Genomic DNA, 57472 nt, shown 5'->3' with positions numbered 1-57472 from the left:
AAATGACAGACAAGCGCGGTGAAATCATCGGCTTCGAAGTCGACATCCTCAAGGCCCTGGCCAAGTCCATGGGCGTCAAGCTGGAGCTGGTTTCCACCGGCTACGACGGCATCATCCCGGCCTTCCTGACCGGCAAGTTCGACATGATCGGCAGCGGCATGACCCTGACCCAGGAGCGCAACCTGCGCCTGAACTTCAGCGAACCGTTCATCGTGGTCGGCCAGACCCTGCTGATCCGCAAGGATCTGGAAGGCACCATCAAGTCCTACAAAGACCTGAACGACGAGAAGTACCGCCTGACTTCCAAGCTCGGCACCACCGGCGAGATGGTCGCCAAGAAGCTGATCTCCAAAGCCAAGTACCACGGCTACGACAACGAGCAGGAAGGCGTGCTGGACGTGGTCAACGGCAAGGCCGATGCCTTTGTGTATGACGCGCCGTACAACGTGGTCGCCGAGAAGAAAGTCGGCAACGGCAAGCTGGTGTTCCTCGAAGAACCGTTCACCTTCGAACCCCTGGCGTTTGGCCTGAAAAAAGGCGATTACGACAGCATCAACTTCATCAACAACTTCCTGCACCAGATCCGTAACGACGGCACCTACGATCGCATCCATGACAAGTGGTTCAAGAGCTCCGAGTGGCTCAAGGACATGGAATAAAGGTTTAGACCGAGTCGCGCCCTTCGCGAGCAAGCCCGCTCCCACATTTTGACCGCATTTCATGTTGGAACTCGGTCGAGTGTGGGAGCGGGCTTGCTCGCGAAGACGGCCTGACAAGCAACACAAATCGCGGAATTTGAAATGAAACAGAAAAAAGCCCAATGGCCCTGGCACCTGCTGACCGTGGTCGTGCTGGTCGGTCTGGCTGGTGCCTTGTATTACGCCACTTCGCTGATGTCCTACGAATGGCGCTGGAACCGCGTACCGCAGTACTTCGCCTACCAGGCTGAAACGTCCCAGCGCGCGGCGGATATTTCTACCGTGGTTGAGTTGGTGCGCAAAGGCGATGTCGCCGAAGTGACCCTGCGCAACGACGCGGGTGCCCTGCAGACGCTGACCGTGGCTGATAACAGCCTGCAAGTGGCGCGCGGCGATGACGTGGCCGAGGGCGACGTGATCGGTGTGACCCGGCATTGGGCGTTGGGCCCGTTGATGTGGGGCTTGTGGACCACGCTGTGGCTGTCGGTGGTCTCCGGCATCCTGGGGCTGGCGATCGGGCTGGCGACCGGCCTGTGCCGTCTGTCCAACAACCCGACCCTGCGCGACCTGTCGACCATCTACGTCGAGTTGGTGCGCGGTACGCCGCTGCTGGTGCAGATCTTCATCTTCTATTTCTTTATCGGCACGGTGCTCAACCTGTCCCGGGAATTTGCCGGGATTGCCGCGTTGTCGCTGTTCACGGGCGCCTATGTGGCGGAAATCGTCCGCGCCGGCGTGCAGTCAATCACCCGTGGCCAGAACGAAGCTGCGCGCTCCCTGGGCTTGAGCGCCAGCCAGTCGATGCGTCACGTGGTGTTGCCGCAGGCATTCAAGCGCGTGCTGCCACCGCTGGCCGGGCAATTTATCAGCCTGGTGAAAGACACTTCGCTGGTCTCGGTGATCGCGATTACCGAACTGCTCAAGAGCGGTCGCGAGGTGATCACCACCTCGTTCTCGCCGTTTGAAATCCTGTTCTGCGTTGCAGGCCTGTACCTGCTGATCAACCTGCCGCTGTCGAAAATGGCCAGCCGGCTTGAGCGGAGGCTCGCCCAAAGTGATTGAAGTCCGCGATCTGGTAAAAGTCTTCGATACCCGTGGCCATGTGGTGCGCGCGGTCGACCACGTCACCACCCAGGTGGCCAAGGGCGAAGTGCTGGTGGTGATCGGTCCGTCGGGCTCTGGCAAGTCCACTTTCCTGCGCTGCCTCAATGGCCTGGAAGAGTTCGATTCCGGCTCGGTGAGTATCGACGGCCTGCAACTGGCTGATCCGAAAACCGACGTGAACGCCTACCGTCGCGAAGTCGGCATGGTGTTCCAGCACTTCAATCTGTTCCCCCACATGACCGTGCTGGAAAACCTCTGCCTGGCGCAAAAAGTCGTGCGCAAGCGCGGCAAGAAAGAGCGCGAAGCCAAGGCCCTGGCGCTGCTGGAAAAGGTCGGTATTGCGCAGAAGGCCAACGAGTTTCCGTCGCGCCTCTCCGGCGGCCAGCAGCAACGCGTGGCGATTGCCCGTGCGTTGGCGATGGAGCCCAAGGTCATGCTGTTCGACGAACCCACCTCGGCGCTCGACCCGGAAATGGTCGGCGAAGTGCTGGACGTGATGAAGACCCTGGCCTTGGAAGGCATGACCATGGTCTGCGTCACCCACGAAATGGGCTTTGCCCGCGAAGTGGCGGACCGCGTGCTGTTCTTCGATCATGGCAAATTGCTCGAAGACGCCGCCCCGGCCGAATTCTTCGACGCGCCAAAAGACCCACGCGCCCAGGCCTTCCTGCGCCAGGTCCTGTAACTTGTAGTGAGCGGGCTTGCCCCGCGCCGGGCGGCGCAGCCGCCCCAAATCCAGGCGCCTCGGTCTTCCTGAAACACCGCGGTGGACCGTTTGGGGCGGCTGCGCCACCCAGCGCGGGGCAAGCCCGCTCACTACGGGGTCAGAGCTGGAATTTGCCCACCAGCGCCTGCAGATCCATGCTCAACCGCGTCAACTGAACACTCGCCGCCGCCGTCTCTTCGCTGGCGGCGGCGGTGTGTTCGGACACGTCGCGCACCTGCAACACGCTGCGATTGATCTCTTCGACTACCGCACTTTGTTCTTCGGCGGCCGCGGCAATCTGCGGGTTCATTTCCTGAATGATCGCCACCGTGCGCGCAATCGCGGCCAGTGCCTCGCCGGCGTCGCGGGTCAGGTCGACGCTGTCGTCGGTCAGGTTGCGGCTGCTGTCCAGCGTCTCGGCCACGTGCTGGGTGCCGTTGTGCAGGCTGAGGATCAAACCTTCGATCTCTTCGGCAGACGCCTGGGTGCGTTGCGCCAGGCTGCGCACTTCATCGGCCACCACCGCAAAGCCTTCGCCGGCACTGCCTGCGCGTGCGGCCTCGATGGCTGCATTCAAGGCCAGCAGGTTGGTCTGCTGGGACACGGACTTGATCACGTCGAGCACGCTGGCGATCTTCTGGCTTTCTTGCTGCAACGTCAGCATTGCGCGGCCTGAAAGTGCCATTTCTTCGGCCAGCTGGCCGATCTGCTCAACCGCCTGCGCCACCACCTTGTCGCCGGCACTCGCTTGGCGGTCAGCCTCGTTTGCCGCGATTGACGCTTGCTCGGCATGCCGGGCGACTTCCTGGGCGGTGGCGAGCATTTGGTTCATCGCGGTGGCGACCTGATCGGTTTCATCTTTTTGCTTGTTGACCCCGTTGCGGGTCTGCTCGGTGACGGCTGATAACTCGGTGGCCGCGCTGGCGATCTGCCGGGCGCTGTCGCCGATGCCGCTGATCAGGTGGCGCAGGTTGTGGGTCATGTCCCCGATGGCGTGCTGCAGTTGGCCCAGTTCATCGCGGCGTCCCACCGGCATGTCGTGGCTCAGGTCGCCTTCGGCGATACGGTTGGCGCGGGCCAGCACTTCACGCAGTGGCACCGCAATTTGCCGGGCGATCCACCAGGCGGCCAGGGTGCCGAGCAACAGTGCGACGACGGTCACACTGATCAGCAGCAGACGGGTCTTGCCGGCTTCGTTGTCGCGTTTGAGGGTTTGGCCTTGGCTCATCTGGTCGCTTTGTTCCAGTAACTGATCGAGCTGTTGTTCGAAGCGGTTCTGCACGGTTTCGGCGTTGAGTTGGGCTTGCTTGAGGTTGAGTAGCTGCTCGCGGTAATTGGCGATGTCGCTCTTGAGCAGGGTCGAGTCCACCGGCAGAGCCGTGACAGCGGCCAGTGCGGCCTCCAGCGCCTGCAACGCGTCGCTGACTGCCTGGGCATAGGCCTCCAGCGACGCGGCGGCCCATGCGGGGCGCTGGGCGCCTTCATCGGCACGGACCATGGCCTGGCGCAGGTTTTCGATGGCATCCAGGGCTGTCTGATCTTGCTGGTCGGGCAGCTCACTGGCGAGTTGGGCCAGGGTGTCGCTGGCTTGCTGTGCGGTCTTGTCCAGTGGGCTGCGGGCGTTTTCGCGGTGCTCGATCAGGGGCGCTAGCTCGCTGAGTGCCGCCTTGAAGTCGGTGACCAGGCGGGTGGCCTGTTCTAGGCGCTGGCGGTCGGCGGGGTCTCGCATGCGGCTTGAAAGGGCGGCCAGATGGGTTTCGATGGTCTCGATGTGTGTGGTGAGTTTGCCCCGGCTGTTCGGGTCCGTCAGCGTGCGGTAGACGATGCGATCAGCACGCATGGCTTGGCCAGCAACCGCCAATTGTCCCAGGGTCGTCAGGTTGGTGGAGCGGTAGATCATGGCATTCAAGGCTTGCCAGCCGGTGACGGCGATGGCGAAGCTGAGCATCAGCACTTGCCCGAAACCGATGGCAAGCTTGACGCGGACGCTGGCGTTGACCAGCAAACGGGTCAGCCGGGAAAACATGACGCACCTCCAAATCGAATTAAGCGTTTCGCAGTAAAGGAAACGCTAAATCGATTTGGCTCAGTGCCGGGCTGATAACTGCGTAGGAAATTTCACAAGCTGCTAATTAAATGCGGAAGCGTCCTACCAGGGTTTGTAGGTAAATCCCCAGGCGTGCCAGCTCGGCGCTGGATGCGGCCGTTTCTTCACTGGCTGAAGAGGTTTGTTCGGACACGTCCCGCACGTTCAACACACTGCGGTTAATCTCTTCGGCCACGGCGCTTTGCTGTTCGGCGGCGGTGGCGATCTGCGAGTTCATCGCCTGGATGGTCGACACCGTGCGCGTGATGCTCGCCAGTGCGCTGCCGGCGCGGCGCGTCAGCTCGACACTGCTGTCGGTGAGGTCGCGGCTGTTGTCCATGATGGTCGCGACCTGTTGGGTACCGCTTTGCAGGCCGACGATCAGTTCTTCGATCTCTTCGGTGGACTTCTGGGTGCGCAGGGCCAGGCTGCGCACCTCGTCGGCCACCACGGCGAAGCCACGCCCGGCTTCGCCGGCACGTGCGGCTTCAATCGCGGCGTTGAGCGCCAACAGGTTGGTTTGCTGGGCTACGGACTTGATCACGTCGAGCACACTGCCGATCTTGTCGCTTTCGCGTTTCAGATCGCCCATGGCCACCGTCGAGTTGCCGACTTCGCTGGCCAGGCGTTCGATCTGGGCGATGGCTTCGCCGACCACTTTGTCGCCTTCGCGGGCTTGCTGGTCAGCAGCGACGGCGGCTTCGGAAGCTTCCTCGGCGTTGCGTGCCACTTCTTGCACGGTCGCGGCCATCTCGTTCATCGCGGTAGCGACTTGGTCGGTCTCGACTTTTTGGCTGTTGACCCCGGCGCTGGTCTGTTCGGTCACGGCCGACAGTTGCTCGGCGGCGCTGGCGATCTGGGTGACACCGTCGCTGATGCCGCCGATCAGTTCACGCAGGCCGACGGTCATGCTCTGCATGGCGCGTTGCAACTGACCCAGTTCGTCCTGGCGTGCGGAGTCGAGGTTGTGGCTCAAGTCGCCGGAGGCTACGCGCTCGGCGACCTTGAGGGTCTGGTTCAGCGGAATGATGATCTGGCGAGTGATGGCCCACGCGGCAATCAGGCCGAACGCCAGTGCGAGTACGGTGGCCAGTGCCAGCATTTGCTTGGCTTGGGCGGCATCGTTGTCACGCACCACGGTCTGGGACGCGGTGAGTTTTTTGCTGCGATCGAGCAGGATGTCGCCTTGCTCGGCCATGATTTTCATGGCAGCGACGCTGGCAACCTGGGAGTCACGGTACTGGCTGACGGCGGCGCGGTAGGCTTGCAGCGAGACGCTGGCCTGTTGCAGGTTGGTCGAATATTGATCAGGGACCTGGCCGTTCAGGCTGGCGATTTTCTTCAGGGCGTTATCGATGGCGTCCAGCGCAGGCTGCTCGGCTTCGACCTTGCCGCTGTAGGTGTAGCCGCGCACTTGGAAGCGCGCTTGCTGGATCAACTTACTCAGGTCTACCACGCTGTTGAACTGCGTGACGCTGTCGCCTTGCAGCAGGGCTTTCTCGATTTCGCCGACTTTGAGCACCGCGTTGTCGGCGGTATCGCCCAGCTTGCTGCGCGCATTTTCACGGTTCGCCCCGGCCTGGACCATGGCCTCGAATGCGCGGCGATATTGCTCGACGGCGGCCAATTGATCGTCCACCAGGAGGTTGTCGGCCGGCTGATCGATCATGCCGTCGGCGGTTTTCAGGCCGGCTTCCAGTTGCACCAGCAGCGCGTTGACCGCCGCCGGGCCTTGTTCGCCGCGCCGCATTTCGTAGTCCAGGCGCGCCAGGCGCAGATCCTTGGTCAGTTCATTGACGCTGGAGATGAAACCCAGCTTGTCGCCACGGCTGATCACGCCACTCAGGCCGCTCCAGCCGGTGAAGGTAATCATGAGCGTGAGCAGTAACACCAGGCCAAAACCTACACCCAACTTGGATTTGACGCTGACATTCCCCAGCTTTTCGGCTAACCAACGATACATGCTGCGAACTCCCCTGGAACAAGGCTTGGACTTATTCAGGGTGTATCGGCCTGTGTCGGGGATTCTGTAGCGACGCGATCAGATGTCTGGGGTTGGGTCAGAACAGTCGGGCCAGGAGAGCGGTGACGGCGGTTTCGACGCGCAGGATGCGGGCGCCCAGTTGCACCGGCTGCAAACCCGCCTTGGCCAGCAAGTCGACCTCGTAGGGAATCCAGCCGCCTTCCGGGCCGATTGCCAGGGTCACCGGTTCGTCCAGCCCACGCGGGCAGGCCGGGTAGTCGCCGGGATGGCCAATCAGGCCAAGGGTGCCAGCGGCCATGGCCGGCAGGCGATCCTCGACGAACGGCTTGAAGCGTTTCTCGATGATGATGTCGGGCAGCACCGTGTCCCGCGCCTGTTCCAGGCCGAGGATCAGTTGCTCGCGAATGGCTTGCGGCTCGAGGAATGGCGTCTGCCAGAAACTTTTTTCCACGCGGTAGCTGTTGAGCAGCACCACCTTTGGCACGCCCATGGCCGCCACGGTTTGCAGGACCCGGCGCAGCATTTTCGGACGGGGCAGGGCCAGCAGCAGGGTCAGCGGCAGCTTGGCCGGCGGCGGCTGGTCGAAGCTGACTTGCAGTTCGGCCTCGCTGTTTTCCAGGCGTAGCAGTTGGGCATTGCCCATCAGCCCGCCGATGCGGCCCACGCGCAGGCTGTCGCCGACGGCTGCGCGGTGGACTTCCTGCATGTGCACCAGGCGCCGATCACGCAGTACCACACGGTCGGCCGCGATGAAGTCGGCCTCCTCAAGCAGCAGCAGGTTCACGGCTGGGTTGCTGGCGGTTGGTCGTCGTCGGGCTGGTCATCCGGGTGTTCGCCGCGCTTGCTGATCAAGCCGCTGAACAGGATGCCGATCTCGAACAGCATCCACATCGGCACGGCCAGCAGGGTCTGGGAGAAGATGTCCGGCGGGGTGAGGATCATGCCGACCACAAAGCAGCCGATGATCACATACGGGCGGATCTTCTTCAGGTACGCCACGTTGACCACGCCGATCCACACCAGCAACACCACGGCCACCGGGATTTCGAAGGCCACGCCAAAGGCGAAGAACAGTGTCATCACGAAGTCGAGGTAGCTGGTGATGTCGGTCATCATTTCCACACCGGCCGGCGTGGCGGCGGCGAAGAACTTGAAGATCAGCGGGAACACCAGGAAGTAGGCGAACGCCATGCCGGTGTAGAACAGGCAAATGCTCGATACCAGCAACGGCACCGCGATGCGCTTCTCATGCTTGTACAGGCCCGGTGCGATAAAGCCCCAGATCTGGTGCAGGATCACCGGGATCGCCAGGAACAGCGAGACCATCATCGTCAGCTTCAACGGCGTGAGGAACGGCGACGACACGTCGGTGGCGATCATCGTCGCGCCGGCCGGCAAATACTGGCGCAGGGGCGTCGAGACAAAGGTATAGATCTGCTGGGTGAAGGCGAACAGCCCGGCAAAGATGATGAAGATCGCCGCTACGCAACGCAGCAGGCGGGTACGCAGCTCGGTGAGGTGCGAGACCAGCGGCATGTGCTGGTCGTTTTCCGGTTTATCAGCGCTCATGGGGCTCGCGGCGGCAATGTAGGGTCATGGGGCGCGGGCGACGCAACGGGCGTCGGCGCAGGCTCGGTGGGCGCAACAGGTGGGGTCTGGGTGGTCGGTGCGATGCTCTGCTCGGCCACGGGCTCAACCGGTTTGGCGGGCTCCTGGACCGGCGACAGGATCTTGCGCGCCTCTTGCTCCAACGACAGGATATGTTCGTTGTGCAGTTGCCGACGGATCTCGTCGGCACCGATTTCCCGTTCAACTTCCTGTTTGATCGCATTGAAACTGCGTTTCAGGCGGCCGATCCACAGGCCGGCCGTGCGTGCCGCACCGGGCAGGCGTTCCGGCCCCAGTACCAGCAGGGCCACAAGGCCGACGAGCAGCAGTTCAGAGAAGCTGATACCAAACATTAGTCAGTGCTCACGAGTCTTTGCGGGTCGGCTCTTCGACTTTCTCAGCCTGCACGTCGAAGGTACGACGCTCGGTGATCGGCTGGGCGGCCTGCGGGTGCACAGGCTGCGCCGGTGGCACCGGATTGGCAGCCGGGTCGGCAGGCTTTTCGTCGTCGTTCATGGCTTTGCGAAAGCCCTTGATCGATTCGCCGACGTCAGTGCCCAGGTTCTTGAGTTTCTTGGTGCCGAATACCAGTACCACGACCACCAGAATGACGATCCAGTGTTTCCAGTCAAAAATGCCCATGCTGCAGATCCTCAGTAAAAGTTATTCAGGTGGTCGGGCGCGAAGCCTTTTCGGCATGCCCGGACAAGCCGAAACGACGGTCCAGTTCATCCAGCACGGCCTGTGGGTGCTGCCCCAGTTGGGCGAGCATGACCAGGCTGTGGAACCACAGGTCGGCGGTTTCGTAGATCACATCGCTGCAGTCGCCGCTGATTTGCGCGTCCTTGGCGGCGATGATCGTCTCGACGGATTCTTCGCCGAGTTTTTCCAGGATCTTGTTCAGGCCCTTGTGGTACAGGCTGGCGACGTAGGAACTGTCGGCGTCCGCGCCTTTGCGGTCTTCCAGTACCTGGGCCACACGGTTCAGGGTATCGCTCATGTCTAGTGTCCTGCGGAGTAGATGGCGTGCGGGTCTTTGAGCACGGGTTCGACAACCTTCCACTCGCCGTTTTCGAACACGCGGTAGAAGCAGCTGTGCCGGCCGGTGTGGCAGGCGATGTTGCCGATCTGCTCGACCTTGAGGATCACCACGTCGGCATCGCAGTCGATGCGCATCTCGTGCAGGGTCTGCACGTGCCCGGACTCTTCGCCCTTGCGCCACAGTTTGCCACGCGAACGTGACCAGTAAATGGCGCGCTGCTCAGTGGCGGTGAGGCTCAGGGCCTCGCGGTTCATCCAGGCCATCATCAATACGCGCCCGGTCTTGTAGTCCTGGGCAATGGCCGGCACCAGGCCGTCACTGTCCCATTTGATCTCGTCCAGCCAGTCTTTCATGTTCGGCTCCGGCAATTTGCGACAGTGTATAACCGGATTGGCTATCGGCGCACGATCAGATAAACACCCACGGCGACCATGATACCGGCCGGCCAGTGGCCCAATTGATTCAACGGCCCGCCCAGGGCCAGCACAATGCCGCCGGTCAGGTGCGCGGCGCCGAGCAGGCGCAGGAACCAGTCGTCCTTGCGCTTGTGCCACGGCGGCGCCGGGTCCTTGGCGTGGGGCTGGGACATGCGCTCCAGCAGGTCGCGGGTCATGTTGGCCAAGTGCGGTAGTTGTTCGAACTGGCTGTGCAGATTGCCGATCAGGGTTTTCGGGCTGACCCGCTCGCGCATCCAGCGCTCGAGGAACGGCTGGGCGGTGTTCCACAGGTCGAGGTCCGGGTACAGCTGGCGGCCCAGGCCTTCGATGTTCAGCAGGGTTTTCTGCAACAGGACCAGCTGCGGTTGCACTTCCATATTGAAGCGTCGGGCGGTCTGGAACAGGCGCATCAGTACCTGGCCAAAGGAAATGTCCTTCAGCGGTTTTTCAAAGATCGGCTCGCATACCGTGCGAATGGCAGCTTCGAATTCGTTGAGTTTGGTTTCCGCCGGCACCCAGCCCGAATCGATGTGCAACTGCGCCACGCGGCGGTAGTCGCGTTTGAAGAAGGCGAACAGGTTGCGCGCCAGGTAGTCCTGGTCCTGTGGGGTCAGGCTGCCGACGATGCCGCAGTCGATCGCGATGTACTGCGGGCTCCACGGGTTGACGGTGCTGACGAAGATGTTGCCGGGGTGCATGTCGGCGTGGAAGAAGCTGTCGCGGAACACCTGGGTGAAGAAGATCTCCACGCCACGCTCGGCGAGCATTTTCATGTCGGTGCGCTGGTCGGCCAGGGTCGCGAGGTCAGTGACTTGCACGCCGTAGATGCGCTCCATCACCAGCACTTTGGGGCGGCACCAGTCCCAATACACCTGCGGCACGTACAGCAGCGGCGAGCCTTCGAAGTTGCGCTTGAGCTGGCTGGCGTTGGCGGCTTCGCGCAGCAGGTCGAGTTCGTCGTAGATGGTTTTTTCGTAGTCGGCAACCACGTCCACCGGGTGCAGCAAGCGCGCATCGGCGCTGAAGCGCTCGGCGGCGCGGGCGAGGATGAACAGCCACGCCAGGTCCTGGCCGATGATCGGCTTGAGACCCGGGCGGATCACTTTCACCACCACTTCTTCGCCGCTCTTCAGTTGCGCAGCGTGCACCTGGGCGACCGAGGCGGAGGCCAGCGGTTCGACGTCGAAACGGCTGAATACTTCACTGATCTTCCGGCCCAGCTGTTCTTCGATCAGCTTCATCGACTGTTGCGAGTCGAACGGCGGCACGCGGTCTTGCAACAGCATCAGCTCGTCGGCGATGTCTTCGGGCAGCAGGTCGCGACGGGTCGAGAGGATCTGCCCGAACTTGATGAAGATCGGCCCCAGGTCCTGCAATGCCAGGCGCAGGCGTGCGCCTCTGCTGAGTTCAAGCTTCTTGCGCGGGAACCAGCGCCACGGCAGCACGTAGCGAACCGCCAGCAGGAACCACGGCAGCGGCAGGGCGAACAGCAGGTCATCGAGTTGGTAGCGGATTACGACGCGCTGGATACGGAACAAACGGCGGACGGCGAGCAGCTTCATGCGTTATCGCTTGGATCAAGGGAACGGCTCAGGCGCTCGAAGCGTGCCTCAAGGCGTTCCAGGTCGATTTTGGCCTTGTCGAGTTCACGAAAGCGCGCTTGCGCTTCCCGTTGTCCGACCAGGGTGCGCGATTCTTCGCTCAGGTATTCGGCGAGGTTCTGGTTGAGGCTGGCGAACCCTTGCTGATACCACCGCGAACGGCTGCGCAGGTGCCCGCTGATCAACTGGGTGGCCACCGGGCCGATCCAGCGTGACAGCTCGTATTCCCAATCCAGCTCCAGGTCTTGCAACACGGCGGCCAGGTCCATCAGCACCGAGCTGTCGCCTTCCAGTTCGACTTCGGTGCTGTGCAGGATCGCGGTCTTGTTGCGGCTCAATGCCAGGTGCAGCAGGCTCGACGCCGGTGCGCGCAGGGTGCAGTCGGCATCACAGGCCCAGGTGCTGGCGAGCAGCAGGCCTTCATCGCTGGGCAGGATAAACAGCTGCACGGCGGGGCTGCGGCAATCGACGGCAATCACCTTGCCGGTCAAGTGCGCGAGCCGCGCCAGGGCGGTGCTGTCCAGGCGCAGCACACGGTTGAGGCCGTGCTCAACGCTGGCGAGAAGGCCCTGGAGCAGCATCAGGGCTTGATGCCGCGGTGCAGGGCGACGATGCCGGACGTCATGTTGTGGTAGGTCACGCGGTCGAAACCGGCTTCTACCATCATCGACTTCAGGGTTTCCTGGTCGGGGTGCATGCGGATCGATTCGGCCAGGTAGCGATAGCTTTCGGCGTCATTGGTGATCAGCTTGCCCATCAACGGCATGAAGGCGAAGGAATAGGTGTCGTAGACCTTGGACATCAGTGCGTTGGTCGGTTTGGAGAACTCCAGCACCAACAGGCGGCCGCCCGGCTTGAGTACGCGCAGCATCGAGCGGATCGCGTCTTCTTTATGGGTCACGTTGCGCAGGCCGAAGGCGATGGTCACGCAGTCGAAATGGTTGTCGGGGAACGGCAGCTTTTCAGCGTCGGCCTGGACGAATTCGATATTGCCGGCCACGCCTTTGTCGAGCAGGCGGTCGCGACCGACCTTGAGCATCGAACCGTTGATGTCCGCCAGTACCACCTGGCCGGTGGGGCCGACGAGCTTGGAGAACTTGGCTGCCAGGTCGCCCGTGCCGCCGGCGATGTCCAGCACGCGATTGCCGGCGCGCACGCCGGACAGCTCGATGGTGAAGCGCTTCCACAGGCGGTGCATGCCGCCGGAGAGCACGTCGTTCATCAGGTCGTACTTGGCCGCAACGGAGTGGAACACCTCAGCGACTTTTTCCGCCTTTTGGCTTTCCGGGACGTTCTTGAAGCCGAAGTGAGTGGTGGGTTCGGCATCGCTGCCTTTGCGCTGATCAGTCATATCGCTGTCACCAAAAGAGAATGCGGCACATGATAATCCCCAAGGCCTGCTTTGTCTTGGCAAGGCTCAATCTGTAGTGAGCGGGTTTGCCCCGCACTGGGTGGCGAAGCCGCCCCCCACAAGGACGCCTGGGAGTTTCAGAAAGACCGCGTTGCCTGGGTTTGGGGCGGCTGCGCCACCCAGCGCGGGGCAAGCCCGCTCACTACAGATTGTCGAGTTGCGTATAGGTAAGATGGATGGTCACCGAGACCTTTTGCCGCATCGAAGGTATCCAAACCGCAATAAAGAGGAGTCATTGCAATGGCCCGTATTACCGTTGAGCGTGCACATTCCCTGGGTAAAGAAGGCGCTCGGGCAAAGGCCGAGAAGTTGGCGCATAAACTCAAGGAGCAATATGGCCTGGAGCCATCGTGGTCTGGCGATACCTTGAACCTCAAGCGTTCGGGGGTTAAAGGCACGGTATTGGTTGCAGATGATTCGTTGCGTATTGATGTGGAACTGGGCCTGTTGATGTCGGCCATGAGTGGCACCATCAAGTCCGAAATCGAGAAAGCCCTGGATAAGGCATTGGCGTGATCCGAGTGTTCTAGGGTGCCGATTCTAATTTTTCCTCCTACTTTGTGCCCAAGCCCTCAACTCCTGCGGGCCGTTCCTCCACCCTATTTCGCGTGAGGTGCACCATGGCCAAAGTTATCTTGAAGAAAAAAATCGATGCCCCGACTACTGCCCTGAGCGAGGTTAAAACCTACGCCCGCAAGATCTGGCTGGCGGGCCTTGGTGCGTATGCCAAGGTTGGAAGCGAGGGCAACGAGTACTTCAAGGAACTCGTCAAGGCGGGTCAACATGTTGAAAGTAAAGGTAAAAAAGTTGCAGTTGAACAACTTGACGCTGCCAATAGTCAGATTGACCAAGTAAAGAGTAATGTCTCCTCTGTCAAAGGTCTGGTAGAAGTTCAGCTGGATAAAGTTGAAAAAGCTTTTGATACTCGTGTTGCAAGTGCCTTGAATCGAATCGGCATTGCGTCTAAACATGACGTGGAGACACTCTCTGCTAAGCTCGAAGAGCTGACGGCATTGCTCGAACGTGTCGCGCGTAAACACTAAGGAGACATCGGGATGGCTGTTCAAAAGAAACCTCAGAAAGAAGGCAGCTCGTGGGTCGGGAAAGTTGAAGAATATTCCCGCAAAATCTGGCTGGCTGGTTTAGGCGTTTACTCGAAGATCGACAGTGACGGCAGCAAACTCTTCGAGACTCTGGTTAAAGACGGCGAGAAGGCCGAGAAAGTAGCCAATAGCGCAGTTGGTAAAAAAGTAACTGCCGCCAAGGCAACTGCCGGTTCGCGTATCAGTGATGCGAAGAAACAAGTACTGGGTACTTGGAGCGAACTGGAAGGGGCTCTGGACAAGCGCCTCAACAGTGCCATTTCGCGTCTGGGCGTGCCGAGCAAGACTGAAATCAAGGCACTGCACAGCAAGGTCGATACCCTGACCAAGCAAATCGAAAAACTCACCGGCGCTAAAGTCGCTCCTGTGAAAACGGCTGCTGCAAAACCTGCTGCTAAGCCAGCGGCGAAAACCGCAGCCGCCAAACCCGCTGCAAAAGCTGCGGCCAAGCCTCTGGTCAAAGCGGCCGCCAAGCCGGCTGCGAAAGCTGCAGCCAAGGCGCCCGTCAAAGCGGCTGCCAAACCAGCGGCAAAAACCGTCGCTGCAAAACCTGCCGCCAAGCCGGCCGCCAAGGCAGCGGTTAAACCCGCTGCCAAAGCCGCCGCGAAACCCGCTGCTGCAAAATCAGCTGCCAAGCCGGCCGCCGCGAAACCGGCAGCCAAGTCTGCTGCAGCCAAGCCAGCGGCAAAAACAGCCGCCGCGAAAAAGCCAGCAGTAGCGAAAAAACCGGCAGCACCGAAGCCTGCTGCTGCAGCGAAGCCTGCATCTGCGCCAACTGCTTCCACAGCCAACTCGGTGCTCGCACCGACCCCTGCTGCTGTGACGCCGACGGCGACGCCGTCAACCCCGCCGTCCTCCAGTCAATCCTGATCTTTGCAGGACCCAACAATGCCCGGCCTGTAAGGTCGGGCATTTTTTTGCGTGCTCACTTCATGGGTGCCTATAGATGGCGCATTATTGCGCCCACGGGCAAGCTGTCTGGTACGGAGATGGTGGCTGCAAAGGTGACGCTGTTTCAAGGTTGAAATATCGGTCACACGCTGCTTGAACAACTCCCGGCAGGAATAGCAGTAATGGTGTAGGAATAAGTGTCAGGGGAAACTTCATCCTTTTTCCTTTTTATTCTGTCGCAATGACAATGGAGCGCATTGAAAAGCGCTCCACTGACCGGGCTATGGTGGGGGATGGGACACGCCTTTATTCCGTGGATGCCGGTTCAGCCCGAGATCCGTGCCACTTCGTATAGTGATCAGGATGCGTCGGCGTGCGAGTGACTTTTTCAGTTGTAGGTGATCGACACCGTAACTGCGCTGGCCAGTGTGCCTTGGGTAATCGCTTGACCGGTCTTGTGGTAGGCCGCTTTGAGTGGCAAGACCGCTTTGCTGCTACTCGTCGCTACCGTCCGCGTCCGCTGGGCCGGCGTGCCGTTGGCAGGGATTGTGGCGGCAGAGGGCAACCGGGATGCCAGCCAAAGGGCGGTGCCGCCGGAGCTGCCGGTGTTGGAAAACAGCCCGGCATTGCCAACGGAGGATGTTCCGGTGAACAGGAAGCTCACGTTGCGCACGTCCGATTCGCAGTCGGCGGCAATCTCGAAATCCAGCTCGCCCGTGTAGACCACCGAATCGAAGTCTGAAATCTTGACCTCGGGCAACGTGATCAAACGGTTTTCATCGCCCGCAGCCAGGTTGCAGGTGCCAGCATTGACCTGGCCGGCAAAACGCAGGCTGCCTGTGGTCGCCGCCTGGGCAGCAGTGCCGACGAGGCTTGCGGTGACGACCATCAGCAGAGGTAGGGTTAGACGCTTCATCGAAAGTCCTTCAGGTTTCAGTTGTAGGTGATGTTGACGGTGGCGGTACTGGCAAATGTGCCAGAGCCGACAGTGCCGTTTTTGTGATAGGCCACACCGAGTGGCAGTACAGCGCGGTTGCCGAAAACGGCCACTGTGCGCGTGTCGTTGTTGCTGATGGTTTGGGGCACGCCATTGATGCGCGAGTACATCCACAGCGCTACCCCGCCAGCAGAGCCTGTGTTGGTGAAGAGCAAGTTATTCCCGGGGGCCGGGGTGCCCGTCACTCGAAAGGTGACATCCGAGGCGTTGCTGCAGTTTGCGCTCAACTCGAATTCACGCGTGCCTGCGGTGACGGAGTTGTTGAACGCGTTCACCTGCACGGTTGGCAATGTGATTGTGCGGTTGACGTCTCCGGTCGCCAGGTCGCACGTGGAGGCCGGATTGACGAAGCGTATGGAGGTGTTGAGCACCATTCGATAATGGCCTTTGCCCCCATCCCAATTGTTGTGTTGGATGTCACCGCTGGGCAGCGTGCCGGTGGTGACCGGCCCCAACTTGTAGAACTCCGCTACCAGGCGTGTTGCCCCCCACAGGATTCTCCCCGGTGCCGACACCAGGCTCTCGGTCTTGAGCTTGGCGGAGTACGGCGCGCCGGAGGTCAGCGTCACCATTACGCGCATGCCGACACCGGGCACATTGGTGTGATAAATGAGCCCGCCCGGCGCCGATATGGCTGATGTGAATCGCCCGGTCAGGAAGGTTGGGGTCGCGGTGGGGCAGTTCATATAGAACGTAGGGTAGGGCCCTGGGAATACCTGGCTGGTGATCAATTGGCCAATGCCAAGGCTTTCCGGCACGGTGATGGTGCTGGGAAAGGACACGCTGTGTTGCATGTTGGGGTAGCGGTCGCATGCTGCTTGAGCAGCCATGGGAAGAGCGTAGGCCAAGGGCACCGAAAGGAATCTGAGGCATCGCTTCATTTTCTGCTCCTGCAACAGGGCCGCACCTGGCCGTCATCAGTTGTAAGTGATGGAAATCGTAATGGCGCTGGCCAGACTGCCTTGGGTAATCGCTTCACCCGTTATGTGGTAGGCGCCAATGAGTGGCAGCACTGCCTTGTTGGCGCTGGTCGCAACGGTGCGGGTGCGCTGCGCGGGGGTTCCATTGGCTGGGATGGTTATCCAGCCGGGCGTGCGATGCGCCAGCCAGACCGCTGTCCCTTTTGAAGTACCTGTGTTGGAAAACAGCAGCCCATTGCCTGTGGCAGGTGTGCCGGCGAACAGAAAGTGCACGTTGCGAATATCGGCTTCGCAGTCGGCAGAAATCTCGAAATTGTGCGCGCCCGCATACACGGCCGAGGCCAGGTCGGAAATCTTGATGGTGGGCAACGTGATGGTGCGGTTCACGTCCCCGGCGGTCAGGTTGCATGTCCCTGAGTTGATCTGGCCGACAAAGCGCAACGTGCCTGTTGTCGCGGCCTGGGCGGTGAGATGGCCGAAGAGTGCAGTGATTGCCAGCAGTAGGGGCAGTGTGCGCAGGTTCATTCGAGAGTCCTTGGGTTTTTAGTTGTAGGTGATGTTGACGGTGGCACTGCTGATGAGCGTGCCTGAGCTCACCGTGCCGTTTTTGTGATACGCGACACTGAGCGGCAACACCGCGCGGTTGCTGGAGACAGCCACTGCGCGGGTATCGTTGTTGCTGATGGTCTGGGGCGCACCATTGATCCGTGAATACATCCACAGCGACACGCCGCGGGCGGTGCCGGTATTGGCGAAGAGCAAGGGGTTGCCGACGGCAGGGGTGCCGGTAATACGAAAGGTGACGTTGGCTGCGTTGCTGCAATTGGCTGTCAGGTCAAAATTCTGCACGCCGGCATAGACCACATCCTTCAGGGCGCTGGCTTGTATGGTGGGCAACGTCACGGTGCGGTTGACGTCACCGGCTGCCAGGTCGCAGGTGGCGGCGGGCCTGACAAAACGCACAGGGCTGCCGAGTTGTAGACGGAAACGCTCTGGAGCGATAACCCAGGTTTTTTCCCAGAACATGCCGCTCGGTACTGTCCCGCTGGTCACAGGGCCGATTTTGTAGAAGGTGGCCTCCGCTGAGGTGAAGCTGGGAATTTTCCCGTAAACCTGTTGGTAACCTTGGTTGTACAGTGCGAAGGCGGCGGGGCCGCCGCCGGCCCACGTCATCGTAATGCGCAAGCCGATGCCTGGAACCTCGGTGTGGTAGGCGCCGGTAGCCGGGTCTTGCAGGCGTGAATATCTTCCAAACACTCCGCTGTGGGTGGCAACGGTGCAATTTGCAAAGTAGGCGGGAGCCGTGCCGCTGAAGGCTTGGCGAGTGATGACACTCCCGACGGGAAGGCTGTCCGGGACCGTGATGTTCGCGGGCAGGTTCAGGGTGAACGTGTCATTTTGAAACCTGTCGCACCTCGCTTGGGCGGCGATCGGCATGCCAAGCGCAAGGAGTGTCGAAGCCAGCAGGATGGGGGACTTCATCTTCATGTCCTGTAATCAGAAGAGGTTGTTGGGAACCGCGGGCGCGAGGTGCGCGCCCGCCGGATCAGCCACGTGTGTTGGCAGAGCACGTGCCAGCATCCAGATGGCGTAAACGCGGTGTCGCATCTCCCTCCGGGCCTTTCTGCAGGCCGTATTGCAGTCGGCAAGAGGCGTCGTCATTGCTGCCCCACTTGACGGTCAACAGCCCCTGATCCTTCGCAACGCGCACAAACGCTTTGCCGCCCTGGCCAACAATGCCCACGCTGGCGCCATCCTCATCGAACACATCCGAACCGAACGGCAGCGGGCTGCCATCCTCACGCTGCGCCGTGATCAAGAGCGCCTGGCCGCTGACCGTATCGAACTGCAACTTCACCACCGACCCGGCGCGCGGCGCGATGTTTTGTGCGGCGGTCTTGAGCTCCACATCCACGGACAAGTCCTTGGGGTCCAGTTCCACCACGTTCTGGCGGTACGGCGTGAGGTGGGGCACCACGGCGTAACCGCTCTTGCCGACCTGGGCGCTGTGGTTGCCATTGATCCGCGCGCCCTGTGCACTGGGAGCCTGGACGATGCCGATGGTGTCGCCGAGCTCCGGGGCGAACGTCACGCCTCCCGAGTGAGCGACGATGCCGCCGGTCATGCCGAGGGACGTTGCGCGGTAGCTGTTGCTCTGGCCATACCCTGCGGACAGCACGCCATGGCTCGCCTGATATTTCACGTCGGCGCTCAGGGCGTTGTCACTGCCCTGGGTCCTGCTGCTGCCCACGCCGTAGCTGAACTCGTTGCGCTCACCCAGGGTGCCGCCGAGGTTCACACGTTCGCCGCTGCTTTGATTACCGCGAAAGGCCGTGGTGGTCAGGGTCGGCGAGCGAGCATCCCTGCCCAGTGGCAGGCTCAGGGTCAGATCCACTCGCTTGTCGATCCTGTCGCTCAGCAAGTCCTTGGTGCGCTGGGCGCTGAGGGTGTAGTGCATGCCCCGCCAGCTGCCGGTGTAGCCTGCGGTGAAGGTCAGGTTGCCGCTTGCGCGGTTCCAGTAGTTCTGCGAAGAGCCGGTGAGGTACACCGAGCTGTTGCCCAGGCTCTGGTTGAGGCTGATATCCATTCTGTCGCGCAGGCGTGACAGGTTGTCCAGGCTGCGCCCGTCGATGGCCAGGTCGCGCACCCTCGCGGCGTCGGCGATGCTCAGGAAGCCTTGCGTGGAGTACCGATAGGCACCGAGGGCAAAGTGAGTGCCGGTATCGGTGAAGTTCTTGCTGTAGCGCAACTGCACGCTTTGCCCGTCCCGGGACCCGTGACCGGGCAGGTTTGCGTTCGAATTGGTCAGGTCGAAGGACAGCGCGCCAAACGGGGTATTGAAGGCCGTCCCCAGTAACTGCGAGTGATAGTCCTCACCCACCACCGCCCCTGTGTAGCCGGTCAGCAGATTGTTGAGGCCGTGCTGGTAGGTCGCCTGCATCAGTTTGGGTGGATGGTTCAGGCCGATTTCATCCAGCAGGCCGACGCTCAGTGAATAGCGGCTGTAGCCCGCACGCAGCAGGTTGGCGTTGGCGGCAAACGGCACGATGAATTCGCGCTGGCGGCCATCGGCCTCGGTGACGGTGACAGTCAGGTCACCCCCATAGCCGGTGGGGAACAGGTCGTTGAGCACAAACGGGCCGGGGGCCACGGAGACTTCATCCAGCAACACGCCACGTTGGCGCACGGTCACGCGGGCATTGGTCTCGGCGACACCACGCACCACAGGCGCAAAGCCGGTCATGGAATCCGGCAGCATCCGGTCATCGCTGAACAGGCTGGCACCGCGCAGGCGCACGCTGTCGAACAGCTCGCCCGGGGTGTAGATCTCGCCCACCATCATTTGTGAGCGCAGCGGGCTCAGTTCCCGTTGCACATAGGTGCTGCTGCTTTGATAACCCGAGGCGGCGTCGGTCTGGCTGAAGCTGCCGTTATGACGCAAATGCCAGTCACCCAGATTGAGCCCGGAGTTCAGGCCCAGGTAATGGGAGTTGATCGAGCGGCCGTTCGTGCGTGTATTGAAGGTGTTGATGTTGTAGCGTGCGAAGGCCGCATTGATGCCGCTGTCCCAGTGTTTCGGGTCGACATAGCCGCGTGCCGTACGTGCCATGTAGATCTGTGGAACCTGCAGTGTCAGGCGGTTTTCGCCTGAGTCGAACTGGCTGGTACTGCCTGGCAGGTAGGTTGAAATATCCTCGCAACCGGCAAACTCGGGAATCGGCGCCTGGCCGTCCTCGACGGGTTGTTTTTGCGGTGCGTCCAGGTCGATGCCGAACCTGAGCAGTGCATCACGCTCCAGGCACATCTGCGCCGAGTCCTGGCCCTCGACCGCGACGAAGGACAACGTTTCGCGGCCAATCCACTGACCGTTGAGGTAGACGTCGCTGCGGTAGTTGCCGGGCAGTACGACGTTGCCCTGGCTGAATTTTGAAATATCGAGCTGCTGGCCACCCGCGCCATCCGGAAAGAAGGCCGGGTTGAACTCGACATTCTCCACCGCGTGGGCGGCCATCGAGTGTGCTCCGCCGAGCAGCAACAAGCTCTGCGCCGTAAGCTTCAGACGATGACATGTCGGGGACCAGTGTCTTGCTCTGGCAGGCGTGTTCAAGCTCATGTTTGCCATTTCCAAAAAAAGTGCTGTCCGAATTCGGGCAAGGGGAGGCCCTGCCCAGGAAAAAGGGCATCCAACAGGTGTGTCCGGGGTTGGAGAACTACGGTGTCGGGCTGGCCAGGTCGGTCATTTCGAGACCTTGGCGCTGTGGGAGGTCCTTACGCCAAAGTCGTCAAGCGTCTGGAACTCCACCGTGGTCGCAGCACCCGGCGGTGACTTGAGGCTGGGCAGTTCAAAGCGATTGCGGCCGCCAGGCGCCACCATGTTTTCGGCACCAGAGAGTGCGGCCTTGCGTGTATGGCGCAGCTTTGCCTCCAGCACGTCGATCTGGTCGAAGGTCACGTGGTAAGGCGTGGGGTTATAGACCTCCAGGATTTGGCCGCGCTCGGTCGATTCATGGCGCCATTGCAGTTTTGCCGGCGCGGCGTCGACCCCATAGGGCAGGTTTGGCGGGCGCAGGAACAGCTTGATCCGGGAGCGAAAGGCCAACTGCAGTTGATTGGCTTGCTTGGCGTCCTGGGACTGTGCGGGTACCTCCAGCAGGTTGAACCAGAACAGGCTTTCCTGCTTCGCCGTCAGGTTGTCGCCCGTATACGCCAGGCGCACCACCTGTTGCTTGCCTGGCTCCATGCGAAAAATCGGGGGCGTGGCGATAAAGGGAATTGCGGCCAGATCCGGAGTCGAGTGTTCGTCACCGCTGTCCAGCCAGGCCTGGATCAGTACTGGCGCCTGATTCTTGCTTTCCAGCCTGACGGTGACTTCCTTTTCGTTCTGCGGATAGATGATCCGCGTACTGTTGATCACCACGCTCGCATGCACGGACGTGGCGCCAAACAACGCGAATGCCCATGCCATGAACGGGAATGACAAAGACGAGATAAAGATCGATTTCATGGGCGAGATCATCTGGCGACTGAAGGAGTAAGACTGGCCGAGTGGCGCACCCGGGCGCCGAAGTCGCTCACGGTGGTGAACTCCACTTTCGGTGTGCCGTTGGGGCGATCACGCAGCAGCGGTAGCGCAAACCGTTTCACGTCACCGGCCGGCATCAGCAGACCGTCGTTGGCTTCCTTGTTGGGTGCTTTGCTGAAGCGTCTTCCTTCGCTCAGCAAGTCAACCGAGGTCAGGGAAATATGGTATGGCGTCGGGTTGGTCGCTTGCAGGGCATACCCCTGCTCGTGAGGCACCAGCTGCCATTGCAGTTTCGATGGTGCGCTGGCCACTGGATAGGGCAGTGCCGGCGGGCGCAGGAACACACGCAAACGGGTCCGGAACGCCAGTTCTATCTGGTTGTTTTGCTCGGAATTGGCTGAGCGTGGTGGCACCTCCAGCACATTCAGCCAGTACAGGCTTTCGCGATCGTTGGGCGCTGTTTCACCCAGATAGCGCAGGCGCAGGGCTTGCTGCTGGTTCGGCTCGATACGAAAGATCGGCGGCGAGAGGGTAAAGGGCGTCTGCGCCGTCGCGGGTGTCGAGCGCACATCGCCGGTATCCAGCCAGGTTTGGACCAGTGCCGGACGGTCGCCCTTGTTCTCCAGGCGCACCACGACCTCCTGCTGTTCAGCCGGAAAGATCACACGTGTGCCATAAATAATCACGCCTGCATGGGCGGTTAGCGCTTGTAGCGTTAACCATCCCAAGGCACAGGTGGCAAGCACTCGGCAGGCCATTTTTTTCATAGTCTCGCAACTCTTCGGATCGGGGAGGGACCTGCCCGTTTACGGCAGGTCCGTTATAGACAAGGCATGCTTGTGCGCAGGCCCTGGCCCCTTAGTCGGCGTACACAACCATAAAACCTACGCGCGTCTTGACCGTACCCTCGGTAGCGGGGGCGGTGGCGTACATTTGCGCGGCCAGCGGGATGACAGCCTGGTTGTCGGCGATCACCACACCTTCGGATTTTTCGGTGTAGACGTTGATTGGGGAGCCGTTGCGGTTGGTGACTTCCACCTGTACGTTCTTGGCGTTTTCGGTGTCATCGGGGTTGTCGTAGCCGTCGATGTTCAGTCGGCCGGTTGCTACGTCGATGGCCGGACTGGTGGGGTCGAACGCAACCATTGCGGTGCGGCCGTTGGTGCAGCTGCCTTCACCCGGTGCGCCGATGCGGATGGTGAAGCCAGTCAGGTTGGCACGGTCGCCAGGTTTCGCCAGGCGCGCAGCCGAGACTCCGCCCAGGTTGACGTCCTTGACCACAGCGCCCGTACCGGGTGCCGAACCTTCGATGGTGCAGGTTGTATCGTTGACCAGTCCGCTGAAGTTGATGGTGCCGTCATTGGCGGCATGGGCGGTTTGCGAGATGGCCGCGGCCAGGGCAATAGCAGCAAGTGTAGGCAGAGTATTGAATTTCATAGTATTCCCGATCATGAGTTTTCAGTATGTCCCGTCATTTTGCTAGTTGGCGGGCAGGGCATAATGTGTGCGGGAAAAAGAAAACTGCCTATAGAGAAGTCGCGAGTTTTATCTCGTGATAATTCGAAAAATGCGCTATTCAATCAAAATTGTTGCATTGACTTTGCGGTGTAAGACGCCACTGTAAGGCGCACCTGAAAGAACCGTCCTTATTATTTTCCCGTGTTGATCCGCAGGTGTGGGTGGGATATACCGTGTTCGCTATAACTAGAGAGTTTTTGGTTGTTCTCACTTAACGGGTTTTTTGATGCCTACTTCTTCTTCCAATACGCATACCCTCATGTTGCTTGATGATCATGAGATGGTTCGACAGGGGATCGAACTAGGGCTGGCCAATGAAGGCGACTTCGATGTGATCGGCTCCTTCGGGACGGGGCGGGAGTTGCTGGAGGCACTTGCACGGCGCCCGGCGGACATAGTGATCATGGACTTTATCCTCGGGCCATCGGACATTGATGGCCTGACCCTGATCCGCGCGTTAAGCCGGCGTTTCAAGCAGTGCAAGCCAATTGTGGTGTCGTCGCACTACACCCCCGCAAGCGTTTCGTTGGCCTTGAAAGCTGGAAGTTGGGGGGTGCTGGGCAAGACCCAGAAGATGACTGAATTGATCGCGGCCATCCGGACCGTCGCCCAGGGGCGGATTTACCTGCAGCCTTGTATGTTATCGGCCATTCAAGGTATGCAACCCATTTCTGAAGGGGAGAACATAAAGACCAAACTTGAGTTGTCATCACCGTTTCGCTTGAACGCTTGTCTGACGCCCAAAGAGCAGGAAGTATTGCGTTGCTTTCTCGATGGCATGTCGGTGAATTCAATTGCAGCAAAATTTTCGCGCAGTGCAAGTACCATCAGTACGCAGAAACAGTCGGCCTATCGAAAGCTGGGAATCAAAACCGATAGCGAGCTTTTCAAGTTTACTCGACAGTTTGGTGAGCCCGGTTAATGAGCGGTTTGTAAGAAGCATCTGTAGTTAATGGCATTTAACTAGGGGGCATCTACATACTGTAGTGCCAATCTTTCGGTCGCCTGTCGCGCCGGTGGTAACAGATGCGGTGCGACCAGCATCATGATCTGGTAGACAACCACTTGTACTTCGCCTTCTCGGTCGAGAATCCGTTGGTAATCCAGGGAAAACAACAGGGTCATGGTGATCTGCTCCACCAGTTGGCCCAGTGCCTGGGTGCCACTGACCAACTGCCCGCCGGCTTTCAACCGGGCCAGCAAAGAGGCGAGGGTGCGTTTGAGCGCCGTCAACAGGTTGCGAATGCCCTTGGCCAGCTTTGGCAGGCGCCCGGCCAGGTTTGACAGGTCCTGGAACAGAAACCGGTAATGAGCCATGCGCTCGACGATCAGGTGCAGGAACAGCCAGTAGTCCTGGGGCTCCAGCTGCGCGTCCGCCGGCGGGTCGAGCAACGGCGCCAGCTCATTCTGGAATCGTTCGAACAGCCCGAGCACCAGCGGTTCCTTGCCATGGAAGTGGTAGTAGAGGTTGCCGGGGCTGATCCCCATTTCATTGGCCACCTCCATGGTCGATACGTTCGGTTCGCCCTTCTGGTTGAACAGGTGCAGGGCGCATTCAAGGATACGGTCGCGGGTCTTCATCCAGTCTTCTTAGTCTGATCGTTGGGCTCAGCGCACCCGCACATAAGTGCCAGGTGCCGCCTCCATCGGTGGGTAATTCTGGTTGCCCAGGGCGGTCAGGGTTTCGCGTTGCACGCCGGAGCGCTGTTGGACCCACTCCAGCCATCGCGGCCACCAGCTGCCGTCGACATGGTTGGCGTCGTAGTACCAGGCGCGTGGGTCGCTGCTCAGCTTGGGGTTTTCGACGTAGTTGGCCTTGGGGTTGCCCGGCGGGTTGAGGATGCTCTGGATATGCCCGCTGTTGGACAGCACGAAGCGCCGCTCGCCGCCCAACAGCTGGGTGGAGCGATACACCGCATCCCACGGCGTGATGTGGTCGTTGATCCCGGCCACGCTGAAGCTGTCCACCGTGACCTTCTGCAAATCGATCGGCGTGCCGCACACCTCAAGGCCACCGCAATGGCTCAGCGGGTTGTGCTTGAAAAAGTCCAGCAAGTCGCCATGCAGCGCGGCGGGCAGGCGTGTGTTGTCGTTGTTCCAGTACAGGATGTCGAAGGCCGGCGGTTCCTTGCCCAGCAGGTAGTTGTTGATCCAGTAATTCCAGATCAGGTCGTTGGGACGCATCCAGGCAAACACCTTGGCCATGTCGCGGCCATCCAGCACGCCTTGCTGGTAGGAGCGGCGCTTGGCCGCTTCCAGGGTCTGCTCGTCGACAAACAAGGTCGCGGGGCTGTCGATCTGGCTGTCGAGCAGGCTAACCAGGTAGCTGGCGCTGGAGACGCGCCGCAGCTGGCGCTTGGCTTGCAGGTGGCCTTGCAACGCGGCGATGGTCAGGCCGCCGGCGCAGGCGCCCATCAGGTTGACCTCGCGGGCGCCAGTGATCGCGCGGCATACGTTGAGCGCTTCTTCCAGCGCGGCGACGTAGGTGGACAGGCCCCATTCGCGATGCCGCACATCCGGGTTGCGCCAGCTGACCATAAACGTCTGCAGGCTGTTTTTCAGGGCGTACTGCACAAAGCTGTTGGCCGGGCTCAGGTCGAAGATGTAGTACTTGTTGATTTGCGGCGGCACGATCAGCAGCGGCTTGGCGTACTGCTTTTCGCTCATGGGCTTGTACTGGATCAGCTCCAGCAGCTCGTTGCGAAACACCACCGCGCCGGGGGTGGTGGCCACTGTCTTGCCGACCTCGAACGCTTGCTTGCTGACCTGGCGCGGCAGGCCGTTGTTGTGCAGCAGGTCTTCGAACAGGTTGGTCACGCCGCGCACCACGCTGTTGCCGCCGGAGTTGAGCAGCTCCTTGATGGCCAGCGGGTTGAGCAGGGTGTTGGAGGGGGAGACCGCATCGTTGAGCAGGGAAAAGACGAAGTGCGCGCGGGCGCGGTCATCGGCGCTCAGGGAGAGGTCGTCGATCCAGTGACGGGTCTGTTTCTGCCAGCTCAGGTAGGCCTGCAGGCTGCGGCGGTAGAAGGGGTTGAGTTTCCAGGTGGGATCGCTGAAGCGGCTGTCTTTGGGGTTGGGTTCATGCATGGTTTCGCCCAGCAAAACGCGGCCCAGTTGCCCGCTCAACGCCCAGGCATGCCGGGCGGTGTGCACCGGGTTGCGCAAACCGTGGGCGGCCACGCTGCGCAGGGTCGAGAGCAAGTCCCGCCCCCTGAGGCCGGTGATCGCATTTTGCGCATTGATAAACGCGGCCGGGGTGGGCGCCGGGTCTGTCACGGGTCTTTCTCGCATGAGCCAACACTCCTTCGTCAAGCCATCAAACGGGCACGCCAATTCAGAACCTTAGTCGGTTCCTGGCAAGTTGCGCGGCGGTGTGTCCTTACACCGCCGGGCGTGGATGAATCACCGCACGCATGCGCTCCTCTTCAAGAAACTTCATGATGATCGGCGCCACGGCTTCGGCCCGGGTGATCAGGAACAGGTGGCCGTCATCGATGATGTGCAGCTGTGCGTTGGGAATGCGCCAGGCGAGCATGCGCATGTTGATCAGCGGGATCAGCGGGTCGTCGTCCCCCGCCAACACCAGGGTCGGCTGGCGGATCTTGTGCAGCCAGTGGATGCTGGTCCAGCCCAGCCCGGCGAACAATTGCCAGTAGTAACCGAGCTTGCCGGCCGAGCGCACTTTGCTCGCATGTTCGGCGGCGAGTTTTGAATCGCGGCGGAACGAGCCGCCATAAATCATCGGCGCAATGCGCACCACGTGGGACGGCTGGATATACCGGCGCGGGCTGGCCATCAGCCATAACACCTTCGGTTTGCCCGGCACCATCACCGCGCCTGCCGCCGTGGCCGCCAGGATCAGCTTCTTGCAGCGCTCCGGGTAGTCGTAGGCAAATTGCTGTGCCAGCGCGCCGCCCCAGGACACGCCCACCACGCTGACCTGGCCGTAGTCGAGGTAATCGAGCATGCGCGCGGTGAGCTTGGCCAGGCCGGGAAACCGGTACGGTCGCTTGGGCGTCGACGAACCGCCCACTCCCGGCACATCGAAGGCGATCACTTCGAGGTCTGGGTCCAGGGCCTGGACGAACGGAAACACCAACTCAAGGTTGGCACCGATGCCATTGAAGATCAGCAGCGGCGTCAAGTGAGGCTTGCCCGGGCGCACCGCCGTGCGGATGGTCTGGCCATCCAGGTCGATGGTACGGAAGATGAACGGTTGCGGCATGCTCAAGCCCTGTGAAGTGTTACTGCCGGAATGCAGTCTGAATGTGGGAGCGGGCTTGCTCGCGAAAGCGGTGCATCAGTATCAGATGTGCTGACTGACACACCGCATTCGCGAGCAAGCCCGCTCCCACATTTGGATCTCATTTCAATCTAGCGTTCGTGTACGTAGGTGCCCGGCGCCGCTTCCGCCGCGACGTAGGTTTTATTGCCTAATGTTGTCGGCGCCTTCTTCAGCTTCCCCGCCCGCTCCGCCTGCCACGCCTGCCAATGCAGCCACCAGGAGTCGGTGTGCTTGGTGGCATTTTCCTGCCAGTCCAGCGGCGTTGCCGTCAGGCTGTCGCTGGTCTGGTAGCGCGCCTTGGGGTTGCCCGGCGGGTTGAGGATGCTCTGGATATGCCCGCTGCTGGACAGCACGAACTCGACCTTGCCGCCAAACAGCTGCGCCGACTTGTAGCAGGACTGCCAGGGTGTGATGTGGTCGTTGGTGCCGGCCAGTGAGTAGATGTCTGCGGTGACCTGCTTGAGGTCGATGGGCGTGCCGCACACTTCCAGGGCATTGGCGCGTACCAGTGGGTTGTTTTTGAACAGTTCGATCAGGTCGCCGTGGAACGCGGCCGGCAAGCGCGTGGTGTCGTTGTTCCAGAACAGGATGTCGAACACCGGCGGCTCGTTGCCCAGCAGGTAGTTGTTGACCCAGTAGTTCCAGATCAAGTCGTTGGGGCGCATCCAGGCGAACACCTTGGCCATGTCGCGGCCCTCAAGCACTCCGGATTGGTAGGAGTGGCGCTTGGCCGCTTCCAGGGTTTGCTCGTCGACAAACAGCGCCACCTGGGTGTCCAGGGTGGTGTCGAGCACGCTGACCAGCAGGGTCAGGGCGTTGACCTTCTTTTCGCCCAGCGCGGCGTAGTGGCCGAGCAAGGCGGTGCAGGTAATGCCGCCGGAGCAGGCGCCGAGCATGTTGATGTCTTTGCTGCCGGTGATCGCGGTGACGACGTCCACCGCTTCCTTGAGCGCCTCGATATAGGTCGACAGGCCCCATTCACGCTGGGCCTTGGTCGGGTTGCGCCAGCTGACGATAAAGGTCTGCTGGCCATTGCGCAGGCAGAAGCGCGCCAGGCTCTTATCCGGGCTCAGGTCGAATACGTAGAATTTGTTGATCTGCGGCGGCACCACCAACAGCGGGCGCTCGTGCACCTGTTCGGTGATCGGCTTGTACTGGATCAGCTCCAGCACGTCGTTGCGAAACACCACGGCGCCTTCGCTGGTGCCCAGGGTCTTGCCCACTTCAAAGGCGCCCATGTTGACCTGGCTCGGCATGCCGCCGTTGTGCACCATGTCCTTGGCCAGGTGGGACAAACCGTCGAGCAGGCTCTTGCCGCCGGTTTCAAAGAAACGTTTGACCGCCGCCGGGTTGGCCGCACTGTTGGTGGGGGCCATGGCTTCGGTCATCAGGTTGATCACGAAGTGGCCGCGGCTGATGTCCTGGGGGGACAGGTTGCTGTCGCCGATCCAGTCGTGCAGTTCCTTGCGCCATGCCAGGTAGGTTTGCAGGTAGCGCTTGTAGAGCGGGTTCTGGCTCCAGGCCGGGTCATGGAAGCGACGGTCATCGCTTTCCGGCACCAGTTGGGACTTGCCGAACATCACGTTCTTGAGTTCGACGCCAAAGTGCGCGACATGCTTGACGCTGTGCAACGGTTGCTTGATGGCTTGGGTCAGCACCATCTTCGCCGAGGCGAGTAAGTCCTTTTTCCGTAACGCGATGATCGGGTTCAGCCCCAGGGTGTTTTCCGAGGCCTGGCGTTTCAAGTCATCGTTGTTCTTGTTACTCATCTACGACGCTCCATTGTCCGAAAGACGAGTACCGGCTACCGCTCTGTGCACCAGGTTTCGATACACGACACAAGCCAGGTACTGCGACTCGGGTGACCGTTGATACCGCATCGTCAAATGCAGGGAACTTGCCAGTTCCATTGGTTACCCGAGTTTAATTTTTTTCGCAAGCGGGCCATTCGTTGGCCACGCGACAGGGCATTCAAGCAGATGAAATTAGAAAATGCCCTCTAAAGAGCAAGACGCCTGGACTAGAGCATCAGCCGCACGACCGATTGGCTCGGGTCGCGGGTTTTGCCAGCGGCTTTGAGTTCGGCCAGATAATCGGCCCACAGCGCATCCTGGCGCACGGCCAGCTGGTAGAGATAGTCCCAGGTGAACAGTCCGCTGTCATGGCCGTCGTCGAAGGTCAATTTCAGTGCGTACTGGCCGGCCGGTTCGATCTTGATCAACTTCACGTTGAGCTTGCCGAATTGCAGGATGGGTTTGCCGTGGCCCTGGACCTCGGCCGAAGGCGAGTGGGTGCGCAGCAGCTCGGCGGGGAGTTGGTAGACCTCATCGGGCCCGTAGGTGAGGCCGAGGGTGTTGGAGGTTTTGTGCAGGTTTACGGCAGTAGGAAATTTAGTCATTGGAGATAACCCTGAAGAAACCGGCTCAAAAAAAGTGGGAGCGGGCTTGCTCGCGAATGCGGTGTGTCAGTCACACAAGTATTGACTGATACACCGCATTCGCGAGCAAGCCCGCTCCCACATTAAAGCAAAGCGGCTCTGCGTGCGGCTTACAAAATGTAGCGAGACAGATCCTCGTTCTGCGCCAATTCGCCCAGATGGCTGTTGACGTAATCAGCGTCGATCTTGATCACTTCGCCATTCTGCGCCCCAGCCAGATCGCCGGCACTGAAGGACACTTCCTCCAGCAAACGCTCCAGCAACGTGTGCAGGCGACGGGCACCGATGTTCTCGGTCTTCTCGTTGACCTGCCAGGCAATCTCCGCCAGGCGCTTGATGCCGTCCGGCTGGAACTCGATGCCCAGGCCTTCGGTTTTCAGCAACTCGCGGTACTGCTCGGTCAGCGATGCATGGGGCTCGCTGAGGATGCGCTCGAAGTCGCCCGGGGTCAGCGCCTTGAGCTCCACGCGAATCGGCAGGCGGCCTTGCAGCTCCGGCACCAGGTCGCTTGGCTTGCTCAGGTGGAACGCTCCGGAGGCAATAAACAGGATGTGGTCGGTCTTGACCATGCCCAGCTTGGTGTTCACGGTGCAGCCTTCGATCAGCGGCAGCAGGTCGCGCTGCACGCCTTCACGGGATACATCGACGCCACCGGAGTTGCCGCGCTTGGCCACCTTGTCGATCTCATCGATAAACACGATGCCGTGCTGCTCGACCGCTTCCAGGGCCTTGGCCTTGAGTTCTTCTTCGTTCACCAGGCGCCCGGCTTCTTCGTCGCGCACCAGTTTCAGCGCTTCCTTCACCTTGAGCTTGCGGCTTTTCTTCTTGCCCTTGCCCATGTTGGCGAACAGGTTCTGCAACTGGCTGGTCATTTCTTCCATGCCAGGCGGGGCGGAGATGTCGACGCCGGACACTTCGGCGACTTCGATCTCGATTTCCTTGTCGTCCAACTGGCCTTCACGCAGGCGCTTGCGGAACAGCTGGCGGGTGTTGGAGTCCGAGGCCGGTGCGGCGTCTTCGTTGAACCCCATGCGTGCCGGCGGCAGCAGGGCGTCGAGGATGCGCTCTTCGGCTGCGTCTTCGGCGCGGTGGCTGACCTTGGTCATTTCCTGTTCGCGCAGCAGCTTCAGGGCGGCGTCGGCCAGGTCACGGATGATCGACTCGACATCGCGGCCCACGTAGCCCACTTCGGTGAACTTGGTGGCTTCGACCTTGATGAACGGTGCGTTGGCCAGTTTGGCCAGGCGGCGGGCGATCTCGGTTTTACCGACGCCGGTCGGGCCGATCATCAGGATGTTCTTCGGCGTTACTTCAACGCGCAGTTCTTCGGGCAGTTGCATCCGGCGCCAGCGGTTACGCAGTGCGATGGCAACGGCGCGCTTGGCATCGTCCTGGCCGATGATATGGCGGTTGAGTTCGTGGACGATTTCGCGGGGAGTCATGGACATAATGTTTGGCGGCCTCAAGCCGGAATAAGCCTACGGCTTACTCGGCGAGGTCCTGCTCCTCAATGGTCTGGTTGTGGTTGGTGAATACGCAGATGTCGCCGGCGATGCCCAGGGCGGTCTCGACGATTTCACGGGCCGACAGGTCGGTTTTCTTCAACAGCGCGCTGGCGGCCGCCTGGGCGTAGCCACCGCCGGAACCCATGGCGATCAGGCCATGCTCGGGCTCAACCACATCGCCGTTGCCGGTGATGATCAAGGACGCGTCTTTGTTGGCCACGGCCAGCATGGCTTCAAGGCGGCTGAGGGAACGGTCGGTGCGCCATTCTTTGGCGAGTTCAACTGCGGCGCGCACGAGGTGGCCCTGGTGTTTTTCCAGCTGGCCTTCGAAACGCTCGAACAGGGTGAAGGCGTCGGCGGTAGCGCCGGCAAAGCCCGCGAGAACCTGGCCGTGGTACAGGCGACGCACTTTCTTGGCGTTGCCTTTCATCACGGTGTTGCCAAGGGAAACCTGGCCGTCGCCGCCCATGACGACTTTGCCGTGGCGACGTACTGAAACGATGGTGGTCAAGGGGAGAGTCTCCACACAGCGGGGCGAAAATGCCCTGGTGAAAACTGATATGGGGATGGCGGGGGGGATTTCAACCGTGGGGGCGGTGTGCGGACGAGTGGTGTGTATTGATCTGACACACTCTTGAGAACGCTATAGATCAAATGTGGGAGCGGGCTTGCTCGCGAAAGCGGTGTGTCAGCCGCCGAAAATATTGACTGATCTAGCGCATTCGCGAGCAAGCCCGCTCCCACATGGGGCCTGCTGTGTTCTTGGGTTTAGCGGCTCTGGCGTTGTTGTAACAACAGGTTGCTGAACCCTGCGCCAGCCAGTTGTTTCTGCGCCACGGTCAGCTGTTCACGGTTGCTGAACGGCCCCACCAGCACGCGATACCAGGTCGCATCCTTCACCGTGCCGGATTCCACCGTCACCGCCTGGCCCAGCAAGATAATCTGCGCCCGTACACGGTCCGCGTCCGCCTGCTTGGGGAACGAGCCCGCTTGCAGGAAGAACTTGGTCACCGGCGCCGCTTTGGTCTCGGCAACCGGCGGTGCTGGCGGCGGGGTGATCCCGGCCAGCGCGGCCTGGGCCCGTGCGGTGTCGATCTTTGCCGCTTCCGCAGGCGTGACCGGTGTGGTCGGCACTTGTGGGGTCGGCAGGGTTTTCTCCGGCACGGCGTCAGGTGGCACGATCACTTCGGACTCCGGCAACAGTGTGTAGAAGTCGTACTTCGGCTTCACTGGTGCTGTAGGACTTGGCGCGGTCTTGTTGGCTTCGGCCATTTTCGTGATCTTCTGCTGCTCCTGCTTGACCCGTTTGACGTCATCGCCCTTGCCCGGGTCCAGCTTCATCAGGAACACGATAAACGCGCCGACCGACAGGCCGATGGCCATCCACAGCCAGCCCGGGATCGGCTTTTTCGCCGGGGCCTGGTAGCGGCTGGCGCCGCGCTTGGGTGCAGGTTTTTTCTTGGCAGCCAACTTACATGCGCTCCAGGGTTTCCAGGCCCAACAGTTCCAGGCCTTGCTTGAGGGTACGACCAGCCAGGGCGGCGAGGCGCAGGCGGCTTTGCTTCTGGGCCTCGTCGTCGGCGGTGAGGATCGGGCAGTTCTCGTAGAAGCTGGAGAACAGGCCGGCAACTTCATACAGGTAGCTGCACAGGATGTGCGGCGTGCCTTTCTCGCCGACGCTGTTCAGCACTTCGCCGAACTGCGCCAGCTTGGCCGCCAGTTCCTGTTCGTGCGGGGCATCCAGCACGATATGGCCTTCGACTTCGCTGAAGTCCTTGCCCAACTTGCGGAACACGCCGGCCACGCGGGTGTAGGCGTACAGCAGGTACGGCGCGGTGTTGCCTTCGAAGTTGAGCATCAGTTCGAAGTTGAAGCTGTAGTCACTGGTGCGGTGCTTGGACAGGTCGGCGTATTTCACCGCGCCAATGCCCACCACGCGGGCGATGTTGCGCAGGTCGGCCTCGGCCAGCTCCGGGTTCTTTTCCTTGACCAGGGTGTAGGCGCGTTCCTGGGCTTCGTTGAGCAGGTCGATCAGCTTGACGGTGCCGCCGTCGCGGGTCTTGAACGGACGGCCGTCGGCGCCGTTCATGGTGCCGAAACCCATGTGTTCCATGTGCATCGGGTGGGTCACGAAGCCTGCGCGACGCGCCACTTCGAACACCTGCTGGAAGTGCAGGGCCTGGCGCTGGTCGACGAAGTACAGCGCACGGTCGGCCTTGAGCACGCCGCTGCGGTAGCGCACGGCTGCCAGGTCGGTGGTGGCATACAGGTAGCCGCCGTCAGCCTTGACGATGATCACCGGCAGCGGCTCGCCATCGGCGGTCTTGAATTCTTCGAGGAACACGCACTGCGCGCCGTTGCTCTCGACCAAGAGGCCCTTGGCCTTGAGGTCGTTGACCACGTTGATCAGGTCATCGTTGTAGGCGCTTTCGCCCATTACGTCGGCCATGGTCAATTTGACGTTGAGCAGCTCGTAAATTTCCTGGCAGTGAGACAGGGAAATCTCACGGAAGCGGTTCCACAGCGCCAGGCATTCGGCGTCGCCGGCTTGCAGCTTGACCACCAGGCCACGGGCGCGGTCGGCGAACTCTTCGGATTCGTCGAAGCGCTTCTTCGCGGCGCGGTAGAAGTTTTCCAGGTCCGACAGCTCGTTGCTGGTGATCGGGTTTTCTTGCAGGTAGGCCATCAGCATGCCGAACTGGGTGCCCCAGTCGCCCACGTGGTTCTGACGGATCACCGTGTCGCCGAGGAACTCCAGGACGCGGGCCACGCCGTCGCCAATGATGGTGGAGCGCAGGTGGCCCACGTGCATCTCTTTGGCCAGGTTTGGCGCCGACAGGTCGATGACCACGCGCTGGGCGTCGCCGGCCTTGTGCACGCCGATCTTGGCGTCGGCCAGCGCGGCATCGAGGCGCGAGGCCAGGGCCTGGGCGTTCTGGAAGAAGTTGATAAAGCCAGGGCCGGCGATTTCGGCCTTGGTCACGCTGTCATCGGCGGGCAGCGCGGCGATGATTTTTTCCGCCAGGTCACGTGGCTTCATGCCCGCAGGCTTGGACAGCATCATCGCGATGTTGCTGGCAAAGTCGCCGTGGGTCTTGTCGCGGGTATTTTCCACCTGGATCGCCGGCGTCAGGCCTTCAGGCAACACACCTTCGTTGACGAGTTGGGTGAGGGCTTGTTGGATCAGCTGGCGAATGGTGTCTTTCATGGTGTTCTCTTTGTGCCGCAAGCGGCGGCGCGCGATGCGCAGGTGGAAAAACTGGGCATTATCCGTGGCGAGGGCGGGCTTGCCAACCGTTCAGACGGGTTGGCGGACCTGCGGGCCTCATCGCGGGCAAGCCCGCTCCTACATTTCAGGGCGTTCACAATCCAAACAGTGGGACCAATCGATCAATACAAATCCACGGGGTCGACATCCATCGACCATCGCACTTGCCGGCCGCTGGGCATTTGCTCCAGAGCAAGCAATAGGCTACTTAGCAGCCGATGCAATGGTGCTCGCGACGTCGCCTGCAAGAGTAGCTGGGCACGATAACGCCCGGCGCGGCGCTCCATGGGGGCGGGCACCGGGCCGAGCAACTCGATGCCGGTCAGACCCAGCTCACCGAGCAAACGTTCGGCGGCACTGCATGCCTCGTCGAGAAAACCTTCGGCCTGCCCCGGCTTGTGCGCTTCGGCGCGCAGCAAGGCCAAGTGGGCAAACGGCGGCAGGCCGGCGGAGCGGCGTTCGCTCAAGGCCTGTTCAGCGAAGGCAAAGTAACCTTGCTCTGTCAGCTGAATCAGCAGTGGATGGTCGGCCAGGTGTGTCTGGATAATCACTTTGCCCGGCTCTTCAGCGCGCCCCGCACGGCCGGCAACCTGCACGATCAACTGCGCCATGCGCTCGCTGGCGCGGAAGTCGCCGGAGAACAGACCGCCGTCGGCATCCAGGATCGAAACCAGGGTCACCCGTGGAAAGTGATGCCCTTTGGCCAGCATCTGCGTGCCGATCAGAATGCACGGCTGGCCTTTCTGGATGGTGGCGAACAGCTGGTTCATCGCATCTTTGCGCGAGGTACTGTCGCGGTCGACCCGCAACACCGGGTAGTCCGGGAACAGGATGCCCAGGCGCTCTTCGGCCCGTTCGGTGCCCGCGCCCACCGGCCGCAGGTCGACTTTGCCGCACTGCGGGCAGTGGCGTGGCACCCGTTCCACATGGCCACAGTGATGGCAACGCAGCTCGCCGTGGCGCTGATGCACGGTCATGCGCGCGTCGCAGCGCTCGCACTCGGACATCCAGCCGCAGTCATGGCACAACAGCGTCGGCGCAAAGCCGCGACGGTTGAGGAACACCAGCACTTGCTGGCCGGCGGCGAGGGTCTGGCCGATGGCTTGTTGCATCGGCCCGGAAATACCGCTGTCCAGCGGGCGGCTTTTTACGTCCAGGCGCAGGAAACGTGGCTGCTTGGCGCCGCCTGCACGTTCGTTCAGGCGCAGGAGGCCGTAACGGCCGGTGTAGGCGTTGTGCAGGCTCTCCAGGGACGGCGTGGCCGAACCCAGCACAATCGGGATGTCTTCCTGGCGCGCGCGTACCAGCGCGAGGTCGCGGGCGTGGTAGCGCAGGCCTTCCTGCTGTTTGTAGGAGCCGTCGTGTTCTTCGTCGATGATGATCAGCCCGGGGTTTTTCATCGGGGTGAACAGCGCCGAGCGGGTGCCGATAATAATGTCGGCCTCGCCATCTCGTGCGGCGAGCCAGGACTCCAGGCGTTCGCGGTCGTTGACCGCCGAGTGCACCAGGGCGATGCGCGCGTTGAAGCGTTGCTCGAAACGCGCCAGGGTCTGCGGGCCCAGGTTGATCTCGGGGATCAACACCAGCGCCTGTTTGCCGGCCTGCAGGGTTTCGCGGATCAGTTGCAAATACACTTCGGTCTTGCCGCTGCCAGTGACCCCGGCCAGCAGGAACGCGTGGAAACTGTCGAAGCCTGCACGGATCGCCTCGTAGGCGGCGCGTTGCTCGGGGTTCAGCGGCAGTTCCGGTTGGGCCAGCCAGTGTTCGTGACGTGGGTCGGGGGCGTGCTTGCGGATTTCCACCTGCACCAGGCCTTTGGCCAGCAGCAGGTCGAGACTGTCTTTGCTCAGCATCAGCTTGCTTAACAGCTGATGGGCCACGCCATGGGGATGCTGCGCCAGGGTGGCCAGGGCCTCACGCTGGCGCGGGGCGCGGGCGATGCGCGGGTCATCGAGGCGCGCGCCGGGCACCATCGACCAGAAACGTTCCTGGCGCGCTTCGGCCAGTTCGCCCTGGCGCAGCAGCACCGGCAGCGCCCAGCTCAGGGTGTCGCCGAGGCTGTGCTGGTAATACTGGGCGGTCCACAGGCACAGCTTGAACAGCGCGGGCGGCAGCGGTGGCGTGGCGTCGAGGATTGCCAGTGCAGGCTTGAGCTTCTCTGCCGGCACTTCGCTGTGGTCGGTGACTTCTACCAGGATGCCGATCATTTCCCGGCGCCCGAACGGCACGCGCACGCGCATGCCTGGTTGCAACTGCGTCCGCAGCACGCCGGCCGGGGCCCGGTAGTCGAACAGGCGGCGCAGGGGCGAAGGCAGGGCGAGGCGCAAGATGGCGTCGGGCACGCGGGGGTCTCATCTATAAAGGCAGGCGGTGGCGCAGGGGCGGGAGCCTAGCAGACAGGGGAGGGCTTGGGGTAGCCGATGGTTTTCTGATGAAAGGAAGTTTCACGCCCAAAGCGCCGCTTGCGCGTTTAAAAAGGTCTGGTAGAATCCGCGGCCTAATTACGTGCGGTATTCGACAATAGTGTCGAGTGGCGGCACGCAGCCCGAGGAAGTCACCATGAAAGCCGATATCCATCCAGCGTACGAAACCATCGAAGTAACCTGCAGCTGCGGTAACAAGTTCGAAACTCGTTCGAACCTGTGCAAGCCACTGGGTACTGACGTATGCAACGAGTGCCACCCGTTCTACACCGGTAAGCAGAAAACTCTGGACACCGGCGGCCGTGTACAGCGCTTTGCTGACCGTTTCGGCGCTTTCGGCAAGAAGCCTGCTGCTACTCCAGCAGAGTAAGGCTGAAAAGCCCCCTGGGCTTTTCCTGCTGAAAAAAGAGGCGTCCCTTGTGGACGCCTTTTTTGTGCCTGGAATTTGAGAGAATCGCATTTAATTGCTGCATTGATAAAAAATTGTAGACATTTTTTTAGGCGATTGTGAACAGTTGAGCCCTTGTATCCCGTGGCCTTAGACCAAAGTACGTCGGTTTGGGGCCTTGACACCGGTGACTACCCAGTCTTGTAGGGACTTTACGACACGCGTATCCTCGGCGGTCCGTCGACCAACAGTAAAAGCGGAATGCCGATATGTCTGATTTGAAAACTGCCGCTCTCGAATATCATGCCCATCCTCGTCCAGGAAAGCTGAGTGTAGAGCTCACCAAAGCCACCGCCACCGCCCGCGACCTGTCGCTGGCCTACAGCCCTGGCGTGGCCGAGCCCGTACGTGAAATCGCACGCGACCCTGAGCTGGCGTACAAGTACACCGGCAAAGGCAACCTCGTTGCAGTGATTTCCGATGGCACCGCGATTCTGGGCCTGGGCAACCTTGGCCCATTGGCTTCCAAGCCGGTCATGGAAGGCAAGGGCGTGCTGTTCAAGCGCTTTGCCGGCATTGACGTTTTCGACATCGAAGTCGATTCCGAGAGCCCGCAGGCTTTCATCGACACCGTAAAGCGCATTTCCATCACTTTCGGTGGCATCAACCTGGAAGACATCAAGGCACCTGAGTGCTTCGAGATCGAAAAGGCCCTGATCGAACAGTGCGACATTCCGGTATTCCACGATGACCAGCACGGCACCGCGATCGTTACCGCGGCCGGCATGATCAACGCCCTGGAAATCGCCGGCAAGACCCTGGCTGACGCCAAGATCGTCTGCCTGGGCGCCGGTGCGGCAGCTATCTCGTGCATGAAGCTGATCGTGAGCATGGGCGCCAAGCTGGAAAACATCTACATGGTCGACAGCAAGGGCGTGATCCAGTCCGAGCGCACCGACCTGAACCAGTACAAGGCGATGTTTGCCCACCCGTCCTCCAAGCGCACCCTGGCTGATGCCCTTGACGGTGCAGACGTGTTCGTCGGCCTGTCCGGCCCGAACCTGCTGAGCGCCGAAGGCCTGAAGTCCATGGCGGCCAACCCGATCGTGTTCGCCTGCTCCAACCCGGACCCAGAGATCGCGCCGGAACTGGCTCACGCCACCCGTAACGACGTGATCATGGCTACCGGCCGCTCGGACTACCCGAACCAGGTCAACAACGTACTGGGCTTCCCGTTCATCTTCCGTGGCGCCCTGGACGTTCGCGCCAAGCGCATCAACGAAGAGATGAAAGTGGCTGCCGCCAACGCCCTGCGCGAACTGGCCAAGCTGCCGGTGCCTCAGGACGTATGCGACGCCTACGGCGGCGCCAAGCTGGAATTCGGTCGTGAGTACATCATTCCGAAGCCAATGGACAAGCGCCTGATCACCCTGATCTCCGATGCCGTGGCCAAGGCCGCCATCGAGACCGGTGTGGCCACCCTGCCGTATCCGAAGAACTACCCGCTGCAAAGCGTGGATGATGTGTTCAACGGCTAAGCCGTAGACCCATAAAAAAACCCGGCTCAGAAAGCCGGGTTTTTTTATGGGGGAGTTTTGAGCTGCAAGCTGCAAGCTACAAGTAAGAGCGAGACTGCATCGCTCTTACTTGTCGCTTGCAGCTAACAGCTTGCCGCTCTCTAAAAGAGATCAATCGGCGCCGCCTCGTCTGCCGGCAGCGGGCTGCCTGGCACCACACCATTGCCCAGTTCATTGACCGACGGCGGCGTGTCTTCGCTCTTGAACAGCTCGAAGTACGCATTCGGCGTGCTTGGCGAGGCGGCGCGGCCACTGACCGGATCGATCCGCAGGCTGAGGATGCCTTCCGGCTCAGGCTGGGTATGCAACGGCTTGTCCTTCAAGGCAGCGCCCATGTAGCTCATCCAGATCGGCAGCGCGACGGTGCCGCCGAATTCGCGACGGCCGAGGCTTTCCGGCTGGTCGTAGCCGGTCCACACGGTGGTCACGTAGTCGCCGTTGTAGCCGGAGAACCAGGCGTCCTTGGAGTCGTTGGTGGTGCCGGTCTTGCCCGCGATGTCTGCTCGGCCGAGGGCCAGGGCACGGCGGCCGGTGCCTTTCTTGATCACATCTTCAAGGATGCTGTTGAGGATGTAGGTGGTGCGGCCATCCACAATCCGTTCGGCCACTGCCGGCGCCTGTGGCTCGGCAGGTGCGGCGGCGTTGGCGGCCGGCGTGGCGCCTGGCGTCGGTTCGATCGTGATACCGCCGTTGCTCGGCGCGGCCAGGCCGTCCGTGGCGGCGATGCCGTTGACCACATCACCCGGCACCCGTGGTGGGTTGGCGGTGAACAGGGTGTCGCCATTGCGGCTTTCGATCTTGTCGATCAGGTACGGCGTGATCTTGTAGCCGCCGTTGGCAAAGGTGCTCCAGCCGGTGGCGATTTCCATTGGCGTGAGGGTCGCGGTGCCCAGGGCCAGGGACAGGTTCGGCGGAAGGTCCGACTTGTTGAAGCCAAAGCGCGTCATGTAGTCGATGGTCTTGCCGACGCCCATCGCTTGCAGCAGGCGGATCGATACCAGGTTGCGCGACTTGTACAGCGCCTCGCGGATACGGATCGGGCCTAGGAAGGTGTTGGTGTCGTTCTTCGGACGCCAGACCTTGTCCAGGTACTCGTCGACAAACACGATCGGGGCATCGTTGACCAGGCTGGCGGCTGTGTAGCCGTTATCCAGCGCGGCGCTGTAAATGAACGGCTTGAAGCTCGAGCCGGGCTGGCGCTTGGCCTGGGTGGCGCGGTTGTAGTTGCTCTGCTCGAAGGCAAAGCCGCCGACCAGGGCGCGGATCGCACCGTTCTGCGGGTCCAGGGAGACCAGCGCGCCCTGGGCGACCGGCACCTGGCTGAATTTGAGGCTATCGTCCTTCTGGCGTTGCACGCGGATCAAATCGCCCACCTGCGCCACATCCGACGGCTGCTTGGGCATCGGGCCCATGCTGTTGGTGTTCAGGAACGGGCGGGCCCACTTCATGCTGTCCCACGACACATGGGCTTCGCCGGTGCGGGTCAGCACCTGCACGCCGTCTTTCTTCACCTGGGTCACGATGGCCGGCTCCAGGCCGCTGATCGCGCGCTGCTTGCCCAGTTCGGTGGTCCACGCGCTCAGGGTCTTGCCCGGCAGACGCGATTCGGGGCCGCGGTAGCCGTGGCGCTGGTCGTAGGTGATCAGGCCGGAATGCACGGCGTTGTTGGCGATTTCCTGGGTGTCGCTCGGAACGGTCGTGGTGACGCGGAAACCTTCGGTGTAGGCCTCGCTGCCATACCGGCCGACCATCTCGGCACGGGCCATTTCGGCGATATACGGTGCGTTCACTTCTGGCGTCGGCACGTGGTAACTGGCGTTCAACGGCTCGGCCACGGCGGTTTCGTAGGCGTGCTGGTCGATCTTGCCCAGCTTGTACATGCGCCCCAGGATCCAGTCGCGGCGCTCTTTGCTGCGCGCCGGGTTGGCCAGTGGGTTGAAGCGCGACGGCGCCTTGGGCAGGCCGGCGATCATCGCCATCTGCGCCAGGCTGGCATCACGAATCGACTTGCCGTAGTAGACCTGCGACGCCGCCTCGATGCCGTAGGCGCGGTTGCCCAGGTAGATCTTGTTGACGTACAGCTCAAGGATCTCGTCCTTGGTCAACTGGCGTTCAATCTGCAAGGCCAGCAGGATCTCTGTGGCCTTGCGCGAAAAACTGCGTTCGCTGGTGAGGAAGAAGTTCTTCGCCACCTGCATGGTGATGGTGCTGCCGCCGGATTGAATGTGTCCGCTTTTTACCAATTGCGTGGCTGCACGCACCAGGCTGCTTGGGTCTACGCCGTAGTGGTTGGCGAAATTGTCGTCTTCGGCCGACAGCAAGGCGCTGATGAAATTGGGCGGAATATCGGCAAAACGGATCGGGGTGCGGCGCATTTCACCGAACTCCGCGATCAGCTTTTCATCGCTGCTGTAGACCCGCAAAGGAATCTGCAACTGGATACTTCTGAGTGCCTCTACGGAGGGTAAACCCGGACTAAGGTAGAGGTAGGCCCCGCTGAGTACGAGCAGCAGCCCGCAGACGATCGCGACAATGGAGTACCCGAAAAACTTCAGCAGACGAATCAAGGCTTTTGGATTTCCAGAGAAAAGAATGGGTTAGGCGTCGGGGCATGCATGGCAAACGATGGATCGACCCGGGCTGCAGATAAAAGCGGGGAAAAACGCTGCGCATTAAAGCATTTTTCGGCTTGGGGCGTCATTCGCGCCGCTCAAACAAGCCGACCGAATGCACGGTGCGCGGCAGCAATCAGGCGGTATGACAGGGAAAGTTTTGGGGAGTTTTATGAAAAAGGGATTTTTCAGGCGAAAAGTCGACAGCGTCCTGGGCGTCGATCTTAATGATCAGGAGATCAAGCTGGTCGAACTGGGGCGTTCAAGTCGCGGTTACAGCGTGCAAGGCTATGTCATCCAGGCGTTGCCGGCCCATGTGGTGGTCGATGGCGCCGTGCTCGACCTTGCAGCTGCCGGGCAGGCGTTGCGCCAGGCCTTGTCGCGGCTGCACACATCGACCAGGTACGCGGCCGTTGCCGTGGCGGGGCCTTCGGTCATCACGCAGGTGATCGAAATGGAGGCTGGGCTCAGCGACGACGAGATGGGCTGGAAGATCCAGATGGAGGCGGATCAATACATTCCCTATCCACTGGATGACATGGCGCTCGACTTTTATGTGCAGGGCCCTTGTGCCCATGACCCCATGCGCGTCGAGGTGCTGCTGGCGGCGTGCCTCAGGGAACAGGTCGAGGCGCGCGCGGCGGTCCTGGCCCTGGCTGGGTTGATGCCGAGGGTGGTGGACATAGAACGGTTTGCATTGGCGCGCGCTTGCCTTCAGGATTTCCCCAGCTTCACGCCGAGCCATCAAGTCGATGGCGAACGATGGGCTATGGATGCCCAGGGAATGGGAGTTGCTTGCGGGTTGGCCCTGAGGAGTTTCGCTTGATGACACGAATCAACCTATTGCCCTGGCGCCAGGCACTCGCGCAGCGGCGGCGCAAATTTTTCCTGATGTTGCTGCTGGCATTCGCTGGTGTGGCGCTCGCAGCGGTGTGGCTGGCCAATCAAGTGATCGACCAGGCCATCGACCGCCAGGTCACGCGCAATAGCCGCGTCGATAGCGACATTGCGGTCCTGGATGCGCGCATCAAGACCATCGACGACCTGCACGTGCAAGGCCGGCAATTGGCGCAGCGCATGAAGGTGGTCGAGGACTTGCACGACGCCCGCTCGTCCGGCGCCCAGCTGCTGGACCAGTTGGCGCGCGCGGTGCCTGATGGCGTGCACCTGCATGAGGTGGTGGCCAAGGGCGATGCGGTGAGTGTCCGTGGCAGTGCCGAGTCCAGCCAGGATATTGCCCAATTGATGCGCCGCCTGGAGGCCTCGCAAGGTGCCAGCGCCACCCGCTTGCAACATGTGCGAACGGAAGGCGTGCGTGGCGACAATGAATTCCAGTTGATGGTGCGCAAGGGAGCGCCAGGCGAGGTTCAGCCATGAGCCGGGTCAGGCTCGATGTCGGCTCGCTCTATCACAACGCTGCAACATGGCCTTTGGCTGGCAAGCTCTTGTCAGGCTGTGCGCTGGCAGGGTTGGTGCTGCTGGTGGGCGATAGGCTGTATCTCGACGCGTCACAGGACCGTTTGCGCCAGGCTGAACTGAACGGCGTGGCGCTTGAGCAGCAATTGGCGCAAAAAAGCGTGCTGGCTGCCGGCCTTGAACAGCGTACCCAGCAGTTGCAGGTGCTGCGCGAGCAGGTCGAGGCGCGTTGGCGGCAATTGCCCGGCGAGTCCGCAATGCCCGGTCTGCTTGACGACACGGCACGGTTGGCGCTGGCCAATGGTCTGTTGGTAGAAAGCATCACGCCGTTGGATGAGCAGGCGCGTCCGTTCTATATCGAGCAGCCGGTGCAGATTGGCGTCAGCGGGACCTTTCACGACCTGGCAAGGTTCGTGAATGCCCTGGGCGGCCTGTCGCGGATCACCACGGTGCATGACCTCGCCCTGCGGCCTGACGGCAAACTGTTGCGCCTTGATCTGCTGGCCAGAACTTATTGGCACGCGCAGCAAAGCGGTGGGGCGGGTGAGTACGTGGCGCAGGCCCCGTCCTTTGTCTACGACCCCCAGGGATTGCGCGATCCTTTCCAGCCCCTTGCGGTTCAAGTCACCCGCACCCGTGGTCGGCCGGCCCAGGCGCCGGACCTTGCGCGGCCACGGGGCATCCTCGAAGCGCTGGCAGTCGATCAATTCGAAATGGTCGGCACCCTGTCCCGTGGTATGCAGGCCTTTGTCTTGCTGCGTGCGGCTTCCGAGGTGCATCGGCTGGCGGTCGGCGACTACCTCGGGCCGCATCACGGTCGGATCACCGCCATCTACGCCGGGCATATCGAGCTGGTCGAGTTATTCCCCGATGAACAGGGTGACTGGTTGGAACGCCCGCGAACCCTCGCGTTAAACGTCAACTCATAACGGAATAAAACCAATGAAAAGGACTTTCCTGTCCTTCGGTGTGGCGCTATGGATAGCGTTCACGGCACCGATGGCTGCTGCTGTGCCCAATCGCGTCGACCTGATCCACCTGCCGCCCCCGGTGGCGGGTGCTGGCGACAAGCTCAACCTCAACTTCCAGAATGTCGAGCTGCGCGCCGTGTTGCAGCAAATTGCCGATGTGGCGGGCCTCAACCTGGTGGCCGGCGACGACGTGCAAGGCTCGATTACCCTGCGGCTCAAGGATGTGCCCTGGGACCAGGCGCTGGACTTGGTGTTGCAAGCCAAAGGCCTGGATAAACGGATCAAGGCCGGTGCCTTGCTGGTTGCACCCGCCGAGGAGCTGGCTGCGCGTGAATTGCTGAGTTTGGAATCGCGCCGGCAGATGGCCGAATTGGCGCCGCTGCGCCGGGAGCTGTTGCAGGTCAACTACGCCAAGGCCGCTGATCTGGCCAAACTGTTCCAGTCGATGAGCGGGTTTGAGGGTGTCACCGATGAGCGTGGCTCGGTGGCGGTGGATGAACGCACCAATAACATCATTGCCTACCAGACCGGCGAGCGCCTGGAGGAACTGCGGCGGATTGTGGCGCAACTGGATATTCCGGTGCGCCAGGTGATGATCGAAGCGCGGATTGTCGAGGCCAACGTGGATTACGACAAAAGCCTCGGGGCGCGCTGGGGCGGACGGCTCAATCGTGGAAACTGGGCGGGCGGAGGCATCCGCAAGCCGTTGCCGGAAGGCGCGGAGCTGCCGGAAAGCCCGCCCAGCTCACCGTTTGTCGATTTGGGGGCGATTACCGGCACCTCGGGGCTGGGCGTGGCCTACGTCACCGACAACCTGCTGCTGGACCTGGAACTGACCGCCATGGAGAAAACCGGTAACGGCGAAATCGTCTCACAGCCCAAGGTGGTTACATCCGATAAGGAAACCGCACGCATCCTCAAGGGCACCGAGATTCCGTACCAGGAATCGAGCTCCAGCGGCGCCACATCGGTGTCGTTCAAGGAGGCCTCTCTGTCCCTGGAGGTCACCCCGCAGATCACCCCGGATGACCGCGTGATCATGGAGGTCAAGGTCACCAAGGATGAGCCCGACTACCTGAATAAACTCAACGACGTGCCGCCGATCAAGAAGAACGAGGTCAACGCCAAGGTGCTGGTCCGGGATGGCGAGACCATTGTCATTGGCGGGGTTTTCTCCAATACCCAAAGCAAAGTGGTAGATAAAGTGCCATTTTTGGGCGATGTGCCGTATCTTGGCCGCCTTTTCCGGCGCGATGTGCTGGCGGAGAAAAAATCCGAGCTGCTGGTATTCCTGACTCCGCGTATTATGAATAACCAGGCGATTGCTGTGAGTCGTTGATTCTGTGCGAAATTTGATTCTTGTAGGACCGATGGGCGCTGGAAAAAGCACCATCGGCCGTTTGCTTGCCAAAGAGCTGCGCCTGCCATTCAAAGATTCCGACAAGGAAATTGAAGTGCGCACGGGTGCCAATATCCCATGGATCTTCGATAAGGAAGGCGAACTGGGCTTTCGGGACCGCGAGCAGGCGATGATCGCCGAGCTGTGCGGCCTCGACGGCGTGGTATTGGCCACCGGCGGTGGCGCAGTCATGCGCGAAGAGAACCGTCGGGCACTGCATGCCGGTGGTCGGGTGGTCTACCTGCATGCCTCGGTCGAGCAACAGGTTGGCCGCACCGCCCGCGATCGCAATCGCCCGCTGCTGCGCACGGCCAACCCGGAAAAAACCTTGCGGGACCTGCTGGCGCTGCGCGATCCGCTGTATCGGGAGATCGCCGATCTGGTGGTGGAAACCGATGAGCGGCCACCTCGGATGGTGGTCCTCGATATTCTTGAGCGCCTGCAACGGCTGCCACCCCGTTAAAGCCAGGCCCGAAATGCGCTATTCTCGGCGGCGCGCCATCACCCTCTGGGGTGTGGCGTAGAGCCATCAGGCAACGCCGAGTCTCGACGTTGCCGGTCGTCAATACATCTCTAACGCGGGGACACATGCAGACACTTAAGGTCGATCTAGGCGAGCGCAGCTACCCGATCCATATTGGCGAAGGTCTGCTGGACCAGCCCGAGTTGCTCGCACCGCATATTGCCGGGCGGCAAGTGGCGATCATCTCCAACGAAACGGTCGCGCCGCTGTATCTTGAGCGTCTGAGCCGCAGTCTTGCGGCGTATTCGGTGATCTCGGTGATCCTGCCCGACGGCGAAGCCCACAAGAACTGGGAAACCCTGCAACTGATCTTTGATGGCCTGCTCACCGCGCGCCATGACCGCCGCACCACCGTGATCGCCCTGGGCGGCGGTGTGATCGGCGACATGGCCGGCTTTGCGGCGGCCTGCTACCAGCGTGGCGTGGACTTTATCCAGGTGCCGACCACCTTGCTGTCCCAGGTCGACTCGTCGGTGGGCGGCAAGACCGGTATCAACCATCCGCTGGGCAAGAATATGGTTGGCGCGTTCTACCAGCCTCAGGCTGTGCTGATCGACACCGCCACCCTCAATACCTTGCCGCCGCGCGAGTTGTCGGCGGGCCTGGCGGAAGTCATCAAGTACGGGTTGATCTGCGATGAGCCGTTCCTGGCCTGGCTGGAAGAGCACGTCGACGCCCTGCGCAACCTCGATCAGGTCGCCCTCACCGAAGCGATTTCCCGCTCCTGCGCCGCCAAGGCGCTGGTGGTGAATGCCGATGAACGGGAGTCCGGCGTACGGGCCACCCTGAACCTCGGCCACACCTTCGGCCATGCGATCGAAACGCACATGGGCTATGGTGTGTGGTTGCATGGGGAGGCCGTAGCGGCTGGCACAGTGATGGCATTGGACATGTCGCAGCGCCTGGGCTGGATCAGTGCCCAGGAGCGTGATCGTGGTATCCGCCTGTTCCAGCGCGCCGGTTTGCCGGTCATTCCGCCTGAGGAAATGACCGAGGCGGACTTCCTCGAACATATGGCGATAGACAAGAAAGTGATCGACGGTCGACTACGACTGGTGCTGTTGCGCCGCATGGGCGAAGCGGTGGTGACCGACGATTATCCAAAAGAGATTCTACAGGCCACGCTGGGAGCGGATTACCGCGCCCTGGCTCAGCTGAAAGGTTAACCAGATTCCGATGACTAGTTTGCATGCCGACGAGGCGTTCCTCGGCCATTACCAGTTAAGCCACGACCCTTTTGCTCCACGGGTGCCTGGTTTCAAATTCTTCCCGGCCCAGCGCAAGCCAGTGCTGGGGCAACTGCACCACCTGGCGCGCTACAGCCAGTTGCTGCTGGTGGTCACCGGCCCGTTGGGCAGCGGCAAGACCTTGCTGCGCCAGGCCCTGGTGGCCAGTACCAACAAGCAATCGGTGCAGAGCGTGGTCGTATCCGCTCGCGGGGCCGGTGATGCGGCGGGTGTGCTGCGCCAGGTGGCCCAGGCCCTGGACGTGTCCAGCGCCGAGCCGAATGCGATCCTCAAGCAAGTGGTGCAATTGGGCCTGACCGGCCAGGAAGTCTACTTGCTGGTGGATGACGCCGAGCAGCTTGACGAATCCGCGCTGGAAGCGCTGCTGGCGCTGGCAGCTGGCACGCCGGAAGGCCGTCCCCACGTGTTCCTGTTTGGTGAGTCGTCGTTGATCGCCGATCTGGAGCAGATCAGTGGCGATCAAGAGCTGTTCCACGTGATCGAATTGCAGCCGTACGAAGAAGAGGAAACCCGCGAATACCTGGCTCAACGCCTGGAAGGCGCAGGGGCCGGTATCGAACTTTTCTCCGCCCAGCAGATCTCTGATATTCACGAAAGCTCCGACGGCTGGCCTGGCACCATCAACCAGGTCGCCCGCGATGCGATGATCGAAGCCATGATTGCCAGCCGCTCTGCGGTCAAGCGTCCAAAGATGGGGTTCACTATGCCTAAGAAGCACGTATTGGCGATTTCCGCCGTTGTCGTGGTTGCCGTCGCCGCCGCCTGGTTGATCCCGGGCCGCAACAAGGCCCCGACCACCGCTGGCGCGCCAACCGAACAGGCGCAGTTGCCACTGGGCAAGCCCACGCCAAATGTCGAATTCGCCAACTCCGGCCAGCCAACCAACCTGCCGATGGTCGGCCAGCCGGTGATGCGCGGCCCGCTCGCCGAAGAAGCCGGCGGTATCTCCGAAGGCGACGACGGCGTGCCGGTGGAAGGCTCCAGCGCCACACCGCCAACCGTGACCACCACCGCCCCACCTGCGGGCGTGCCGGCAGGCCAGCCAGCGGCAGTTGCCAAGCCGACGCCGACGCCGGCACCGACCGTCGCCACCGCCAAGCCGACGCCAGTGACCAAGCCGGTTGTCGCGGCGCCAGCGCCAGCCGCCAAGCCAACCCCGGCTCCGGCCGCCAAGCCGGCTGAAAAGCCTGTCACCGTCGCCAAGGCCGGTGCAGCGGGTAGCGGTTGGTACGGCAGCCAGCCTGCGAGCAACTTCGTGGTGCAGATCCTCGGCACCAGCTCCGAAGCCAACGCCCAGGCGTTCGTGAAAGAGCAGGGCGGCGAGTACCGTTATTTCAAGAAAGTGCTCAACGGCAAGCCTCTCTACGTGATCACCTACGGCAACTTCTCCAGCCGTGCAGCCGCTGATTCTGCGATCAAATCCTTGCCAGCGAAGGTTCAGGCTGGTAAACCTTGGCCTCGCACTGTCGCCAGCGTTCAACAAGAACTGGCAGCAACTCGCTGAAGATCCGGCGGCCTTACCCAGGCCGCCCTCCCGGCACCTCAAAAAATATCCGCAAGTGCGTGCTGCCCTCACAGGCCGCGCGCTTTGTGGTGTCTGCGTCACAGTGGCTTTTGAGTCGTAGCGGTCAGAATTAAAAAAGTTTTGACTAGCACAGCATATCGCTTTAAACCTTTCATAAATGCGACATAGATTTGCGACATTTCGTCGCTAAATTTGTGAGCGTCTGTGTCGGTGTGTACAATGACCTCCCTTTTGCCCCCGCTAAGCCGGCGTACGTTCGGCGTGGAAGGTAACCGGTTGAATTGAAAAGAAATTTGCCTCGATATAAGAGGCAGCCTGGTGAGAAAGTGTCTATGAAAGCAGGTCTGTACCAACCCGATGAATTCAAGGATAACTGCGGTTTCGGCCTGATAGCCCATATGCAGGGCGAGCCCAGTCATACCCTTTTGCAAACGGCCATCGAGGCCCTGACCTGCATGACCCACCGCGGTGGGATCAACGCCGACGGCAAGACCGGTGACGGTTGCGGCTTGCTGATCCAAAAGCCCGACCTGTTCCTGCGCGCTGTCGCCAAAGAGCAATTTGCGGTCGACCTGCCCAAGCAGTACGCCGTGGGCATGGTGTTTTTCAACCAGGACCCGGTAAAAGCCGAAGCCGCTCGCGCGAACATGAACCGCGAGATCCTCGCGGCCGGCCTGCAACTGGTCGGCTGGCGCAAAGTGCCGATCGACACCAGCGTACTCGGCCGCCTGGCCAACGAGCGTCTGCCGCAGATCGAACAAGTGTTCATCGCAGGCGACGGCCTCAGCGACCAGGACATGGCGATCAAGCTGTTTACCTCCCGTCGTCGTTCGTCCGTGGCCAACGCCGCCGATGCCGATCACTACATCTGCAGCTTTTCCCACAAGACCATTATCTACAAAGGCCTGATGATGCCGGCGGACCTCACCGCCTTCTATCCAGACCTGAGCGATGAGCGCCTGCAAACCGCGATCTGCGTGTTCCACCAGCGCTTCTCCACCAACACCCTGCCGAAATGGCCGCTGGCCCAGCCATTCCGCTTCCTTGCCCACAACGGCGAGATCAACACCATCACCGGCAACCGCAACTGGGCCGTGGCCCGTCGCACCAAGTTCGCCAACGACCTGATGGACCTCGAAGAGCTCGGCCCGCTGGTCAACCGCGTGGGTTCCGACTCCTCCAGCATGGACAACATGCTCGAACTGATGGTCACCGGCGGCATCGACCTGTTCCGTGGCGTGCGCATGATCATTCCGCCTGCGTGGCAGAACGTCGAGACGATGGACCCGGACCTGCGTGCATTCTACGAGTACAACTCGATGCACATGGAGCCGTGGGACGGCCCGGCCGGCGTGGTCATGACCGACGGTCGCTACGCGGTGTGCCTGCTCGACCGTAACGGTCTGCGCCCGGCGCGTTGGGTCACGACCACCAACGGTTTCATCACCCTCGCGTCGGAAATCGGCGTGTGGAACTACCAGCCCGAAGACGTCATCGCCAAAGGCCGCGTCGGCCCTGGCCAGATCCTGGCCGTGGACACCGAAACCGGGCAGATCCTCGACACCGATGCCATCGACAACCGCTTGAAGTCGCGTCACCCGTACAAGCAATGGCTGCGCAAGAACGCCCTGCGCATCCAGGCGACCATGGAAGACAACGACCACGGTTCGGCGTTCTACGATGTCGATCAGCTCAAGCAATACATGAAGATGTACCAAGTCACGTTCGAAGAGCGCGACCAGGTACTGCGTCCGCTCGGCGAGCAAGGCTACGAGGCCGTCGGCTCCATGGGCGATGACACGCCGATGGCCGTGCTGTCCCAGCGCGTGCGTACGCCGTACGACTACTTCCGCCAGCAGTTCGCCCAGGTGACCAACCCACCGATCGACCCGCTGCGCGAAGCCATCGTGATGTCTTTGGAAGTGTGCCTCGGTGCCGAGCGCAACATCTTCCAGGAGTCGCCTGAGCACGCTTCCCGTGTGATCCTCAGCTCACCCGTGATTTCGCCGGCCAAGTGGCGTTCCCTGATGACCCTGGACCGCCCAGGCTTCGACCGCCAGATCATCGACCTGAACTACGACGAGAGCCTCGGCCTTGAAGCCGCGGTGCGCAACGTCGCCGACCAGGCCGAAGAAGCCGTGCGCGCCGGTCGTACCCAGATCGTGCTGACCGACCGCCACATCGCTCCGGGCAAGCTGCCGATCCACGCCTCGCTGGCCACCGGCGCGGTGCACCACCGCCTGACCGAAAAAGGCCTGCGCTGCGACTCCAACATCCTTGTCGAAACCGCCACTGCCCGCGACCCGCATCACTTTGCGGTATTGATCGGCTTCGGCGCCTCGGCGGTGTACCCGTTCCTCGCGTACGAAGTGCTGGGCGACCTGATCCGTACTGGTGAAGTGCTGGGCGACCTCTATGAGGTGTTCAAGAACTACCGTAAGGGCATCACCAAGGGCCTGTTGAAGATCCTGTCGAAGATGGGCATCTCCACCGTCACGTCCTATCGCGGTGCGCAACTATTCGAAGCCATCGGCCTGTCCGAAGAAGTCTGCGAGTTGAGCTTCCGTGGCGTGCCAAGCCGTATCAAGGGTGCGCGCTTCGTCGACATCGAAGCCGAGCAGAAAGCCCTGGCGGCCGAAGCCTGGAGCGCGCGCAAGCCGATCCAGCAAGGCGGCCTGCTCAAGTTCGTGCACGGTGGCGAGTACCACGCGTACAACCCGGACGTGGTCAACACCCTGCAAGCCGCCGTGCAGCAGGGCGACTACGCCAAGTTCAAGGAATACACGAGCCTGGTGGACAACCGCCCGGTGTCGATGATCCGCGACCTGTTCAAGGTGAAGACCCTGGACACGCCGATGGACATCAACGAAGTCGAGCCGCTGGAATCGATCCTCAAGCGCTTTGACTCTGCCGGTATCTCCCTGGGCGCGTTGTCGCCCGAGGCCCACGAAGCCCTGGCCGAAGCCATGAACCGCCTGGGTGCGCGTTCCAACTCCGGTGAAGGCGGCGAAGACCCGGCGCGCTACGGCACCATCAAGAGCTCGAAGATCAAGCAAGTGGCGACTGGCCGTTTCGGCGTGACCCCGGAATACCTGGTCAACGCCGAAGTGCTGCAGATCAAGGTCGCCCAGGGCGCCAAGCCCGGCGAAGGCGGCCAGCTGCCAGGCGGCAAGGTCAACGGTCTGATCGCCAAGCTGCGTTACGCAGTGCCGGGCGTCACCCTGATCTCGCCACCGCCGCACCACGACATCTACTCGATCGAAGACTTGTCGCAGCTGATTTTCGACCTCAAGCAAGTCAACCCGCAGGCCCTGGTCTCGGTGAAACTGGTAGCAGAAGCCGGCGTGGGCACCATCGCCGCCGGTGTGGCCAAGGCCTATGCCGACCTGATCACCATCTCCGGCTACGACGGCGGCACCGGCGCATCGCCGCTGACCTCGATCAAGTACGCCGGTGCACCGTGGGAACTCGGCCTGGCCGAAACCCACCAGACCCTGCGCGGCAACGACCTGCGTGGCAAGGTCCGGGTGCAGACCGATGGTGGCCTGAAAACCGGCCTCGACGTCATCAAGGCCGCAATCCTCGGCGCCGAAAGCTTCGGCTTCGGGACTGCGCCGATGATCGCCCTGGGCTGCAAATACCTGCGCATCTGCCACCTGAACAACTGCGCCACCGGCGTCGCCACTCAGAACGAGAAGCTGCGCAAGGATCACTACATCGGCACCGTCGACATGGTGGTGAACTTCTTCACCTACGTCGCCGAAGAGACCCGTGAGTGGCTGGCCAAGCTGGGCGTGCGCTCCCTCGAAGAGCTGATCGGTCGTACCGATCTGTTGGAAATCCTTCAGGGCCAGACCGCCAAGCAACATCACCTGGACCTGACGCCGCTGCTCGGCAGCGATCACATCCCGGCCGACAAGCCACAGTTCTGCGGCGTCGAGCGCAACCCGCCATTCGACAAAGGCCTGCTGGCCGAGAAGATGGTGGAGATCGCCGGCTCGTCGATCCTGGAGGCCAGCGGTGGCGAATTCGCCCTGGACATCTGCAACTGCGACCGTTCCATCGGCGCGCGCATCTCCGGCGAAATCGCGCGCAAGCACGGCAACCAAGGCATGGCGAAGGCGCCGATCACTTTCCGCTTCAAGGGCACTGCGGGCCAGAGCTTTGGCGTGTGGAACGCCGGTGGCCTGCACATGTACCTCGAAGGCGACGCCAACGATTACGTGGGCAAAGGCATGACCGGCGGCAAGCTGGTGATCGTTCCGCCTAAAGGCAGCGTCTACAAGACTCAGGACAGTGCCATCATCGGCAACACCTGCTTGTACGGCGCCACCGGCGGCAAGCTGTTCGCCGCCGGCACCGCCGGTGAGCGTTTTGCCGTACGTAACTCCGGTGCCCACACCGTGGTGGAAGGCACCGGCGATCACTGCTGCGAGTACATGACCGGGGGCTTTGTCGCGGTACTGGGCAAGACCGGTTACAACTTCGGTTCGGGCATGACCGGCGGTTTCGCCTACGTGCTCGACCAGGACAACACCTTCGTCGACAAGGTCAACCACGAGCTGGTCGAGATCCAGCGGATCAGCGGCGAAGCCATGGAGTCCTACCGGAACCACTTGCAGCACGTGCTGGACGAGTACGTCGAGGAGACCGGCAGCGAATGGGGCCGCAACCTCGCCGAAAACCTCGATGATTACCTGCGTCGTTTCTGGCTGGTCAAGCCCAAGGCTGCCAACCTGAAATCGTTGCTTTCCAGCATCCGTGCCAACCCGCAGTGATATGCGCCTGAAGAGTTTGATGAGGTTTTAACATGGCTGAACGTCTGAATAACGACTTCCAGTTCATCGATGTCGGGCGCAAAGATCCGAAGAAGAAACTGTTGCGTCAACGCAAGAAAGAGTTCGTGGAAATCTACGAACCCTTCAAACCCCAGCACTCGGCCGACCAGGCCCACCGCTGCCTGGGTTGCGGTAACCCGTATTGCGAATGGAAGTGCCCGGTGCACAACTTCATTCCCAACTGGCTGAAGTTGGTGGCCGAGGGCAACATCCTCGCCGCCGCCGAGCTGTCGCACCAGACCAATACCCTGCCGGAAGTCTGCGGCCGGGTGTGCCCGCAGGACCGTCTGTGCGAGGGTGCGTGCACCCTCAACGACGGCTTCGGCGCGGTGACCATCGGTTCGGTGGAGAAGTACATCACCGACACCGCGTTCGCCATGGGCTGGCGTCCGGACATGTCCAAGGTCAAGCCGACCGGCAAGCGCGTCGCCATTATCGGCGCCGGTCCTGCCGGCCTCGGTTGTGCCGACGTGCTGGTGCGTGGCGGCGTGACCCCGGTGGTGTTCGACAAGAACCCGGAAATCGGTGGCCTGCTGACCTTCGGTATCCCCGAGTTCAAGCTGGAAAAAACCGTCCTGAGCCACCGTCGCGAAGTGTTCACCGGCATGGGTATCGAGTTCCGTCTCAATACCGAAATCGGCAAAGACGTGACCATGGAGCAACTGCTCGAAGAATACGATGCCGTGTTCATGGGCATGGGCACCTACACCTACATGAAGGGCGGGTTTGCCGGTGAGGACCTGCCGGGCGTGTATGACGCGCTGGACTTCCTCATCGCCAACGTCAATCGCAACCTGGGCTTTGAAAAGTCGCCGGAAGACTTCGTCGACATGAAAGGCAAGAAGGTCGTGGTACTCGGCGGTGGTGACACCGCGATGGACTGCAACCGTACCTCGATCCGCCAGGGCGCCAAGTCGGTGACCTGTGCCTATCGTCGTGACGAAGCCAACATGCCTGGCTCGCGCAAAGAGGTGAAGAACGCCAAGGAAGAAGGCGTGAAATTCCTCTACAACCGCCAGCCGATTGCGATTGTCGGTGAAGATCGCGTCGAAGGCGTGAAGGTGGTCGAGACCCGTCTCGGCGAACCGGACGCCCGTGGCCGTCGCAGCCCCGAGCCGATCCCGGGTTCCGAAGAGATCATCCCGGCCGACGCCGTGGTCATCGCCTTCGGTTTCCGTCCAAGCCCGGCGCCGTGGTTCGAACAGTTCCAGATCCAGACCGACAGCCAAGGCCGCGTCGTGGCCCCGGAACAAGGCCAGTACAAGCACCAGACCAGTAACCCGAAGATCTTCGCCGGTGGCGACATGGTGCGCGGTTCTGACCTGGTGGTAACCGCGATCTTCGAAGGCCGCAATGCTGCCGAAGGCATCCTGGATTACCTGGGCGTCTAACCCCAATCCGGGTTGGAATGCGATCAAACTGTGGGAGCGGGCTTGCTCGCGAATGCGGTGGATCAGTCACCAAATGTGTCGACTGACCCACCGCATTCGCGAGCAAGCCCGCTCCCACATTTGGTTCCAGTACATTCAAGACATTGCTGCAAATCAACCCGATAGACAAAAGGCACGGCTCACTCCGTGCCTTTTGCGTCCGGCTCTGAGAAAATGCCCGCACTTTTTTTGCGGATGCCGACATGACTGCCCTGAAGAACGACCGTTTCCTTCGTGCCCTGCTCAAGCAACCCGTGGACGTCACCCCTGTGTGGATGATGCGCCAGGCCGGTCGCTACCTGCCGGAATACCGCGCCAGTCGCGCCAATGCCGGTGACTTCATGAGCCTGTGCATGAACCCGGAGTTCGCCTGCGAAGTCACGATGCAGCCGTTGGACCGCTACCCGCAACTGGACGCGGCGATCCTGTTCTCCGACATCCTCACCATTCCCGATGCCATGGGTCAGGGCCTGTACTTCGAAACCGGCGAAGGCCCACGTTTCAAGAAGGTCGTCAGCACCCTGGCCGACATCGAAGCCCTGCCGATCCCTGATCCGCACAAAGACCTAGGCTACGTGATGGACGCCGTCAGCACCATCCGCCGCGAGCTCAACGGCCGCGTGCCGCTGATCGGCTTCTCCGGCAGCCCCTGGACCCTGGCCACCTATATGGTCGAAGGCGGTTCGTCGAAAGACTTCCGCAAGACCAAGGCCATGCTCTACGACAACCCGCAAGCCATGCACCTACTGCTGGACAAGCTGGCACAGTCGGTCACCTCCTACCTCAACGGCCAGATCATGGCCGGCGCGCAGGCGGTGCAGATCTTCGATACGTGGGGCGGTAACCTGTCGGCGGCGGCGTACCAGGAGTTCTCCCTGGCCTATATGCGCAAGATCGTCAGCGGCCTGATCCGCGAACACGAAGGCCGCAAAGTGCCGGTGATCATGTTCACCAAGGGCGGCGGCCTGTGGCTGGAAAGCATCGCCGACGCCGGTGCCGACGCCCTCGGCCTGGACTGGACCTGCGACCTCGGTGAAGCCCGCCAGCGCGTCGGCAACCGTGTCGCGTTGCAAGGCAACATGGACCCGACCGTGCTCTACGCCAAGCCGGAAGCGATCCGCGCTGAAGTCGGCCGCATCCTGGCCAGCTACGGCAAGGGCAGCGGGCACGTGTTCAACCTCGGCCACGGCATCACGCCGGAAGTGAACCCGGAGCATGCGGGTGCGTTCTTGCGGGCGGTGCATGAACTGTCTGCGCAATACCACCAGTAAACATCCCGCCTGACACGAGCCCTCCTTTGCCTGCAAAGGGGGGCTCGTTGCGTTTCAGCCGTCGTTCAGCACTGTCTGGGTAATCTCGGCTCTTTAGGATTTCTCCTACAGTCTAGGTAGTTCGCCTCGGTAAAAATCCTACCCGACTCTTCCACTCGCCATTGATTGGCGTTGCTTGTCAGGTGATTTCGAGATGAAGACTTCCCCCTATTCAACGATCCAGAAGCTCCTGCACTGGATATCGGCCGTCATTATTCTGTGGGCGCTGCTGTCAGGCTTTGTTGTGGCGATGTTTACCGTGCCCGCCCCGGTCAAGGCGTGGGTCGGCTTTTTCAACGTGTCGTTGACCAGCCTGTACATCCCGGTCTTTGTCATGCGGCTGTATTGCTCGTTTGGCCACGGCCTGGATTTTTCCATCAGGCGTACGCCGCAGGAGTACCTGGCGCTGCTGGTGCACAAGGCCATGTACCTGATGCTGGCGGTGGTACTGGCCACGGGCGTGCTGATGATGGACCGGCCGATCAACGTATTTAACCTGTTCACCATCGCCCCGTTCGAAAGTGACCCGGCGGCCATTGTCTGGTACACCCGCGTGCATGTGCTGTCGTGTGTGGGGTTGTTGCTGATGCTGGTCGCACATATTGGTGCGGTGGTGCTGCATGAAACGCGTGGTAAGCGGGTGATGGCGCGGATGTCGTTTGATAAGACAGCCGCTGCCGTACGTAGGGATCAGGATGTCAGAATCTGTTCAGCGAATCGTGCAACGACGTGATCGAAGGCTTGCTGATCAGCGAGTGCTGTTTCGCGCAGCGCCTTAGTCAGGGTTTTGAAGTCCTCATCGATGGCCTGCGCTACAAAATCCGGGGCAAAAACACGCTTAATGGCACTCTGGCGTCGGTTGTTCAGGTAGGCGATGTCCAAAGCCAGGACTTCGATCATTTTTGCTGCTGGCGAATCATCGGTGTTGGTTGCTTGTATTTCTCCGGTCAATAAGTAGCGAAAGCGCTCCTCGCAGCCTTCCTCCATCGGTGATATGTACTCGGCTTCGTCAAACCAGTCGCCTTTGACATGTCCGCAATGCAGTGGGGAGCCACGTTTGGTTTCCCTGATGCAGGAGGCGTGAAGATTCTGGTACTCCAGCCCCAGCTCTGCGAAGTGCTCTTGCGGTCGGAAGTGCTCGATATGGCTGGATGCGGCATCAGAACTGCCAGAGGCACAGGTGTTACGT

Annotated in this window: 50 protein-coding genes and 3 pseudogenes (2 of these 53 cut by a window edge); 20 read left to right on the top strand and 33 right to left on the bottom strand. The window is 61.3% G+C overall.

Translation table 11 applies throughout. The annotated features are described in order from the left end of the window. The 3 genes from IB241_RS10725 to IB241_RS10715 all read left to right on the top strand — a co-directional run. Positions 1 to 659: the 3' portion of a transporter substrate-binding domain-containing protein gene (locus IB241_RS10725; protein WP_192298371.1), read on the top strand. It extends 139 nt beyond the left edge of the window; only the last 659 of its 798 coding nucleotides appear in the window; the start codon falls outside the window, past its left edge; it ends in the stop codon at positions 657 to 659. A 141-nt stretch (positions 660 to 800) separates the two neighbouring features. After that, positions 801 to 1760, top strand: coding sequence for an amino acid ABC transporter permease (locus tag IB241_RS10720; RefSeq protein ID WP_192298370.1), 960 nt, complete (start codon positions 801 to 803; stop codon positions 1758 to 1760). After that, the gene (locus tag IB241_RS10715; protein WP_017738829.1) at positions 1753 to 2487 is read left to right on the top strand and encodes an amino acid ABC transporter ATP-binding protein; all 735 of its coding nucleotides are present in this window, start codon (positions 1753 to 1755) and stop codon (positions 2485 to 2487) included. The genes IB241_RS10720 and IB241_RS10715 overlap by 8 nt, the downstream gene beginning before the upstream one ends. Positions 2488 to 2626: 139 nt before the next feature. Here the strand turns inward: IB241_RS10715 and IB241_RS10710 are convergent, their stop codons facing one another. From IB241_RS10710 to ubiE, 12 genes and pseudogenes are all read right to left on the bottom strand, one after another. Further along, entirely contained in the window at positions 2627 to 4534 is a 1908-nt protein-coding gene (locus IB241_RS10710) for a methyl-accepting chemotaxis protein (protein ID WP_192298369.1), read from the bottom strand. Positions 4535 to 4640: 106 nt separating this feature from the next. Then, complete coding sequence (locus IB241_RS27930; protein ID WP_412547873.1) at positions 4641 to 5354, bottom strand: methyl-accepting chemotaxis protein; 714 nt, start codon at positions 5352 to 5354, stop codon at positions 4641 to 4643. Positions 5355 to 5498: 144 nt separating this feature from the next. After that, positions 5499 to 6467: pseudogene (locus IB241_RS27925) on the bottom strand (methyl-accepting chemotaxis protein); the annotation flags it as partial. Between the two features lie 187 nt (positions 6468 to 6654). Beyond that, a complete protein-coding gene (locus tag IB241_RS10700) occupies positions 6655 to 7362 on the bottom strand; it encodes a 16S rRNA (uracil(1498)-N(3))-methyltransferase (RefSeq protein ID WP_192298367.1) in 708 nt (235 codons plus the stop codon). Then, positions 7359 to 8147, bottom strand: a complete 789-nt coding sequence (gene tatC / locus IB241_RS10695) for a twin-arginine translocase subunit TatC (protein WP_192298366.1) — start codon at positions 8145 to 8147, stop codon at positions 7359 to 7361. The genes IB241_RS10700 and tatC overlap by 4 nt, the downstream gene beginning before the upstream one ends. Continuing rightward, positions 8144 to 8539 (bottom strand): Sec-independent protein translocase protein TatB, encoded by a 396-nt coding sequence (tatB, locus tag IB241_RS10690; protein ID WP_192298365.1) that lies wholly within the window; start codon positions 8537 to 8539, stop codon positions 8144 to 8146. Before tatB ends, tatC begins: the two co-directional genes overlap by 4 nt. 10 nt (positions 8540 to 8549) lie before the next feature. After that, positions 8550 to 8828 carry a twin-arginine translocase TatA/TatE family subunit gene (locus IB241_RS10685; protein ID WP_017738835.1) on the bottom strand — a complete coding sequence of 93 codons (279 nt, stop codon included), beginning with the start codon at positions 8826 to 8828 and terminating at the stop codon, positions 8550 to 8552. Positions 8829 to 8853: 25 nt separating this feature from the next. Then, positions 8854 to 9186, bottom strand: coding sequence for a phosphoribosyl-ATP diphosphatase (locus IB241_RS10680; protein WP_105695035.1), 333 nt, complete (start codon positions 9184 to 9186; stop codon positions 8854 to 8856). 2 nt (positions 9187 to 9188) lie between these two features. Continuing rightward, positions 9189 to 9581 carry a phosphoribosyl-AMP cyclohydrolase gene (gene hisI, locus IB241_RS10675; RefSeq protein WP_122810867.1) on the bottom strand — a complete coding sequence of 131 codons (393 nt, stop codon included), beginning with the start codon at positions 9579 to 9581 and terminating at the stop codon, positions 9189 to 9191. 41 nt (positions 9582 to 9622) lie between these two features. Further along, positions 9623 to 11227, bottom strand: coding sequence for a ubiquinone biosynthesis regulatory protein kinase UbiB (gene ubiB, locus IB241_RS10670; protein ID WP_192298364.1), 1605 nt, complete (start codon positions 11225 to 11227; stop codon positions 9623 to 9625). Next, positions 11224 to 11847, bottom strand: coding sequence for an SCP2 domain-containing protein (locus IB241_RS10665; RefSeq protein WP_192298363.1), 624 nt, complete (start codon positions 11845 to 11847; stop codon positions 11224 to 11226). Before IB241_RS10665 ends, ubiB begins: the two co-directional genes overlap by 4 nt. Next, positions 11847 to 12617 carry a bifunctional demethylmenaquinone methyltransferase/2-methoxy-6-polyprenyl-1,4-benzoquinol methylase UbiE gene (gene ubiE / locus IB241_RS10660; protein ID WP_060754560.1) on the bottom strand — a complete coding sequence of 257 codons (771 nt, stop codon included), beginning with the start codon at positions 12615 to 12617 and terminating at the stop codon, positions 11847 to 11849. Before ubiE ends, IB241_RS10665 begins: the two co-directional genes overlap by 1 nt. 300 nt (positions 12618 to 12917) lie before the next feature. On the opposite strand from ubiE, the gene IB241_RS10655 reads away from it, so the two are divergent. From IB241_RS10655 to IB241_RS10645, 3 genes are all read left to right on the top strand, one after another. Further along, the gene (locus tag IB241_RS10655; RefSeq protein WP_053140503.1) at positions 12918 to 13193 is read left to right on the top strand and encodes a polyhydroxyalkanoic acid system family protein; all 276 of its coding nucleotides are present in this window, start codon (positions 12918 to 12920) and stop codon (positions 13191 to 13193) included. Positions 13194 to 13297: 104 nt separating this feature from the next. Further along, positions 13298 to 13720, top strand: a complete 423-nt coding sequence (locus IB241_RS10650) for a phasin family protein (RefSeq protein ID WP_192298362.1) — start codon at positions 13298 to 13300, stop codon at positions 13718 to 13720. Positions 13721 to 13732: 12 nt separating this feature from the next. Beyond that, on the top strand, positions 13733 to 14650 hold the full coding sequence (locus IB241_RS10645; RefSeq protein ID WP_192298361.1) for a phasin family protein: 918 nt from the start codon (positions 13733 to 13735) through the stop codon (positions 14648 to 14650). A gap of 409 nt (positions 14651 to 15059) precedes the next feature. Here the strand turns inward: IB241_RS10645 and IB241_RS10640 are convergent, their stop codons facing one another. The 8 genes from IB241_RS10640 to IB241_RS10605 form a co-directional block, all read right to left on the bottom strand. Next, positions 15060 to 15587, bottom strand: a complete 528-nt coding sequence (locus tag IB241_RS10640; protein WP_192298360.1) for a fimbrial protein — start codon at positions 15585 to 15587, stop codon at positions 15060 to 15062. A 17-nt stretch (positions 15588 to 15604) separates the two neighbouring features. Beyond that, positions 15605 to 16549 (bottom strand): fimbrial protein, encoded by a 945-nt coding sequence (locus tag IB241_RS10635; protein WP_192298359.1) that lies wholly within the window; start codon positions 16547 to 16549, stop codon positions 15605 to 15607. 36 nt (positions 16550 to 16585) lie between these two features. Further along, the gene (locus tag IB241_RS10630) at positions 16586 to 17113 is read right to left on the bottom strand and encodes a fimbrial protein (RefSeq protein WP_192298358.1); all 528 of its coding nucleotides are present in this window, start codon (positions 17111 to 17113) and stop codon (positions 16586 to 16588) included. 18 nt (positions 17114 to 17131) lie between these two features. Next, positions 17132 to 18070 carry a fimbrial protein gene (locus tag IB241_RS10625; protein WP_318652593.1) on the bottom strand — a complete coding sequence of 313 codons (939 nt, stop codon included), beginning with the start codon at positions 18068 to 18070 and terminating at the stop codon, positions 17132 to 17134. A 64-nt stretch (positions 18071 to 18134) separates the two neighbouring features. After that, the gene (locus tag IB241_RS10620) at positions 18135 to 20702 is read right to left on the bottom strand and encodes a fimbria/pilus outer membrane usher protein (RefSeq protein WP_192298356.1); all 2568 of its coding nucleotides are present in this window, start codon (positions 20700 to 20702) and stop codon (positions 18135 to 18137) included. A 123-nt stretch (positions 20703 to 20825) separates the two neighbouring features. Further along, positions 20826 to 21593 carry a molecular chaperone gene (locus IB241_RS10615; RefSeq protein WP_412547868.1) on the bottom strand — a complete coding sequence of 256 codons (768 nt, stop codon included), beginning with the start codon at positions 21591 to 21593 and terminating at the stop codon, positions 20826 to 20828. A gap of 8 nt (positions 21594 to 21601) precedes the next feature. Continuing rightward, entirely contained in the window at positions 21602 to 22378 is a 777-nt protein-coding gene (locus tag IB241_RS10610; RefSeq protein ID WP_192298355.1) for a molecular chaperone, read from the bottom strand. A 91-nt stretch (positions 22379 to 22469) separates the two neighbouring features. Next, a complete protein-coding gene (locus IB241_RS10605; RefSeq protein ID WP_192298354.1) occupies positions 22470 to 23048 on the bottom strand; it encodes a fimbrial protein in 579 nt (192 codons plus the stop codon). A gap of 307 nt (positions 23049 to 23355) precedes the next feature. On the opposite strand from IB241_RS10605, the gene IB241_RS10600 reads away from it, so the two are divergent. Then, positions 23356 to 24051: a response regulator transcription factor gene (locus IB241_RS10600; RefSeq protein WP_225595423.1), complete on the top strand. Its 696-nt coding sequence runs from the start codon at positions 23356 to 23358 to the stop codon at positions 24049 to 24051. A 41-nt stretch (positions 24052 to 24092) separates the two neighbouring features. On the opposite strand, the gene IB241_RS10595 is transcribed toward IB241_RS10600, so the two are convergent. From IB241_RS10595 to IB241_RS10550, 10 genes are all read right to left on the bottom strand, one after another. Continuing rightward, positions 24093 to 24710 (bottom strand): TetR/AcrR family transcriptional regulator, encoded by a 618-nt coding sequence (locus tag IB241_RS10595; protein WP_192298353.1) that lies wholly within the window; start codon positions 24708 to 24710, stop codon positions 24093 to 24095. 27 nt (positions 24711 to 24737) lie between these two features. Further along, positions 24738 to 26420, bottom strand: coding sequence for a class II poly(R)-hydroxyalkanoic acid synthase (gene phaC / locus IB241_RS10590; protein ID WP_192298352.1), 1683 nt, complete (start codon positions 26418 to 26420; stop codon positions 24738 to 24740). Between the two features lie 88 nt (positions 26421 to 26508). Continuing rightward, positions 26509 to 27354, bottom strand: a complete 846-nt coding sequence (phaZ, locus tag IB241_RS10585) for a poly(3-hydroxyalkanoate) depolymerase (RefSeq protein ID WP_017738853.1) — start codon at positions 27352 to 27354, stop codon at positions 26509 to 26511. 149 nt (positions 27355 to 27503) lie between these two features. Beyond that, positions 27504 to 29183, bottom strand: coding sequence for a class II poly(R)-hydroxyalkanoic acid synthase (gene phaC, locus IB241_RS10580; RefSeq protein WP_192298351.1), 1680 nt, complete (start codon positions 29181 to 29183; stop codon positions 27504 to 27506). Between the two features lie 251 nt (positions 29184 to 29434). Next, positions 29435 to 29812 (bottom strand): gamma-butyrobetaine hydroxylase-like domain-containing protein, encoded by a 378-nt coding sequence (locus IB241_RS10575; RefSeq protein ID WP_192298350.1) that lies wholly within the window; start codon positions 29810 to 29812, stop codon positions 29435 to 29437. A gap of 149 nt (positions 29813 to 29961) precedes the next feature. Next, complete coding sequence (gene hslU, locus IB241_RS10570; RefSeq protein WP_012721807.1) at positions 29962 to 31299, bottom strand: ATP-dependent protease ATPase subunit HslU; 1338 nt, start codon at positions 31297 to 31299, stop codon at positions 29962 to 29964. Positions 31300 to 31336: 37 nt separating this feature from the next. Beyond that, complete coding sequence (gene hslV / locus IB241_RS10565; RefSeq protein WP_003171209.1) at positions 31337 to 31867, bottom strand: ATP-dependent protease subunit HslV; 531 nt, start codon at positions 31865 to 31867, stop codon at positions 31337 to 31339. 257 nt (positions 31868 to 32124) lie between these two features. Then, positions 32125 to 32826, bottom strand: a complete 702-nt coding sequence (locus IB241_RS10560) for an SPOR domain-containing protein (RefSeq protein ID WP_192298349.1) — start codon at positions 32824 to 32826, stop codon at positions 32125 to 32127. A gap of 1 nt (position 32827) precedes the next feature. After that, positions 32828 to 34564 (bottom strand): arginine--tRNA ligase, encoded by a 1737-nt coding sequence (gene argS, locus IB241_RS10555; RefSeq protein ID WP_192298348.1) that lies wholly within the window; start codon positions 34562 to 34564, stop codon positions 32828 to 32830. 182 nt (positions 34565 to 34746) lie between these two features. Beyond that, complete coding sequence (locus IB241_RS10550; protein ID WP_192298347.1) at positions 34747 to 36966, bottom strand: primosomal protein N'; 2220 nt, start codon at positions 36964 to 36966, stop codon at positions 34747 to 34749. Positions 36967 to 37183: 217 nt separating this feature from the next. On the opposite strand from IB241_RS10550, the gene rpmE reads away from it, so the two are divergent. Together rpmE and IB241_RS10540 are read left to right on the top strand one after the other, a co-directional pair. Beyond that, entirely contained in the window at positions 37184 to 37417 is a 234-nt protein-coding gene (gene rpmE, locus IB241_RS10545) for a 50S ribosomal protein L31 (RefSeq protein WP_005784030.1), read from the top strand. 287 nt (positions 37418 to 37704) lie between these two features. Further along, positions 37705 to 38973 (top strand): malic enzyme-like NAD(P)-binding protein, encoded by a 1269-nt coding sequence (locus IB241_RS10540; protein ID WP_192298346.1) that lies wholly within the window; start codon positions 37705 to 37707, stop codon positions 38971 to 38973. 140 nt (positions 38974 to 39113) lie between these two features. On the opposite strand, the gene IB241_RS10535 is transcribed toward IB241_RS10540, so the two are convergent. Next, positions 39114 to 41576, bottom strand: a complete 2463-nt coding sequence (locus IB241_RS10535; RefSeq protein WP_412547872.1) for a penicillin-binding protein 1A — start codon at positions 41574 to 41576, stop codon at positions 39114 to 39116. Positions 41577 to 41796: 220 nt separating this feature from the next. Between IB241_RS10535 and pilM the strand changes: the two genes are divergently transcribed. From pilM to IB241_RS10480, 11 genes and pseudogenes are all read left to right on the top strand, one after another. Further along, a complete protein-coding gene (gene pilM, locus IB241_RS10530) occupies positions 41797 to 42450 on the top strand; it encodes a type IV pilus biogenesis protein PilM (protein ID WP_192298344.1) in 654 nt (217 codons plus the stop codon). Beyond that, positions 42450 to 43001 carry a PilN domain-containing protein gene (locus IB241_RS10525; protein WP_192298343.1) on the top strand — a complete coding sequence of 184 codons (552 nt, stop codon included), beginning with the start codon at positions 42450 to 42452 and terminating at the stop codon, positions 42999 to 43001. The genes pilM and IB241_RS10525 overlap by 1 nt, the downstream gene beginning before the upstream one ends. After that, positions 42998 to 43969: a pilus assembly protein PilP gene (locus tag IB241_RS10520; RefSeq protein WP_192298342.1), complete on the top strand. Its 972-nt coding sequence runs from the start codon at positions 42998 to 43000 to the stop codon at positions 43967 to 43969. Before IB241_RS10525 ends, IB241_RS10520 begins: the two co-directional genes overlap by 4 nt. A 124-nt stretch (positions 43970 to 44093) precedes the next feature. Then, positions 44094 to 45350 (top strand): annotated as a pseudogene (locus tag IB241_RS10515) (type IV pilus secretin PilQ); the annotation flags it as partial. 4 nt (positions 45351 to 45354) lie between these two features. Further along, positions 45355 to 45873, top strand: coding sequence for a shikimate kinase AroK (gene aroK, locus IB241_RS10510; RefSeq protein ID WP_192298341.1), 519 nt, complete (start codon positions 45355 to 45357; stop codon positions 45871 to 45873). A gap of 125 nt (positions 45874 to 45998) precedes the next feature. Beyond that, positions 45999 to 47099 (top strand): 3-dehydroquinate synthase, encoded by a 1101-nt coding sequence (gene aroB, locus IB241_RS10505; RefSeq protein WP_192298340.1) that lies wholly within the window; start codon positions 45999 to 46001, stop codon positions 47097 to 47099. Positions 47100 to 47109: 10 nt separating this feature from the next. Further along, positions 47110 to 48684 carry an SPOR domain-containing protein gene (locus IB241_RS10500; RefSeq protein ID WP_192298339.1) on the top strand — a complete coding sequence of 525 codons (1575 nt, stop codon included), beginning with the start codon at positions 47110 to 47112 and terminating at the stop codon, positions 48682 to 48684. 353 nt (positions 48685 to 49037) lie between these two features. Further along, positions 49038 to 53483 (top strand): glutamate synthase large subunit, encoded by a 4446-nt coding sequence (gene gltB, locus IB241_RS10495; protein WP_192298338.1) that lies wholly within the window; start codon positions 49038 to 49040, stop codon positions 53481 to 53483. A gap of 32 nt (positions 53484 to 53515) precedes the next feature. Continuing rightward, the gene (locus tag IB241_RS10490) at positions 53516 to 54934 is read left to right on the top strand and encodes an FAD-dependent oxidoreductase (RefSeq protein WP_192298337.1); all 1419 of its coding nucleotides are present in this window, start codon (positions 53516 to 53518) and stop codon (positions 54932 to 54934) included. Between the two features lie 242 nt (positions 54935 to 55176). Further along, positions 55177 to 56244, top strand: a complete 1068-nt coding sequence (gene hemE, locus IB241_RS10485; RefSeq protein ID WP_192298336.1) for a uroporphyrinogen decarboxylase — start codon at positions 55177 to 55179, stop codon at positions 56242 to 56244. A 193-nt stretch (positions 56245 to 56437) separates the two neighbouring features. Continuing rightward, on the top strand, positions 56438 to 57016 hold the full coding sequence (locus IB241_RS10480) for a cytochrome b/b6 domain-containing protein (protein WP_192298335.1): 579 nt from the start codon (positions 56438 to 56440) through the stop codon (positions 57014 to 57016). On the opposite strand, the pseudogene IB241_RS10475 reads toward IB241_RS10480, so the two are convergent. Both IB241_RS10475 and IB241_RS10470 read right to left on the bottom strand, forming a co-directional pair. Next, a pseudogene (locus tag IB241_RS10475) lies at positions 56974 to 57435 on the bottom strand (retron system putative HNH endonuclease); the annotation flags it as partial. The gene IB241_RS10480 and the pseudogene IB241_RS10475 sit on opposite strands and share 43 nt — an antisense overlap. 31 nt (positions 57436 to 57466) lie before the next feature. Beyond that, positions 57467 to 57472 carry the end of an MFS transporter gene (locus tag IB241_RS10470; RefSeq protein ID WP_412547871.1) on the bottom strand. 1239 nt of this gene lie beyond the right edge of the window, so 6 of the gene's 1245 nt are visible here — the last part of the coding sequence; its start codon lies beyond the right edge, outside the window — the gene reads right to left on this strand; it ends in the stop codon at positions 57467 to 57469.

It is taken from the genome of Pseudomonas sp. PDM05 (assembly GCF_014851685.1).
In the GTDB taxonomy this organism is placed as follows: Bacteria; Pseudomonadota; Gammaproteobacteria; order Pseudomonadales; family Pseudomonadaceae; genus Aquipseudomonas.
Note: the sequence above shows the minus strand (reverse complement) of the source record. Positions and strands in the feature narration are given on the sequence as shown.

Bases quoted from the DNA above. Each gene is read 5' to 3' on its own strand.
- gltB (WP_192298338.1), top strand. From the start codon at position 49,038: ATGAAAGCAGGTCTGTACCAACCCGATGAATTCAAGGATAACTGCGGT.
- hisI (WP_122810867.1), bottom strand. From the start codon at position 9,581: ATGAAAGACTGGCTGGACGAGATCAAATGGGACAGTGACGGCCTGGTG.
- IB241_RS10665 (WP_192298363.1), bottom strand. From the start codon at position 11,847: ATGCTGCTCCAGGGCCTTCTCGCCAGCGTTGAGCACGGCCTCAACCGT.
- argS (WP_192298348.1), bottom strand. From the start codon at position 34,564: ATGAAAGACACCATTCGCCAGCTGATCCAACAAGCCCTCACCCAACTC.
- IB241_RS10600 (WP_225595423.1), top strand. From the start codon at position 23,356: ATGCCTACTTCTTCTTCCAATACGCATACCCTCATGTTGCTTGATGAT.
- IB241_RS10655 (WP_053140503.1), top strand. From the start codon at position 12,918: ATGGCCCGTATTACCGTTGAGCGTGCACATTCCCTGGGTAAAGAAGGC.
- IB241_RS10490 (WP_192298337.1), top strand. From the start codon at position 53,516: ATGGCTGAACGTCTGAATAACGACTTCCAGTTCATCGATGTCGGGCGC.
- ubiE (WP_060754560.1), bottom strand. From the start codon at position 12,617: ATGACTGATCAGCGCAAAGGCAGCGATGCCGAACCCACCACTCACTTC.
- IB241_RS27930 (WP_412547873.1), bottom strand. From the start codon at position 5,354: ATGAACGAGATGGCCGCGACCGTGCAAGAAGTGGCACGCAACGCCGAG.
- IB241_RS10520 (WP_192298342.1), top strand. From the start codon at position 42,998: ATGAGCCGGGTCAGGCTCGATGTCGGCTCGCTCTATCACAACGCTGCA.
- pilM (WP_192298344.1), top strand. From the start codon at position 41,797: ATGAAAAAGGGATTTTTCAGGCGAAAAGTCGACAGCGTCCTGGGCGTC.
- IB241_RS10645 (WP_192298361.1), top strand. From the start codon at position 13,733: ATGGCTGTTCAAAAGAAACCTCAGAAAGAAGGCAGCTCGTGGGTCGGG.
- ubiB (WP_192298364.1), bottom strand. From the start codon at position 11,227: ATGAAGCTGCTCGCCGTCCGCCGTTTGTTCCGTATCCAGCGCGTCGTA.
- IB241_RS10595 (WP_192298353.1), bottom strand. From the start codon at position 24,710: ATGAAGACCCGCGACCGTATCCTTGAATGCGCCCTGCACCTGTTCAAC.
- IB241_RS10630 (WP_192298358.1), bottom strand. From the start codon at position 17,113: ATGAACCTGCGCACACTGCCCCTACTGCTGGCAATCACTGCACTCTTC.
- IB241_RS10640 (WP_192298360.1), bottom strand. From the start codon at position 15,587: ATGAAGCGTCTAACCCTACCTCTGCTGATGGTCGTCACCGCAAGCCTC.
- IB241_RS10575 (WP_192298350.1), bottom strand. From the start codon at position 29,812: ATGACTAAATTTCCTACTGCCGTAAACCTGCACAAAACCTCCAACACC.
- rpmE (WP_005784030.1), top strand. From the start codon at position 37,184: ATGAAAGCCGATATCCATCCAGCGTACGAAACCATCGAAGTAACCTGC.
- phaC (WP_192298352.1), bottom strand. From the start codon at position 26,420: ATGCGAGAAAGACCCGTGACAGACCCGGCGCCCACCCCGGCCGCGTTT.
- IB241_RS10680 (WP_105695035.1), bottom strand. From the start codon at position 9,186: ATGAGCGATACCCTGAACCGTGTGGCCCAGGTACTGGAAGACCGCAAA.
- IB241_RS10480 (WP_192298335.1), top strand. From the start codon at position 56,438: ATGAAGACTTCCCCCTATTCAACGATCCAGAAGCTCCTGCACTGGATA.
- IB241_RS10620 (WP_192298356.1), bottom strand. From the start codon at position 20,702: ATGAGCTTGAACACGCCTGCCAGAGCAAGACACTGGTCCCCGACATGT.
- IB241_RS10685 (WP_017738835.1), bottom strand. From the start codon at position 8,828: ATGGGCATTTTTGACTGGAAACACTGGATCGTCATTCTGGTGGTCGTG.
- IB241_RS10605 (WP_192298354.1), bottom strand. From the start codon at position 23,048: ATGAAATTCAATACTCTGCCTACACTTGCTGCTATTGCCCTGGCCGCG.
- IB241_RS10615 (WP_412547868.1), bottom strand. From the start codon at position 21,593: ATGAAATCGATCTTTATCTCGTCTTTGTCATTCCCGTTCATGGCATGG.
- IB241_RS10540 (WP_192298346.1), top strand. From the start codon at position 37,705: ATGTCTGATTTGAAAACTGCCGCTCTCGAATATCATGCCCATCCTCGT.
- IB241_RS10650 (WP_192298362.1), top strand. From the start codon at position 13,298: ATGGCCAAAGTTATCTTGAAGAAAAAAATCGATGCCCCGACTACTGCC.
- tatB (WP_192298365.1), bottom strand. From the start codon at position 8,539: ATGTTTGGTATCAGCTTCTCTGAACTGCTGCTCGTCGGCCTTGTGGCC.
- IB241_RS10525 (WP_192298343.1), top strand. From the start codon at position 42,450: ATGACACGAATCAACCTATTGCCCTGGCGCCAGGCACTCGCGCAGCGG.
- IB241_RS10610 (WP_192298355.1), bottom strand. From the start codon at position 22,378: ATGAAAAAAATGGCCTGCCGAGTGCTTGCCACCTGTGCCTTGGGATGG.
- IB241_RS10625 (WP_318652593.1), bottom strand. From the start codon at position 18,070: ATGAAGTCCCCCATCCTGCTGGCTTCGACACTCCTTGCGCTTGGCATG.
- IB241_RS10720 (WP_192298370.1), top strand. From the start codon at position 801: ATGAAACAGAAAAAAGCCCAATGGCCCTGGCACCTGCTGACCGTGGTC.
- hslU (WP_012721807.1), bottom strand. From the start codon at position 31,299: ATGTCCATGACTCCCCGCGAAATCGTCCACGAACTCAACCGCCATATC.
- hemE (WP_192298336.1), top strand. From the start codon at position 55,177: ATGACTGCCCTGAAGAACGACCGTTTCCTTCGTGCCCTGCTCAAGCAA.
- tatC (WP_192298366.1), bottom strand. From the start codon at position 8,147: ATGAGCGCTGATAAACCGGAAAACGACCAGCACATGCCGCTGGTCTCG.
- IB241_RS10500 (WP_192298339.1), top strand. From the start codon at position 47,110: ATGACTAGTTTGCATGCCGACGAGGCGTTCCTCGGCCATTACCAGTTA.
- IB241_RS10635 (WP_192298359.1), bottom strand. From the start codon at position 16,549: ATGAAGCGATGCCTCAGATTCCTTTCGGTGCCCTTGGCCTACGCTCTT.
- phaC (WP_192298351.1), bottom strand. From the start codon at position 29,183: ATGAGTAACAAGAACAACGATGACTTGAAACGCCAGGCCTCGGAAAAC.
- phaZ (WP_017738853.1), bottom strand. From the start codon at position 27,354: ATGCCGCAACCGTTCATCTTCCGTACCATCGACCTGGATGGCCAGACC.
- IB241_RS10710 (WP_192298369.1), bottom strand. From the start codon at position 4,534: ATGTTTTCCCGGCTGACCCGTTTGCTGGTCAACGCCAGCGTCCGCGTC.
- aroB (WP_192298340.1), top strand. From the start codon at position 45,999: ATGCAGACACTTAAGGTCGATCTAGGCGAGCGCAGCTACCCGATCCAT.